Source organism: Mesorhizobium salmacidum (SeqCode), from assembly GCF_037179605.1.
GTDB classification, from domain to species: domain Bacteria; phylum Pseudomonadota; class Alphaproteobacteria; order Rhizobiales; family Rhizobiaceae; genus Mesorhizobium; species Mesorhizobium salmacidum.
On sequence record NZ_JAPYKS010000005.1, the window covers coordinates 1 to 53,931 of the forward strand.

Below are 53,931 nucleotides of genomic sequence, written 5' to 3' on the forward strand. Positions count from 1 at the left end.
CTTCATGGGCTTTGTCAAACTTGCCGCTATCGCTATCTGGCTCAGGTAGTTAAATCGTCACTACGCCCTAGGTCGAGATTGAGGTCAGGCCGAGTCGAGACGATGGTTTCCGAGAACCGGAACAGAGCGTACGTTTGAGTACGTGAGTACCGGAAGCGCAGGCAACCACCGTTCGCGGGCCGGCCTCACCTCAATATCGACCTAGCTTGTCGAGCAACGGCTTCAGCCTGTCGCCATAGCGCTTCCACAGATCGACCGACCCCTGGTACATCGGCTGGCGCACCTGCGCGGCGGATGCCGTGCGCACCGGCCTGTCGGTCTGGTGGAACGACAGCACGGCATCCTCCCATGGCAGGCCGAGATAATCGATCAGCGCCCGGCTCTGCCCGTCCTGGTCGGCGACGAAATCCTCGTAGCGCACATCGTGCACGACGCCGGGCAGCACCTTGTGCCAATGCGCCATGATGTCGGTATAGAGATTGTGGAAATCGGCGAGCTCGCCGAGGTCATAGCCATAGCGGTGGCTGTCGCCGCGGAAATGCACCTTGTAGATCGACAGGCATGTCGCCGCCGCATCGCGGGCGCAGTGGATGATTTTTGCCTTCGGCAGCATCATGTGGATGAAGCCGACGAGCAGGAAGTTGCCCGGCATCTTGTCGGTGACGTGGCGCATATGCGGATAGCGGGCATGGAGCATGTCGAGATAGGCCTGCCCCGCCTCGGCGAAATCCGCATCGTCCGTGTCGGCCACGCCCCAGGGGAAACCGCCCGGCATGTTCGACGGGAACTGCCTGCCGACCGCCGTCTTCAAGATGCCGAGCTCGCCCGCGCCGTAGACTTGGGCGTGGCTGGCGATGATCTGTTCGACCAGCGTCGTACCCGAACGCGGCATGCCGACGACGAAGATCGGCGCATCGTCGGTGATCGGGCTCGGTCTGTGCTTTTCGAAGAAGCCGGCGTCGAACACCGTCTTCATCGCCTCGAATTCGGCACGTGTCTTCACCGGATCATAGTCGATGCCCTTGCGGCGGATGGCATTGCCCTCGGCGAAGTAGTCGAAAGCCTTGCCATAATCCTTCAGATCGTCATTGGCCTTGCCGAGGCCAAACGACAGCTGCATGCGTGCCAGGCTGTCCTGAGGCGCCTTGGCGTGCTGCGCCTCCATGCCGGCCAATTCGGCATCGCGCTCCTTCTGGCGCTTGACCTGCGTCAGCATCAGCCACGCGCGGGCCATGGCGGGCTGGATCGCCACCGCCTGCCGGAACAGGTCGGCCGCCTCGTCGAGCTTGCCCTTCTCCATCAGCCCGACGCCCAGTCCGTGCAGCAGGTCGGCATCCTTGGGCCGGATGGTCAGTGCCTCGTGGAAAACAGCCAGCGTCTCCTCGAGGCGTCCGGCTTCCTGCAGGGTTTCGGCAAGCCCGATCCGCGCGCGCACGTGGAATGGGTTGCGCTGCACCGTGCCGCGATAGATGTCCTCGGCCTCCTCGAACCGGCCGATCTGCTTCAGCGACGAGCCGAGATTGTCGCGCGCCGCAAGCTGCTCCGGCCGCAGATCCACCGCGCCGCGGAAGAAATCGATCGCCGCCGTGACACGGCCCAGATCGCGCATCACCGTGCCGAGATTGTTGAGGAAGTCGGGATTCGTCGGCTGTAGCTGAACCGACTGTTCGAGGAAATCCATCCCTTCTTCGCTGCGCCCGGTCTGGTGCAGCAGCAACCCCAGGAAATGCGCCGCGGCCGCATGTTTGGGCTGACGCGCCAGCACCTGCCGGTAGATCGCTTCGGCCTCTTGCCGGCGCCCGGCCTGGTGCAGTTGCAGCGCCTGCTGCACATACTGATCGAGGCCCAGCGGCGGCTGGCCTCCCGCGCCAGATTTGGCCGCGCCAGATTTGGCTCCCGCACCCGCCGCTCTTCTCTGATCTCTGTTGATGGGACACCTGCCGTGTTATGCGCCTGCCGCGATCTAGGCCATCGGCGCTACAGGTTCAAGGCTTTGCTTGGTTCTGTGCCCTACATCGCGGCGAAAGCGATCAGATCAGGGATTGGTCTCGGCAACCTGCCTGGCCCGCCTCACAGTGCCATCGGTATCGGAGATCGTTCGCCTTGCCGCCTCGTCGCTTCTGATGGTCAGCCGCGCCGATTGGACGACCATCGGCTTTCCGGCAGCGCCAATGGCGTACGTGGCGCTTGGCTTGATGATGGGATTGATCGCCACGCTCTTCCCTTTCGAAGTTCTGAATGAATCCATGGTTTTATCCCTTTCAGAAAAAATAAAATTACAGGCGCCGAGTAAATATTCGGCGCGCTTCCGAGAAATTTTTGAAGATATCTGAACCGTAGCAGAATTATTCTAAAATTTATAGCCGTCTATTTTTGAAATCGAAGCGAGGAATTTCATGATTCTTCTTGAATGAAGCTCCAAATTGAGCTATATAGGAAGATATCGTTTGGGCCAGAATTGGCATCTCGCGGCGTCAGAGGTTCTAGACCCGCCAATCTCATTCCAGATGCCGATACCGGACGCGCGGTACATTCGCCGTGTCCTGCTTTTTTGCTCTCAAGCCGCTGTTTGCGTGACGCCACAAGGCGGGAAATATCAGGACAATGCCGGACCGCACCACCCGTTCCATCGCCCATTTCACCGCACCGTTCGTGCTCGCTGGCCTGGAAGGACAACTGCCGGCTGGCCACTACGACATCGATCACGACGAAGAGTTGATCGAGGGCATTGCGCGGCTTGCCTGGCGCCGCGTCGCCACTTTCATCCATCTGCCGGCAAGGGCGGTGAACAATCCGCTCACCAGCCAGCTTGTCGCCATCGACTACCTGGACCTCGAGACCGCGCTGGTGCGCGACCGGGAGAATGCAGCATGATCCGTTTTCAACAGAATGCGCGTCCGCGCACCGACACCCCCTCGCATCTCTTTGCCATCGGACAGACCGTGCGTATGAAAAGCCGGACCGGCCTGCTCAACAAGACCGCGGAACTGTTCGAGATCAAGAGCAGGCTGCCGGTCAAGGACGGTTCCCCACAGTACCGTATCCGCAGCGAGCAGGAGACCCACGAACGGGTCACCACGGAAGACAATCTCGAACTGGCCGACAATCCGGCCGCCTGAGCGGAAGGGCTTCAAACACCCACTATAGGCGCGAGCCGGGTTAAGCCCCGTCAGCACGGCCCGTCGCCGACGATGCGATAATCCGAGGCACGGGCCTCGCAGGCGTTGGGGAAGGTGCGCATCTCGCCATGCCGGCGGGCGCACACCGGCGCGTACTCGCGGGTGCAGAACGTCTGCTCGCCGCCACCACTACCGCCGTCGCGGCAGGGGCCGTCGCGCACGATGCGGTAACCCGCCCGATCGGCAAGGCAGGCATTGGCGAAGGTCTGGCGATCACCGCCGCGCCGGGCGCAGACCGGCTCGTACTGCTCGGTGCAGAATTGCGGATCAGGGCGCGGCGGGCGCGGCCCCGGTCCTTCATCGACGACGACCGTACAGGCGGCGAGAATTGCCGACAGGAACAGGATGGTAAAACCCTGCCGTGAGAAGATTGCCGCAAGAAACCTCATGATCGTCTCTCCCCCGATCCCCGTCTCGGTCCATACCGCCCAAGACTGCTTGGCGGTTCGCTGACAATGATATCGATCAAAACAAGATTTAAATCAGTCGCCTATGGCATGATCCTCGCTATTCCATTGCCAATTGCAAACCCCGTTCGCGGCCTCTGTCGGGAAATGACCGGGATCAGTGAGGGCCTCGCCGCCAATCATCACTTGTGGCCTATATATGACCACGGCCCTGGGCCGATGACCCCTCGGGCAACGAAGCCTATTTGCAGCCGGTCGACGCCCTGATCGGTCGATTTTTTTGCGTCGGATGCGCTCGTGGCGGCGGCCCGCGGCGCTATCTTGCAACGTTCACGTTTCCGTGCGATAAATTCTGTGTTCGGGCATTTGCGACCCGGAGAGCGGAACGTTTTGGACGACCTTTCCCCGATACTGTGAATCTCTGACGGCCCCGTTTTTTCGGCGGGGGGTTTTGACCATGCGCCAATGCATGACTGCCGAAGCAACCACCAGGAACTGCCCTCGACGCCAGGTGGCGGGCAGGACCACCAAGACTGAACGGGTGAAGGAGTTTCCCCAATGGCCCAGACCGGCACCGTTAAATTCTTCAATGCGACCAAAGGCTTCGGTTTCATCACGCCCGACGGCGGCGCCAAGGACGTGTTCGTCCACATTTCAGCGATCGAGGCCTCGGGCCTGCGCACGCTGGTCGACGGCCAGAAGGTCACCTTCGACGTCGAGCCGGACCGCATGGGCAAGGGCCCGAAGGCGGTCAACCTGCGCGCAGCCTGAGCGATCGGCACGCCGCTCATCCCAGGCGGATGGGCGATCGAGGAGCTTGACCAGCACCTGGGCAGGCAGACAGATTTTTGAAAGGCGCGGCGGTTTTCGTCGCGCCTTTTTCATGTCCGTGGCGCAGCATAAACGCATGTCATCCGGAAGTTCATCCGGTCCGGGCCAATGACACGCGTCATAACAAGCACTTAAAGCACGACGTGCTTTAAGTGCCCGGAAAACTTTCACTTGCCGATAGCGCTAAAATAAAGGACAAATTTCCATTCGGGCATTTGCCGGCCCGAGACTGGAGTTTATGGGATCAAAGGAGCTTCCCATGCCGCAGACCGGCACCGTCAAATTCTTCAACCATGCCAAAGGCTTCGGCTTCATCACACCGGATGATGGCGCGAAGGATGTCTTCGTCCATATTTCGGCCGTGCAGGCGTCGGGTCTTCCCGGTCTCGAAGATGGGCAGAAAGTGACATTCGACACCGAACCGGACAAGCGCGGCAAGGGACCGAAGGCCGTCAACCTGTCGGTCGGCTAAGCCGGCTTCGGACCGACGCCGGCTCCGGCAGGTCTGGTCCGCGCCCCGTAGGTGCGGGTTTGATGTCGTGAAACACGGCGTGCGGTCAAATTTTCGTTCAGCCCCCGTTCAGCCACGGTCCCATATTAATCATTCGTAAAGCCGGACCGCATCCCCTGCAAAACTGCACGGCCCGACACGAAGGAGACCAAGATGAACCGAATTTTCAAGACAGCCGTGCTGTCCGCCGCCGTGGTCGCCACCACGCTGGGGACCTTTTCGGCGGCCAATGCCGGTGACTGGAACCGTTGGCACCATCACGGCCATGGCCATGGCGATGCTGTCGCGGCCGGCGTTCTCGGCCTCGCCGCCGGTGCGCTGATCGGTGGCGCGTTGGCCAATGACCGGCCGCCGCCCGATTCCGACCGTTATTACGATGACGGCTATTATGATCGTGACGTGCGGATACGCCCGGCCCCGGTGCGCCGCTACTACGTGGAACCGCAGGTGGTCTATGCCGACCGCTATGCCGAACCGTGGACGCGCGGCTGGTACGAGTACTGCTCGGACCGATACCGCAGCTTCAATTCCCGGACCGGCACCTTCACCGGCAGTGATGGCGAACAGCATTTCTGCACCGCCAACTGAGGCTTCCCTGCCCCAAACAAAAGCGCTGACCGCAAGGCCGGCGCTTTTTTATCGGCTGCTAGAGCGTGTCGCCCGGAAGTGTCCTCGGTTCCGGATAATGACATGCATAATCAGAAGTTTACAGCAGGTCGGGCAATCCTGTTTGCCGCGACATGCTGTGGGCTTCGAACCCGGAGCCGGTCCAGATCTCATTCAGGTCAAAAACGGATTGGTCCGCCGTTCCTCGCCGAAGCGCCCGCCAGGACCGTGACCGCAAATGAAGCCGATGTCGTCGCCAAGCGGCAACAGCTTGTCCTTGATCGAGGCGATGAGTGCCGCGTGGTCGCCGCCCGGCAGATCGGTGCGGCCGACCGAGCCGCGAAACAGGACGTCGCCGACATGGGCGAATTTGGCTGCGCGGTTGTAGTAGACGACATGGCCCGGCGCGTGGCCGGGGCAATGCAGCACCTCGAACATGTGGCCTCCAAACGACACCGTCTCGCCTTCTGTAAGAAACCGGTCGGGCACGCAATTGCGCATGCCGCCGATGCCGTAGCGCCTGCCCTGGTTCTCCAGATTGTCGAGCAGCATCTTGTCGGCTTCATGCGGGCCGATGATCTCGATGCCGAGTGCTTCCTTCAACTCCATGGCGCCGCCGGCATGGTCGATATGGCCGTGCGTGATCCAGATCGCCTCGGCCGTGATCGCATTGTCCTTCAACACCCCCAGCACCTTGTCGATGTCGCCGCCGGGATCGACCACCACGCCGCGCTTGTCATCCATGTCGAACAGGATGGTGCAGTTCTGCTGGAACGGTGTGACCGGCACGATGCCGGCATTGAGCTGACCCATGATCGTCCTTTCGCTGTGTCAGCGATCATGTAGAGCCATCGGTCAAAACCGTCCACAGCCGGAAGGTCAAACAGTGCTTGTCCAAAATGAAATGGGCGGCCGAAGCCGCCCATTTTGCCAGCCCGAGATTGGCAGGCTTATTTCTTCATGGCGCCCATGACCGCGCCCAGGATGCCGGTCAGGATCGCGCCGCCGCCGGCGCCGCCGACGATGTTCTGCAGGTTGAGCGCGCTGCCCAGGCCGCCGGTCGCCGCCGCGGCCGGATCGACGCCGTGGCCGAGCAGGCTGCCGAGGATCGCCGCGCCGCCGACACCGCCGATGGCTCCGCCCAGGATTTTGGGAAGCTGACCCATCGCCGCCGTCTTGATCGCCGCGCCGACCGCCTGACCACCGATAATGCCTGTAATGATCTGAATGATGATCGGAAGAAGCGTGTTCATGTCCATATGATTAGTCCCTCCATAGCTGCCAGCCTCCCGGGCCGACACGATCATGAGAGACGCCGAATTCGATGAAAGTCAAATGCACAAACGCTGAAATAAAAGGGGCGGCCGCAAAACCGCCCCTACTTGCCCGAAAAGCTGTGACTATCGTTATTCTGCGGCGATGGCATGCTTGGGTTGAACGGCGATAGAATAGTCGTTCATGAGATTCTTGGCGATCTCGCCGACTTCGAGTCGGTAGGGGCCGATCTCAGAAACCGGGGTTACTTCCGCTGCCGTTCCGGTCAGGAAGCACTGCTCGAACCCTTCCAGTTCTTCCGGCAGGATGGCGCGTTCGATGATCTCCAGGCCGCGATCCCTGGCCAGGCCAATGACGGTGCGACGGGTGATGCCGTCGAGGAAGCAGTCGGGCTTGGGCGTGTGGATCTTGCCGTCCTTGACGAAGAAGATGTTGGCGCCGGTCGCTTCCGCGACCTGGCCTCGCCAGTCGAGCATCATGGCGTCGGCGTAGCCCTTGGCCTCCGCGGCATGCTTGGACATGGTGCAGATCATGTAGAGGCCGGCGGCCTTCGACCGCGACGGCGCCGTGCGCGGGTCGGGCCGGCGCCATTCCGCCACATCGAGACGGATGCCCTTCAGCTTCTGCGCCGGGTCGAAATAGCTCGGCCACTGCCAGATGGCGATAGCGACATTGATGCGGTTGTTCTGCGCCGAAACGCCCATCTGCTCGCTGCCGCGCCAGGCGATCGGCCTGACATAGGCGTCCTGGAAGCCCTGCTTCTTCAGGAGCGTGGTCGAGGCGTCGTTGAGCTCGGCCACCGAATAGGGAATCTTGAAGCCGAGCAGGCGCGCCGATTCATGCAGGCGCTCGGTATGCTCGTTGAGCTTGAAGATCTCGCCGCCATAGGCACGCTCGCCCTCGAAGACCGCGCTGGCGTAATGCAGGCCGTGGGTCAGAACGTGGATCTTGGCGTCTCCCCACGGGACGAACTCGCCATTCATCCAGATGAAGCCGTCCAGTTGATCGAAGGGAACGGATGCCATGGTAACCTCCCGCGGACCTCGGTCCGCATATCTCAGTATCGTTGCGTGTTCTTTTGGCCGCGCCATGCGATTGGCGACGCCAGCCGGTGTCTCGAAGCCTAGGCGGATAATCGTGCTCTGGCAAACTCAGGAAATTCCGGAAAAACCAGCCCGCCTTGCCTTTTCGTTCGCAATCCGCCCAAAAGCTTGTCAAAAATTACCATTGCAGGGAAATTACGTCAATAGTACTGACATAATCTCCCGTTCCGATGGAGAAATGATGACGGATAAAAACCCACCTGCCGGAAAACCGATCAGGACCGCGATCACCAGCGAGGACGGCATCGACTTCGCCATCATCGAACTCTTCTTCTTCGCCTATCGGGACTTCACTTCCGATCCCGACCAGATCCTGGCTGATTACGGCTTCGGCCGCGCCCACCACCGCGTGCTGCATTTCGTCAACCGCCGGCCGGGCCTGACCGTCGCCGAACTGCTCGATGTGCTGAAGATAACCAAGCAGAGCCTGGCGCGTGTGCTCAAGCAATTGATCGACACCGATCACGTCGTGCAGTTGCAGGGCCCGCGCGACCGCCGCCAGCGTGAACTCTATCCGACGGCCAAGGGCCGTGCGCTGGCGCTGGCGCTGGCGCGGCCACAGTCGCGCCGCATCCGTGCTGCATTGGAAGATTGCGGTGCCGCCGAACGGACCTTGGTGGAACGCTTCCTCGAAGCGATGGTCAATCCGGAACTGAGAGCTCAGATCGACGTTGGGTCCGCAAAAATGTCAGGGAAAAGCCATGGAGAGCACTGAGAGGATCGACCAGGCGGCCGCACCGGACGACGATGCGCCGCATCTGCTCGTGGTCGACGACGACACCCGTATCCGCAATCTTCTCAAGCAATATCTGACCGAAAACGGCTTCCGCGTCACCGTCGCCGGCAATGCCGACGAGGCCCGCCGCAAGCTCGCCGGCCTCGACTTCGACCTGCTTGTGCTCGATGTCATGATGCCGGGGGAAAGCGGCGTCGATCTCACCAAGGCGCTGCGCTCCGAGAAGAACGTGCCGATCCTGATGCTGACCGCCTTGTCGGAGACCGACAGCCGCATCTCGGGCCTCGAGGCCGGCGCCGACGACTACCTGCCAAAACCCTTCGACCCGCGCGAGCTGATCCTGCGCATCAACAACATCCTGCGCCGCGGCGGCCCGGCGGCGACGCCCAAGGTCGAACAGCTGGTGTTCGGTCCCTACACCTTCCAGATCGCCAGGCGCGAACTGAAGCGCGGCGGCGAGGCGCTGAAGCTGACCGACCGTGAACAGGAGATCCTGGCGATCTTCGCCGCGCGCGCCGGCGAAACCATCCCCCGCCACGAGCTGGTCGGCGACGATTCGGAAGTCGGCGAGCGCACCATCGACGTCCAGATCAACCGGCTGCGCCGCAAGATCGAGCGCGATCCGTCCAACCCTGTCTGGCTGCAGACCGTGCGCGGTATTGGGTATCGGCTCAGCGTGGAATAGAATACCGGCCGCGGCCCAAGAGCATGATCCCGAAAAGTGGGAACCGGTTTTCGGAAAAGATTATGCTCCAACAAAGAGTTAGATCAGAATGACGATTCAGCCGAACGTCATGCTGATCTAATATCGCCGACGGATGAAAAGAGCCAATGGCGACCACGGAACTGGAACAGCCGGACAATGACGGCTTGAGCGCACGCGCCACGCGGACGCTCAAGGCGGTGCCGCGCATCTGGAACCGGTTCTGGCGCCTCGTTTCGCTTTACATGCCCAAGCGCCTCTATGCGCGCTCGCTGATCATCGTCATCGCGCCGATGATCCTTTTGCAGTCGGTCGTCGCCTTCGATTTCATGGAACGTCACTGGGCAACCGTGACGCAACGCCTGTCGCAGGCCACCGTGCGCGACATCGCCGCCATCATCGACCTGATCGAAACCTACCCGCACGACGGCGACTACGCCAACATCATCCGCATCGCGCAGGACCGCATGCAGCTGAAGGTCGACCTCCTGCCGCCCGATCCGCTGCCGCCGCCCGGTCCGAAACCGTTCTTCTCGATCCTCGACGATGTTCTCTCCGCCGAAATCACCCGCCAGATCAACCGGCCCTTCTGGATCGACACGGTCGGGAATTCCAACATCGTCGAGGTGCGCGTCCAGCTTGAGAACAAGGTGCTGCGCGTCTTCGTGCGCCGCAGCCAGGCCTATGCCTCCAACACCCACATTTTCCTGATCTGGATGGTCGGCACCTCGCTGGTGCTGCTGATGATCGCCATCCCCTTCCTGCGCAACCAGATCCGGCCGATCCTGGCGCTTGCCGAGGCGGCCGAAAGCTTCGGCAAGGGCCGGCCGATGCCGCGCGATTTCCGCCCGCGCGGGGCCGAGGAGGTGCGCCGCGCCGGCTTTGCCTTCATCCAGATGCGCGAGCGCATCGAGCGTCAGATCGAGCAGCGCACGGCCATGCTGACCGGTGTCAGCCATGATCTCAGGACCATCCTCACCCGCTTCAAGCTGCAGCTGGCGCTGGCCGGCGGCAAGGCCGAGACCAAGGCGGCGCTGGACCAGGACATCGAAGACATGCAGTCGATGCTGGAAGGCTATCTCGCCTTTGCCAAGGGCGAGGCGTCGGAGGATCCGGGACGTTTCGATCTCGAAGCCTATTTCCAGAAGCTCGGCGAAGAAGCGAACTTGCGCAAATGCAGACTGTCGACGACGCTTTCCGGCGATCCGACCGTGCATGTGCGGCCGAACGCCTTCGCGCGGCTGCTGTCCAATATCATCGGCAATGCCTTCCGCTATGCCCGCACCGTGGAGGTCGCCGCCAACCATGGCCGCGGCTCGCTTCTGGTCACCATCGACGATGATGGGCCAGGTATTCCGGCCGACAGGCGCGAAGACGTGTTCAAGCCCTTCGTGCGGCTCGACGCGGCCCGCAACCTCGACGCCAGCGGCACCGGGCTCGGCCTGTCGATCGCCCGTGACATCGCCCGCAGCCATGGCGGCGACATCACGCTCGACGACAGTCCGATGGGCGGCCTGCGCGTCGTGATCAAGGTTCCGGCCTGATTTCTATTTGGCTATCCGGGCAAGATCTTGCCTGAAAACCGGTTTCGACTTTTCGGGATCACCGTCTGCTTCATCCGCCCGTCATGAAACCATGGTCAAGAGTGCGCATGAAGCGCGCGACCGCACTTGATTCGTCCTTGCCGCCTCACTTCGACCTCGTGCCCGTCAGGGTGCGCTGGAGCGAAGCGAGGGCGGCCGCATGGTCGCCGTTCCGGCATCGTTTCAAGGCAACCGCCGACCTCCGGAGCAAAGGGCCGCCATGCGCATATTGATGGTCACCGACGCCTGGCGCCCGCAAGTCAACGGCGTCGTCCACACGCTGGAGCGGCTCACCGAGACCCTGAAATCCTTCGACGTCGCGGTCGAATTCCTGACCCCGAACATCTTTCGCACCCTGCCCTTGCCGACCTACCCCGACATCCGCCTGGCGCTGACCACGCCCGGCCATGTCGCGCGCCTGATCGATGGCTACAAGGCCGACCACATCCACATCGTCACCGAGGGACCGCTGGGCATCATGGCGCGGCGCTATTGCCGCAATGCCCGCCGGCCGTTCACCACCAGCTATCACACCCGCTTTCCCGAATATCTCAGCGCCCGCCTGCCGGTGCCCGAGAGCTGGACCTATCGCTGGCTGCGCGATTTCCACAATTCGGGCCAGGGCACGCTTGTCGCCACCCAGTCGCTCGCCGACGATCTCACGGCGCGCGGCTTCAACAAGCTCAGGCCCTGGACGCGCGGCGTCGACACCGAGCATTTCCGGCCCGACAAGCGCAAGGACCTCGGCTTCCCCGGACCAGTTTTCCTGTGCGTCGGCCGCGTCGCCATTGAAAAGAACCTCTCCGCCTTCCTCGATCTCGACCTGCCAGGCAGCAAGGTGATCGTCGGCGAAGGTCCGGAGCTTGCCAAGCTCAAGGCCAAATATCCCCAGGCGCATTTTCTCGGCCATCGTCCCAATGACGAACTGGCCGAAGTCTACGCCTCGGCCGATGTCTTCGTCTTCCCCAGCCGCACCGACACCTTCGGCAACGTCATCATCGAGGCACTGGCCAGCGGCACGCCGGTCGCCGCCTATCCGGTGACCGGGCCTATCGACATCGTTGGCGACGGCTTTGGCGGCACGGTTTCCAACGACCTGCGCGAGGCGGCGCTTGCCGCGCTCGACATCAGCCGCGACCAGGCCCGCGAGCGCGCCATGCGCTACAGCTGGAAGGCCAGCGCGGAAATGTTTCTCAACGCGGTCGAGGAAGCGCTCGGCGTGAAGCGCGCGATCGCGGCCTGATAGGGTCGACACAACCGAGCCGCCGCCGGCGAGCTTTAGCTAGGTGTGGAGCCTCAACAGGTTGTCCTTGGTTAGCCCGAGGCGGCTGATAGGTGGCCTTGATTTTAAGCTGCCGTGTGGCCGGTGCCAATTGTAGCGATGAAGCCATCGTGGCGGTTCTGCGGTGCGTTCATGAGAAGTGTTGTAGGCTCGAGCATAAGCCCATTCGCGCAGGGTCGGAGGCTTGATCCTGATTCCGGCGGATGCGGCGTCGCCTTCCTTCCTGAACCTTGTGCTAATGCATTTTGGACTGGCGTGGCCGTTCGACGTCCTGCATCTTGTGCTCTCAGCCGCAACGGCCGGAACCATTCTCGGCGCGTTTCGGCCTCCAGCTATCGCGTCAATTCGATCGGCCGCGATGCCGTGATGGCGCCTGCCGGGGCTTCCTGCCCGCTATTTCAGAATAGCCGCCCGCCCTCCGGCACCTTGCGTTCGATGGCGCCCAACACGACGGCGCCCTCTTCATCGGGGAAACCGAGCGTCAGCACTTCCGACATGAACGGGCCGATCTGGCGCGGCGGGAAATTGACCACCGCGAACACCTGCCGGCCGATCAAAGTCTCGGGCGTATAATATTTGGTGATCTGCGCCGACGACTTCTTGATGCCGATCTCGGCGCCGAAATCGATCTTCAGCTTGAAGGCCGGCTTGCGCGCCTCCGGAAACGGTTCAGCCTCGACGATCGTGCCGGCGCGGATGTCGACACGATCGAAGTCGGCAAAACTGATCTCGGGCTTGCGCTCGTTGCTTGAACTCATGTCGAACGCGCTTTGCTCAGGCGTTGCCGAAGGTCTCGAACAGCACGCCGGCCAGCGCGTCCTTGGCCGAGGTTCCCGACCAGACGACGAACTGGAAAGCCTGGAAGTAACACTCGCAGGCTTCCAGCGCCGAGGACAAAAGCACTTCGACCTGCTGGCTCGATGGTTCGACCCCGCCGGCCAGGAGCAGCGACTGGCGGAACATGATCGCGCCTTCCTGCTCCCAGAGGTCGAAATGGCCGAACAGCATCTGTTCGTTGATCAGCGACAACAGCCGCATCACTTCGAGCGTGCGGGTTTCCGGCACCTTGATGTCGAAGGCGCAGGCCAGGTGCAGCGCCTCGAAATCCTCCATCCACGAGAAGGAGACGTGATAGTCGGTCCAGCTGCCGGCAACCGAGATCGAGATTTCGTCGTCGCCGGCCCGTTCGAAGGACCAGTCATTGTTGTGGGCCACCTGCTCGATCACATCCACCGGATGGATTTCGCGGGAAAATTCGAGTTCGAGAAGTTCCATGGAATGCTTCCTGTGTTCAGGGGGAGCGCCACACGCTCCGCGGGGCACACACGACGAACAATCTTGTCTAGAACTCGGACGGCCGGGACTTCTCAACGCAAAGACCCCAGACCGGACCCCACCGCCCGGCGCATGACCCCTGCTCCGAATCATGCAACAAATTCAGTCTATTGATCGGGAGTCGCGTGAACAGCCCAATTTTTCGCACTGCGTCATTCGCATGTGGAAAGGTGCCTGTCACAAAGAGTCACGCAATGCCGGTAAGCGATTCACGGCAAAGCGATTTTCAGGCTGGTGCTTTGTGGAAAAGTTTAACGAATTATTTTTTCGGCTTGGGCTTCGCCGGAGCCGCAGGTGTAGCCTGACCGGTCAGTTCGGCGATCCTGGCCTCGAGCGTCTCGATGCGCTCGGCGAGCCTGCCGTTCTCTTCTCTCGCCTTGGCCGCCATCTCGCGCGCGGCCTCGAACTCCTCGCGCTGCACGACATCCATGGAGTTGAGGATGCGTTCCGCCTGGCCCTTGAAGGCCGTCTCCACCTCGCGCCGCACACCTTGAGCGGCACCGGCGGCATCGGTCATCAACTTGGCGAATTCATCGAGAATGCGGTTCGGTCCGGTCGACATGGCAGATCCTCGCTTGCATGATTTGAATTAGTGACGTGGCGCGAGGAATGCAAGAACGTTGGAAGCTGATGCGGCCGCTGCGTTGCTATGGCACACAACCGCATGGCGACTGCCGCGTCCTGCGGGAGGCTCCCGAACGGCTCCGAAGCTGTACTTGGTGGTGGCAAGTCGCCTATTATGAAGCCCTCGTCTCCTTTCAGCACGTCCAACCTGGGATAACCAATGGCAACGCCCCCGCGCAGACCGACAAATCCGATGGAAGCCGCCGAAGCTGTCTTCAAGCCGGTGAAGAAGCCGGCACCGGCCCCGCCTCGCGAACCCTCCACCGCCCCGAATGTCCGCGAGCTTGTCTCGATCAGGATCGACCGGGCCGTGCTCGAGCATTTCCAGGAAGATGGCCCAGGCTGGCAGGACAGGATCAACGACGCCTTGCGTGAAGTGGTGGCCGACAAGCCCAGGGGTTGAGGACATCCATCCGCGCGACGGATCTTGAAGCGATCCCGTTCACGAGCCATGGACGGACGTGCCCTTGCCTTGACCCTGCCAAAACCCTGCCGCATGGTCCGGGCCGATCGCAACCGAGAGCTCCCCGTTGAACGAGTATTTCCTGCTGCCGCTGGCTTCACTGCCTTTCCCGAACATCAACCCGATCCTCATCCAGATCGGGCCGCTGGCGGTGCACTGGTACGGCATCGGTTACATCGTCGGCATCCTGTTTGCCTGGTGGTATGCCAAGCGGCTCGCCGCAAATCCGAAACTCTGGCCCGACGGCGTCCTGCCGATGAAGCCGGAGGACCTCGACGATTTCATCGTCTGGGCGGCCGTCGGCGTGGTTCTGGGCGGCCGCACCGGCTATGTCCTGTTCTATGACCTGGCGCGCTATATCGCCCATCCGCTCGATATCTTCGCCGTCTGGCAAGGCGGCATGTCCTTCCATGGCGGCCTGCTCGGCGTCATCCTGGCCATGACGCTGTTTTCCTTTAAGCGCGGCATCCGCACCTGGTCGCTGTTCGATGTCGTGGCGGCCGGCGTGCCGGTCGGCCTCGGCCTCGTGCGCGTCGCCAACTTCATCAACTCCGAGCTCTGGGGACGGCCGACCGACGTGCCCTGGGCGATCGAATTCCCCAATGGCGGACCGTTCACCCGCCATCCGAGCCAGCTCTACGAGGCCTTGCTCGAAGGGCTGGTGCTGTTTGTGGTGCTGCGCATCCTCACCCACTGGCGCCTCAAGCTGAAGACGCCGCGCTTTGTCGGCGGCGCTTTCATCTGCGGCTACGGCCTGTCACGAATTTTCGTCGAGTTCTTCCGCGAGCCCGACCAGCAGCTCGGCTATCTTCTCGGCACAAACTGGCTGACCATGGGCATGATCCTGTCGACGCCGATGGTGCTGGCCGGCATCTGGGCGATGGCCACAGCCAAGCCGGTGAAGCAAGTGCAGCCGCAGGCGACATGACGCGACTGAAATCCCGTATCGTCGACCTGATCGAGGCGGTGGGTCCGATGCCCATCAACGAATACATGGCGCTGTGCCTGTTCGATCCGCGCGACGGCTACTACACCACACGCGAACCGTTCGGCGCGGCCGGCGACTTCATCACCGCGCCGGAAATCAGCCAGATGTTCGGCGAACTCGTCGCCGTCTGGCTCTATCAGGCTTGGGCAGCGATCGGCCGGCCGATGCCGGTCACCGTCGCCGAGATTGGCCCTGGCCGCGGCACGCTGATGAAGGACATGCTGCGCACCTTGTCGCGGCTCGACCCCGCCTTGGCCAATAGCGCCGCCTTCGCCATGATCGAGACCAGCCCGCGCCTGACGGAAATCCAGAAACAGATGCTCGGCGCGACACCATTGGCTGTTTCATGGCACGAAACCATCGACACGCTGCCGCGGCAACCACTGCTGATCGTCGGCAACGAACTGTTCGATGCCATGCCCATCCGCCAGTTCGTCCGCGCCGGCGCCGAGTGGCGCGAGCGCATGGTCGGCCTGGACGACGCGGACAATCTTTGCTTCTTCGCGGGCGTCGGCTCGGTCGACCCGACGCTGCTGCCCGGGGATGCAGCCGACGCGCCGCAAGGCGCGATCGTCGAAATCGCGCCCGCCCGCACCGCCCTGATGGCGGCCATCGCCGAGCGCATAGCCGCTCATGGCGGCGCCGGGCTGTTCCTCGACTACGGCCATCTGCGGCCCGGGGTCGGCGACACGCTGCAGGCCTTGCGCCGGCACAATCACGAAGATGTGCTGGCCAATCCGGGCGAAGCCGACCTTACCTCCCATGTCGATTTCGCCGCCCTTGCAGCGACCGTGCGCGCGCACGGTCTCGACGCCTACCTGTCGACGCAGGGCAATTTCCTGCTCGGCATGGGCATTCTGGAGCGTGCCGGCCAGTTGGGCGCCGATGCCGGCCAGGCAGCACGCGACAAGTTATCAGATGCCGTCGAGCGCCTCGCCGGCCCGCAAGCCATGGGTGAACTTTTCAAGGTCCTCGCCATCGTTCCGCGTGGCGTAGCCGTCAGGCCCTTCGCCACGGCGGATTGACTTTTCGTCGCTACCCCTCCCAATCTCCCGTCCGGCAAAAGACGGTCGGACCGCCGGCCGCTTTTCCTTGACGAAACCGCCCACACGGACAACAACGCCCGCATGCTGAATCAGACCAAACCGGATCCCGTTCGGTCGCCGCTGCTGGACCAGGCGCAGGCACAAGGCATCCGCCACGGCTACTTCACCCGCATCGGCGGCGTCTCCACGGGCATCTACCGGGGCCTCAACATCGGCACTGGGTCGGATGACGACCAGGCGCTGGTCGCCGAGAACCGGGCCCGTGTCGCCGCCTGGATAGGCGTGCCCGCAAGCCATCTGCTGACCGCCTGGCAGGTCCATTCACCCGACGTCGTCATCGCCAGGAAACCCTTCGCCGGCGAGCGTCCCAAGGCCGATGCCATCGTCACCGACCGGCCGGGCATCGCCATCGGCGCCTCGACCGCCGATTGCGGCCCGGTTCTGTTCGCGGATGCCGGCGCGCGCATCATCGGCGCGGCGCATGCCGGGTGGAAAGGCGCTTTCACGGGCGTGCTCGAAAACACCGTTGCCGCCATGGAGAGCCTCGGCGCCCGTCGCGAAAAAATCGTTGCCGTGCTTGGCCCTTCGATCAGCCCCGACAATTACGAAGTGGGGCCGGAATTCGTCGCCCGCTTCGTCGATGCCGACAGTGAAAATGCGCGATATTTCGTGCCTTCGGCACATGCCGGCCATTCGATGTTCGACCTCAACGGCTATACGATCGACCGGCTGGCCAAGGCCGGCGTTACGGCCGAAGGCCTTGGCCGCTGCACCTATGCCGAAGAAGATCTGTTTTACTCCTACCGGCGCACCACGCACCGTAGGGAACCCGATTATGGCCGGCAGGTTTCGGCAATCGTTTTGGAGAAGGTATAATGGCGCTGCATTTTGAACGATCGGAATTCGACGCGCGGCGCGACCGGCTGATGATCGAGATGGCCGAGAAGAAGCTCGACGCCATCCTGCTGTTCGCGCAGGAAAGCATGTACTGGCTGACCGGCTACGACACGTTCGGCTTCTGCTTCTTCCAGTGCCTGGTGGTGAAGGCCGACGGTTCCATGGTGCTTCTGACCCGTTCGGCCGACCTGCGCCAGGCGCGCCAGACCTCGATCATCGACAACATCGTGCTGTGGACCGACCGCGACGGCGCCAATCCGGCCGTCGACCTGCGCAACCTGCTCAACGAGCTCGACCTGCTCGGCGCCCGGATCGGCGTAGAATACGACACTCATGGTCTGACCGCCTATAATGGCCGCCGCCTGGATGAGCAGTTGCAGACCTTCGGCCAGATCGCCGATGCCTCCGGCATCGTCGGGCGGTTGCGCCTGTTCAAGAGCCCGGCCGAGATCGCCAAGGCGGAGAAGGCCGCCAATCTCTCCGACGACGCGCTGGACGCGGCGCTGCCGCTGATCAAGCAGGGCGGCGACGAGGCCTTGATCCTCGCCGCCATGCAGGGCGCGATCTTCGCCGGTGGCGGCGACTATCCGGCCAACGAGTTCATCATCGGCTCCGGCGTCGATGCGCTGCTGTGCCGCTACAAGGCCGGCCGCCGCAAGCTCACCAAGAACGACCAGCTGACGCTCGAATGGGCAGGCGTCTTCCATCACTACCACGCGCCGATGATGCGCACGGTGCTGACCGGCAAGGTCTCCAAGCGCCATCAGGAGCTGTTTGATGCCGCACGCGCCGCCCTTCTGGCCGTCGAAAAGGCGATGACGCCCGCAAACACCTTCGGCGACGTGTTCGACGCCCACGCCCGCACCATGGAAGCGCACGGCCTGACCAAGCATCGGCTGAACGCCTGCGGCTATTCGGTCGGAGCCCGCTTCACGCCGTCCTGGATGGACATGCCGATGTTCTACCAGGGCAATCCCGAACCGATCGCGCCGAACATGACGCTGTTTGCCCATATGATCATCATGGATTCCGAGACCGAGACGGCGATGACGCTTGGCCGCACCTACCTGACCACCGAATCCCAGCCGAAGCCGCTGTCCCGCCATGATCTCGACTTGATCGTGCAGTGAATCCATAATGGGAGGCGTTCTTCGCCAAGGAGTTAGAAGGCAAATGAGACGATCGCATGTGACGACCGTGTCATTGCTTGTGGCATTGGCTTTGGCTGCCTGCACCAACGCAAAGGACGTCCTCGAGCCTTCCGCCATCACCCCGCCGGCGGCTTCGACGCAGCCGGCAACGCAGGGCAGCTCGGCGGCCACCGTTCCCGCCCCGGCGCCACCTACGGCCGCGAAGGCCGCCACGACAGCGGGCGCACCCGCCGCCGCGCCCGTCACCTCCGCCCAGGCTGCCGCCATCCTGTCGAAGACCCGGCTGCAGATCGCGCCGATCGTCGGCGCTTCGGTGGAAGCCGCCACGCCGCTGACGGCGGAACTGCAGATACGCGCCAAGCAGCGCGGCATCACGCTGGCCGGCAGCCAGGACCAGACCGCCACCCATGTGCTCAAGGGTTACTTCTCGGCGATGACGGAGGGCAAGGACACCACCGTCATCTATGTCTGGGACGTCTACGACCTATCCGGCAACCGGCTGCACCGCATCAACGGCCAGATGAAGGCGCCTTCGACCGGTTCCGGCGCCGGCGCCGACAGCTGGAAGTCGGTCTCGCCAGCCACCATGCAGGCGATCGCCGACCAGACCATCGACCAGTTCGCGGCCTTTCTCAGTGGCAAGGCGAGCTAGTCCAGAACCCAAAAGTGGAAAGCGGTTTTGGGAAAATCCCGATGCTCGAACGAGCAGAGGGAGCAGCGGAAGTCCGCAGCTCTCCGTTGCCAGTCGGTGATGGCTAACAGTTTTCGTGAGCTTAGCCGGCGGATTCACGATCTCGGCGCTTGCAATACCGGCGCGGGCCGCTAAAAGCCCGGTTAAAAGGCGCAGGAGAGTCCGCCAGGCCTCTCCGTCCTCCACCAGGAACGGTGCATGAAACTCTTCGCGGGCAATTCCAACAGGGTGCTGGCCGAAGCGGTCGCTCGCTATCTCAACATCCCGCTGGGCAAGGCCAGTGTCAGGCGCTTCGCCGACCAGGAAATCTTCGTCGAAATCCAGGAAAATGTGCGCGGCGAGGATGTCTTCATCCTGCAGTCGACCTCGTTTCCGACCAACGATCACCTGATGGAACTGCTCATCATGATCGACGCCTTCATGCGCTCCTCGGCCAAGCGCATTACGGCCGTTATCCCCTATTTCGGCTATGCCAGGCAGGACCGCCGCGCCTCCGGCCGCACGCCGATCTCGGCCAAGCTGGTCGCCAACATGATCACCCGCGCCGGCGTCGACAGGGTTTTGACGCTGGATCTCCATGCCGGCCAGATCCAGGGCTTCTTCGACATCCCGACCGACAATCTGTTCTCGGTGCCGGTGATGGCCCGCGACGTCAAGGCAAAATACAAGCAGCTTGGCAACGTCGTCGTCGTGTCGCCCGATATTGGCGGCGTGGTGCGTGCCCGCGCGCTTGCCAAGCGCTTCGACGCGCAGCTCGCCATCGTCGACAAGCGCCGTGAGCGTCCGGGCGAATCGGAAGTCATGAACATCATCGGCGCGGTCGCCGGCAAGGATTGCCTTTTGATCGACGACATCGTCGATTCCGGCGGCACGCTGTGCAATGCCGCCGACGCGCTGCTGGCCAACGGCGCCACCAGCGTCACCGCCTACATCACCCACGGCGTGCTGTCGGGCGGCGCGGTCGCTCGCATCAGCGGCTCGAAGCTACAGGAACTGGTGATCACCGATTCCATCCAGCCGACGCAGGGCGTGCTCGACGCGCCCAACATCCGCGTCATCTCGATCGCCGACCTGATGGGCGAAGCCATCTCGCGCACGGCGACCGAGGAATCGGTGTCGAGCCTGTTCGACTGAAAACCCGTCACCCCTGCGGCCAGGCCGATGGCGTCGGTGCCTCTGACCGGGCCGGAGCTCGCCGCATGCCTTCGCCGGCATCGCGCGCGCCGCGCATATAGCCGCGCGGCGAGGAACCCAGCATGCGCTTGAACATGGTGATGAAGGCCGGCACGCTGTCATAGCCGAGATCGAGCGCCACCCGGGTGATCGGCTCGCCGTCGGCGAGCCTCGGCAGCGCCGCGAACAGGCAGGCCTGCTGGCGCCATGTTGACAGCGACAGGCCGGTCTGGCGCTGGAAGGCGCGCGTGAAGGAGCGCCGGCTCATGCCGACCGTATCGGCCCATTCGTCGATCGTCGCATGCGGTGAGGGTGCGGCGACGAAACGCCGGCAGAGCGCCGCCAGTTTGGGATCCGACGGGAACGGCAGGCCGAGCGGCCGCTCCGGCAATTGCGGGATCTCATGCAGGAGAAGGTTCATGATCAGGCCGCCGCGCCCTTCAAGCTCGCCGCCTTGCGGCAGCTTCTCGGATTCCACGATCAGACTGTGCATCAGGTCTGTGATGCCGACGACGCGCATGCCCTCCGGCAGGCCCGGAATCGCCTGCGGCATGACATAGACCGAGCGCATCGAGACATCGCCCAGCATCTCGACGGAATGTTCGATGCCGGCCGGGATCCACATCGCATGGTCCGGCGGCACCATCCACCGGCCATGCCGCGTCGTCACCAGCACGACGCCGACCAGCGCATGCAGCAACTGGCTGCGGCTGTGGTGGTGGTGCGGCACGTGGTAGCCGTCCGGATATTCGGTCGGCAACACCACCGCCGGCCCGACCGCCTGCTCGAGCCACTGCCAGCGCAGCCCGTGCAATTGCTCGAGATCGGCGTGGCCGGCGCCGAAAATCTCCCTGGCTTTTGCCATTCGGTATGGCCCACTTGCGAAACTATTGGACCAAACCACGAAAGAAGTCGCTTGGCAACCGGACTATAAGGCTGCCTGCGGTAAACGCCCACACCGCCTGCGGGAAAACCGCCAAAAAGACTACGGAGCCTATCTTGACCGATACGACAGCCACCAGCGTCGCGCCGCCTGCGACCGCCAGTCACGCTTCAGCCCAGGCGACGGCCTTCACCGTCATCCTGGCGGTGAGCCTCTGCCATTCCATCAACGACATCATGCAGTCGCTGCTATCGGCCATCTATCCGCTTCTGAAAGACAATTACGGCCTCGACTTCTGGCAGATCGGCCTGTTGACCTTCACCTTCCAGGTGACGGCATCCCTGCTGCAGCCCATCATCGGCGCGGTTACCGACAAGCGGCCGATGCCTTATTCGCTGCCCTGGGGCATGGCGTCTTCGCTGATCGGCCTGGTCGTCCTGGCCTATGCCGGGCACTACTACCTCCTCCTGATCGGCGCCTCGCTGATCGGCATCGGCTCGGCGATCTTCCATCCGGAGTCCTCGCGCATCGCCCGCTTCGCATCCGGCGGCCGCTTTGGCCTGGCGCAGTCGCTGTTCCAGGTCGGCGGCAATTTCGGCCAGTCCATGGGCCCATTGCTGGCCGCCTTCATCGTCGTGCCCTTCGGCCAGACCAGCATCGCCTGGTTCGCCGTCGGCTCGCTGATCGGCATCGTTATCCTGTGGCAGGTCGGCGGCTGGTACAGCCGCCTGCGCGCCGCGCAAGGCAATCGCAAGACGGCAAGCTTCGTCTCGCCCTTCCCGCGCCGCAAGGTGATGTGGGCCTTGGCGGTGCTGACCTTGCTGGTGCTGACCAAGAACGCCTACATCGCCAGCCTGGCCAGCTACTACACCTTCTATTCCATCCATAAGTTCGGCGTTTCGGTGCAGATGTCGCAGGTCATGCTGTTCCTCTTCCTCGGCTCGTCGGCGCTGGGCATCCTGCTTGGCGGTCCGTTCGGTGACCGCTATGGACAAAAGGCGATGATCTGGTTCTCGATCGTCGGCGTCCTGCCCTTCACCCTGGCGCTCCCTTACGCCAACATGGAATGGACGATGGTGCTGACCGTGCTGATCGGCCTGATCCTGTCGTCGGCCTTCTCCAACATCGTCGTCTTCGCGCAGGAACTGGTGCCGGGCCGCGTCGGCACGATCGCCGGCATCTTCTTCGGCTTCGCCTTCGGCGTCGGCGGCATCGCGGCCGCCGTGCTTGGCGTCGTCGCCGACATGAAGGGCATCGATTTCGTCTTCCAGATCTGCTCCTACCTGCCGTTCCTGGGACTGCTGACGGTGTTCCTGCCCAACATGAAGGAAGCCCGCAAGGCGCAGGCAGTCGCATAAATCATCCGAGCTGTATCCAGGCAAAGGCACCCGCCATATGGCGGGTGCCTTTGCCGTTCAGGCGGGAAGGAATTCAGGCCTTGAAGAAGGCCAGCAGGTCGGCGTTGATGATTTCGGCGTGGGTCGTGGCCATGCCGTGCGGAAAGCCCTTGTAGACCTTGAGCTCGCCCTTCTTGAGCAGCTTGATGGCCAACAGCGCCGAGTCGGCAATGGGGACGATCTGGTCGTCGTCGCCATGCATGACCAGCACCGGCACGTCGATCTTCTTCAGGTCTTCGGTGAAGTCGGTCTCCGAGAAGGCCTTGATGCAGTCATAGTGCGCCTTGGTGCCGCCCATCATGCCCTGGCGGTACCAGTTGTCGATCACACCCTGCGAAACCTGCGCATCCGGGCGATTGAAGCCGTAGAACGGGCCGGCGGGAACATCCACATAAAGCTGCGCGCGGTTGGCGGCAACGCCGGCGCGGAAGCCGTCGAACACCTCGATGGGCAGGCCGCCGGGATTGGCTGGGGTCTTGAGCATGATCGGCGGCACCGCGCCGAGCAAGGCTGCCTTGGCGACACGGCCGCCCGCACCATACCGGGCGACATAGCGCGCCACCTCACCGCCGCCGGTCGAATGGCCGACATGGATGGCATCCCTAAGGTCGAGATGCGCGACAAGTTCAGCCACATCGGCGGCATAGGTGTCCATCTCGTTGCCGATATCCGTCTGCGTCGACCGGCCATGGCCGCGGCGGTCATGGGCTATGACGCGGTAGCCTTGTGACAGGAAGAACAGCATCTGGGCGTCCCAGTCGTCGCTGCTCAACGGCCAGCCGTGATGGAAGACGATGGGCTGGCCGGTTCCCCAGTCCTTGTAATAGATCTGCGTGCCGTCCTTGGTGGTGATCGTGCCGCTGCCTGAGCCTGATTTGGTCTGCGAGGTCATCTCAATCTCCGTTTGATTAGTATCGCGATAAACAATATCGCGATATAGATATCGCTAGCGCAGCTTGATCCCCCATGTCTACAAAAAATATGTATCGCGATATCATTTTTCGTAGTACATATTTTAGGCGTTTAATCGGCAAAGGAATGCGTCGTGCCTCTCCCGTTGGACAATCAGCTGTGCTTCACGCTCTACGCCACCAGCATGGCGATCAATCGCACCTACAAGCCGATGCTGGACGAGATGGGCATCACCTATCCGCAATATCTCGTGCTCAACGCGCTGGGCGAGGTCGACGGCATGTCTATCGGCACGATCGCGCACAGGCTCGCTCTGGAATCGAGCACGGTCACGCCGCTGGTCAAGCGCATGGAACAATCCGGCCTGGTGACCCGCCGGCGCAGCCAGACCGACGAGCGCCAGGTACAGGTCGACCTGACATCAGCCGGCCGCAAGCTTCTCGTCCAGTGCAATTGCCTGAACGAGACCCTGGTTGAGCGCTCGGGCATGACGCTGGCCGAACTCGACGCCCTGAACCGGCAGGTCCAGGCACTGCGCGATGCGTTGAGCGGCGACCGTTAACGACGGCCTTTCCCACCTCCGCTTGCACGCCTGCCCGCCTTCCGCTATAGAGCCGCCACCCGCGTAGACACCCTTGGAGGCAACGCGGCGGAAGGCTGCCTTCCCCTTGTGATCCCGAACAAAGATCCGCTCGCTGCGGTTTCCGGCATTCGGGCATCGAGGTCTGGCGGCTTTCGACGTTTACGGCCTGGCGCATCGCCAACCGTAGGCGCTCCATAACACGCGAAAGGAAAAGCCATGAGCCACGATACTTACGAGCTCAAGGCCGAAGCGCGCGAACAGGTCGGTAAGGGGTCCGCCCGTGCAGTTCGCCGCAACGGTAAAGTGCCTGCAGTAATCTACGGTGACAGACAGCCTCCCCTGGCGATCGCGCTCACCTACAAGGACATCTACTACAAGATCCATGGCGGCGGGTTCCTGACCACGGTCGCCACGATCGATGTCGACGGCAAGAAGATCCAGGTCCTGCCGAAGGACTTCCAGCTCGACCCGGTCAAGGATTTCCCTGTCCATGTCGACTTCCTGCGCATCGGCAAGGACACCGAAGTCAACGTCGATGTTCCCGTGCACTTCATCAATGAAGACAAGTCGCCCGGCATCAAGCGCGGCGGCGTGCTCAACATCGTGCGTCACGAAGTCGAGTTCCACTGCCCGGCCAATGCGATCCCGGAATTCATCACCGTCGATCTCACCGGTGCCGACATCGGCGATTCGATCCACATCTCGGCGGTCAAGCTGCCGGCCGGCGTCAAGCCGGTCATCTCCGACCGCGACTTCACCATCGCGACCGTTGCCGGTTCGTCGGCGATGAAGCCGGAGACGGAAGAGACGGTTGAGGCTGCGGCTCCCGAAGCGGCTCCCGCCGCCGAAGAGAAGTAACTCTTTTCACGCCCGGAGGCGACGATGCTTGTCTTTGCAGGCCTCGGCAATCCGGGCGCGAAATACGCTGAAAACCGGCACAATGTCGGCTTCATGGCGGCGGACGCTATCGCCCGCCGCCATTCCTTTTCGCCCTGGTCGAAGAAGTTCCAGGGCCTGATTTCCGAAGGCACGCTCGGCGGCGAAAAGATCATCCTGATCAAGCCACAGACCTTCATGAACCTGTCCGGCCAGTCCGTCGGCGAAGCGCTGCGCTTCTACAAGCTCGACCTTTCCGCCCTCACCGTCTTCTATGACGAGATCGATCTTGCCGAAGGCAAACTGCGTATCAAGACCGGCGGCGGCGCCGGCGGCCACAACGGCATCCGCTCGATCGACGGCCATGTCGGCAACGCCTATCGGCGCGTGCGCATCGGCGTCGGCCATCCCGGCGTCAAGGAAATGGTCCAGCATCATGTGCTCGGCGATTTCCCCAAGGCCGACCGCGACTGGCTCGACCCGCTGCTCGACGCGATCGCCGACAATGCGGCGATGATCGTCAAGGGCGACGAATCCGGCTTCATGAACAAGGCCGCCCTTGCCGTCCAGGGTAAGGCGGGCGTCGATCCGGAAAAGCCGGCGCAGAAGCAGTCGAGCCCGAAACAGCAAAGCCCGAAACAGCAAAGCCATGTCCGCCAGGCCCGCCCCCAGCAGGCGCCCGCCAAACTGCCCGAGACCGGCCCGATGGCCGCCATGCTGAAGAAACTCTTCGGCAACAAGGACTGAAGCGTAGGCGCATGTGGCCTTACAGGGCTTGACGTTCCTAACCCCTATCGCCCATAGCCCTCATCAAATTTCGCTTTTTCCCGATAGGACCGGACAAAATGGGTTTCAAATGCGGCATCGTTGGCTTGCCCAATGTCGGCAAGTCGACGCTTTTCAACGCGCTGACGAGGACGGCCGCCGCGCAGGCCGCCAATTATCCCTTCTGCACCATAGAACCGAACACCGGCGAGGTGGCGGTGCCCGATCCGCGCCTGCAGAAGATCGCCGAGGTCGCCAAGTCGAAGGAGATCATCCCGACGCGCATCTCCTTCGTCGACATTGCCGGCCTGGTGCGCGGCGCCTCCAAAGGCGAAGGGCTGGGCAACCAGTTCCTCGCCAACATCCGCGAGGTCGACGCCATCGTGCATGTGCTGCGCTGCTTCGAGGATGACGACATCACCCATGTCGAGGGCCGCATCGACCCTGTCGCCGACGCCGAGACGGTCGAGACCGAGCTGATGCTCGCCGACCTCGACAGCATCGAGCGCCGCATCGTCCAGATCCGCAAGCGCGCGGGCAGCAAGGACAAGGAAGCGACGACCGTATTGCCGATGATGGAGGCGGCACTCGAGCTGCTGCAGGCCGGCAAGCCGACCCGCATCCTGCTCAAGGGGATTTCGGCGGAGGACCTGCGCATCCTGCAGGGCCTGAACCTCTTGACCTCGCATCCCGTGCTCTATGTCTGCAACGTCGCCGAGGTCGATGCCGCGACCGGCAACGAGCACACCAGGGCCGTGGAGAAGATGGCCACCGCGCAGGGCGCCGGCACCGTGGTGATCTCGGCCGCGATCGAGGCCGAAGTCGCCCAGCTCTCGGATGAGGAGGAGATGGAGTTCCTGTCCTCGCTTGGGCTCGACGAGCCTGGCCTGAACAAGGTCATCCGCGCCGGCTACGACCTGTTGCATTTGATCACCTATTTCACCGCCGGGCCGAAGGAAACGCGCGCCTGGACCATCCACAAGGGCGACAAGGCCCCACAGGCCGCCGGCGTCATCCACACCGACTTCGAACGCGGCTTCATCCGCGCCCAGACCATCGCCTACAACGACTTCGTCACGCTGGGCGGCGAAGTGGCGGCCAAGGAAGCCGGCAAGGCACGCGATGAAGGCAAGGAATACGTCGTCCAGGACGGCGACGTCATGATGTTCAAGTTCAACACCTGAGGAGGTCGCTGTAGAACGACCCGCCCCTCGGTTGGACAGCACCATCCCTGCGGCATGGTTGTCGCGGGCTGTCTACGAGGACTGAGGACATGAACAAGCCCACCATCATTACCACGCCGAACGGGGATCGTATGGCTATTCTGCCACTCGCCGATTACGAGAGCCTTGTTGAAGCGGCGGAGGACTCGGCCGACATTCAAACCTACGATCGGATCAAGCAAAAGATCGCTGCCGGCGAGGAAGAGCTTATCCCGGCCGCCGTCGTCAACCGCATCCTGGAGGGCGAGAATAAAATCCGCGTCTGGCGCGAGCATCGCGGGATGTCGGCTCGCGACCTCGCTGAAAAGACAGAGATCAGCGCAGGCTATCTCTCGCAGATTGAGACGGGCACCCGCGACGGTACCTTCGACACGATCAAGCGCATCGCCGCCGCTCTCAATGTCTCGGTTGACGATCTCGCGTAGCGCCCGTTGCGAAAACGAAACCGGACCTGTCGTGCTCCATGCTCGTCGGCGCGATCGGAGGCGCGGCGGCAGGCTCTGACCGACGCCGCGGGCCCGATCGCGCCGGCTGGCTCACCAGAAAGGGCTTGACCAAACCGCCCGCGGCCTGCATCCGGGTTTGCCGATCCAAAGGGATCGCGCATTCTACAACGGATTTGCAGACCATGACCGGAAAGACATGGGCGTATGAGGACTTCGTCGAGGGGGCCTCGTTCGAGCTCGGCACCAAACAGGTGAGCGCGGCCGAGATCATCGAATTCGCCAGCGAGTTCGACGCCCAGCCGATGCATCTCGACGAGGAGGCCGGCAAGGCCAGCATTCTCGGTGGCCTCTCGGCTTCGGGTTGGCACACCTGCGCCATGTTCATGCGTATGCTGTGCGATGCCTTCCTGCTGGACTCCACCTGTCAGGGCGCGCCCGGCGTCGATCAGGTCAAATGGAAGAAGCCGGTGCTCGCCGGCGATACGCTGCGGGGCAACCTCGTGGTTCTGGCCAGCCGCCTGTCGAAGTCGAAGCCGCAGCTCGGTTTCGTGACCATGCGCAGCGAACTTGTCAACCAGCGCGGCGAAAGCGTCTTCGAGCTCCAGAATTCCGTCATGTTCCTGACGCGCGATGCCGCCGGGAATGCGTCATGACGCTGGATGAATTCTTCCGCATCGGCACGTCCGTCACACTCGGTTCGCACACTTTCGAACCCGAGGCGATCAAGGCGTTCGCCCGCAAATACGACCCGCAGATTTTTCATATCGACGAGGAGGCGGCGAGAAAGAGCGTGCTTGGCGGGCTCTGCGCCTCCGGCTGGCACACCGCGGCCACCTGGATGAAACTGAATCTGGAGACCCGCCTGGACGCCGAAGGCTGGGACGGCCCGGTGCCCGAATTCGGCCCCTCGCCCGGATTCAAGAACCTGAAATGGCTGAAGCCCGTCTACGCCGGGCAAACCATCACCTTCACGCGCACGGCGCTTTCCCACCGCCCCATCGCGTCCCGCCCCGGCTGGCGGTTGCTGGCGCTGCTCTGCGAGGCCTCCGATTCGACCGGCGGCAAGGTGCTGGAATTCGAAAGTGCGGTGCTGGTGAGGGTTGGGTGAGGCGTCTCTTCCTTCTCCCCTTGTGGGAGAAGGAAAAGACTCGACCCCTCAATGCCCCTCGAACCCGATCAGCGTCCGCACCGGCACGCCGAGCGCTTCGAGCTTCGCGCGCCCGCCCAGATCCGGCAGGTCGATGACAAAGCAGGCGGCGAGAATATCCGCCCCGATCTGGCGCAGCAGCTTGACCGCCGCTTCCGCCGTGCCGCCGGTGGCGATCAGATCGTCGACCAGGATCACCTTCTCGCCGGGCGCGACGCCGTCCTTGTGCATTTCCATCTCGTCCAGCCCGTATTCCAGGCTGTAGGCGACGCGCACGGTCTCATAAGGCAGCTTGCCCTTCTTGCGGATCGGTACGAAGCCGGCCGAGAGCTGGTGGGCGACGGCGCCGCCCAGGATGAAGCCGCGCGCTTCGATGCCGGCGATCTTGTCGATCTTCTGCCCGGCATAGGGATGCACCAGCTCGTCGATGGCGCGGCGGAAAGCGCGTGCGTTGCCGAGCAGCGTGGTGATGTCGCGAAACAGGATGCCGGGCCTGGGATAGTCCGGGATGGTTCGGATCGACGCCAGCAGCGTGTCTTCGAGCGAGGATTTCATGAAGCGGCTCCGGATGATCCAGCTGACAGAAGCGAAACGGCGCGGGGGCCGATCGTAACCCGGCGCGGCCGACAACGGCTAGCGCGATGTGACGGTCGAGACAAGCGCATCCGGCAAAGGATTTGGCAGCGATGCCAGGCGATTTCCTTGCCGTGGGCCCAGGCCGTGGCCGACACGAAAAAGGGCGCCCGAAGGCGCCCCGCTCGAACAGAGCCTATCGGCCGGTCTTACATGCCGAGATCGGAACGAAGCTCCGCCCTGGCCACTTCGTACTCGACCTTGAAGTCATCGCGGTTGAGCAAGACCGCGGCGATGACGCTGCCGGAAATCTTGCCCATCTCGACGTCGGACGGATAGTGGATGCCGCCGACGATGCGGTTATGGGCGAACTCGGCCGCGCGCGCCATGATCTGGGCACGCCTTTCCGGAACCATGTCGGACAGGATGATGCCCATCATCGTGCCGACGGTCGCATGGCCCGACGGCCAGGAACCGGAGCTCGACAGCTTCACCACCGGCTTCACGAGGTCGCTGAGCTGGTGCGGACGCGGGCGCTTCCAGACGTCCTTCGCCGGATCGACGACGGCGCCTTCGGTCTCCACCACGCGATCGAAGAAGGCGCTGAATTTCGGCAGCTTGTCCTTGTTGAAATTCGGTCCCATGACGTCGGCGAACCGCCAGACGTTTTCCTCGGCATCGGCGATGGCGCGGGCTTCCATTTCAGGTGTGCGCGTGACTTGCATGGTCAGCACCTCGCCAAACTCGGCCTTGGTCTCGGCCGAATCATTTGCCGGCGGCGGCGGTAGGATCATCGTCAGGTCGACGTCCTTGTTGGTGATGAAGGGCTTTGCGTCTTCGGCGCGGGCCGTGGAACCAACGACGAGCAGCAGCAGGCCTGCCGCTAGCGATGCGTATCTTTTCATGGGCGTGATCCTTTGATGAGAGCGCCGCAGGATCGCGATGTGTGGTGACGGCCATGTGACACCGCCGAGACGTGACGGCGCAATCCACCGCAAAAGCAGAAAAGGGCGCCTCGCGGCGCCCGTTTCTTGAATTTCAGACTGCGGCATCGCTCAATGCGCGACGGCTTCCCACACCTTGCGCTTGGTCATGTAGACCAGGGCGCCGAACAGAAGCAGGAACACCAGCACGCGGAAGCCCATCTTCTTGCGGTCTTCCATGTGCGGCTCGGCCGCCCATGTCAGGAAGGCAGCCACGTCGCGGGAATACTGGTCGATGGTCTGCGGCGAACCGTCGTCATAGGTCACCTGGCCGTCGGAGAGCGGCTTGGGCATCTTCAGCGACACGCCCGACATGAAATACGGGTTGTAGTGCGTGCCTTCCGGGATGACCATTCCGGCCGGGGGCGTCTGGTCGTAGCCGGTCAGCAGCGAATGGATGTAGTCGGGACCACCGGCATCATACTGGGTGAAGATGTCGAAGACGAATTGCGGGAAGCCGCGCTCGACGCCGCGCGCCTTTGCCAGCAGCGACATATCCGGCGGCGCCGCGCCGCCATTGGAGGCAGCGGCGGCTTCCTCATTGGCGAACGGCGCCGGGAAATGATCGGACGGCTTGCCGGGACGGTCGAACATGTCGCCGGCATCGTTGGGGCCGTCGTGGATGGTGTATTCGGCTGACAGCGTCTTGATCTGCGCGTCGCTATAGCCGAGGTCCGACAGCGTGCGGAACGCCACCAGGTTCATCGAATGGCAGGCCGAGCAAACTTCCTTGTAGACCTTCAGGCCGCGCTGCAGCTGCGCCTTGTCATAGGTGCCTAACGGGCCGGTGAAGCTCCAGTTCATTTCCTTCGGCTCGTTGATCGGGAAATGCGTCGGTGCCGCCGCGTTGTGCGCTTCTTCAGCCGCTAACGCCCAAGTGCCTGCTACTCCGGTGCCGGCGGCCACAAGGCCGATCAGCGCCAGCGAGGTGAGAATCTTCTTCATGCCAAATCCCCTTAGATTCTCTACCGCTCAGCCCTTGGTCTCAGGTGCTGCGGTGGCGCCCACCGGATGTCCGCTGCCATCCTTGTTCTTTTCGAGCACCGCCTCGGTGATCGAGTTCGGCAGCCTGCGCGGTGTCTCGATCAGGCCAAGAACCGGCAGGATGATGAGGAAGAAGGCGAAGTAGAACAGCGTCGCCATCTGCGCCATGAACACATAGCTGCCTTCCGCCGGCTGCGAGCCCAGCCAGCCCAGCAGGATGGCATCGGCCACGAACAGCCAAAAGAACAGCTTGTACCAGGGCCGGTAGACCGCCGAGCGCACCTTGGAGGTATCGAGCCACGGCACCAGGAACAGCATGACGATGGCACCGAACATGCACAGCACGCCGCCGAGCTTGGAATTGATCGGCCCGACGTTGAAGGTGATGGCGCGCAGGATCGCGTAGAACGGCAGGAAGTACCATTCCGGAACGATATGGGCCGGGGTCTTCAGCGGGTTGGCGACCGTGTAGTTGTCCGGATGGCCGAGATAGTTCGGCAGGTAGAAGACGAAATAGGCGAAGACGAACAGGAACACGATCATGCCGAACGCGTCCTTGATGGTCGCGTAGGGGGTGAAGGCGACGGTGTCGGTCTTCGACTTGACCTCGATGCCGGTCGGGTTCGACTGGCCGACGACGTGCAGCGCCCAGACATGCAGCACCACGACGCCGGCGATCATGAACGGCAGCAGGTAATGCAGCGCGAAGAAGCGGTTCAGCGTCGGATTGTCGACGGCGAAGCCGCCGAGCAGCAGCTGCTGGATCCAGTCGCCGACCAGCGGAATGGCGCTGAAGAAGCCGGTGATGACGGTGGCGCCCCAGAAGCTCATCTGCCCCCATGGCAGCACATAGCCCATGAAGCCGGTCGCCATCATCAGGAGGTAGATGATGCAGCCGAGGATCCACAGAAGCTCGCGCGGCGCCTTGTAGGAGCCGTAATAGAGACCGCGGAAGATGTGCAGGTAGACGGCGATGAAGAAGAACGAGGCGCCGTTGGCATGCATGTAGCGCAACAGCCATCCCGAATTCACGTCGCGCATGATCTTCTCGACCGAACCGAAGGCGAGATTGGTATCGGCCGTATAGTGCATGGCCAGCACGATGCCGGTCAGGATCTGCGCCACCAGCATGATCGCCAGGATGCCGCCGAAGGTCCACATATAGTTCAGGTTGCGCGGCACCGGATAGGCGATGAAGCTGTCATAGACCATCCTGGGCAGCGGCATGCGGGCGTCGAACCAGCGTTCGATACCGGTCTTCGGCGTATAGGTCGAGTGTCCCTCGCTCATCGAAATATCCCCTGCCTCAACCGATAAGGAGTTTGGTGTCGGAAACGAACTTGAATACCGGAATCGCCATATTCTCCGGCGCCGGGCCTTTGCGGATGCGGCCGGCAGTGTCGTATTGCGAGCCATGGCACGGGCAGAACCAGCCGCCGAAATCGCCTTCCTGGCCGAGCGGAATACAGCCCAGATGGGTGCAGACCTGAACCATCACCATCCAGGCTTCCTTGCCGGGCGTGGTGCGGTTGGCGTCGGTCGCCGGCGCATCGGATGGCAAATTGGCGTTGCGCGCGATCGGATCCTTGAGATCGGACAGGCTGACGGCCTCGCCGTCCTTCATTTCCTTCTCGGTGCGGTTGCGCACCACGACCGGCTTGCCGCGCCACTTGACGATCAGCGAGCTGCCAGGCGTCAGCGAGGAGACATCGACCTCGACCGAAGCGAGCGCCAGTGTCGAGGCGTCGGGGCGCATCTGGTCGATGAACGGCCAGGCGACGGCACCGGCGCCAACCACGGCGGCCATGCCGGTGGCGACGTAGAGAAAATCTCGACGGTTGGGATCGTGGATGTCGGTTGCGCTCACGGGTGCCTGATCCTTTCGCCTCTTCCGCGCCGGTGGCCGAGCCTTGTCCCCGCTCAATCACGCCAACCCGACAGCGCATGGCGAACAGGCTAGCGAATTCCTCCGGCATTTGGACTTCGGTTTATGCGTGAAGCCCGTTTTTGTCCAGACGGGTGAAGGCACAAGGGCAGATTGTCGCGGGGACGAAATACCCTGTCGCCGGGCGGGACGGCCAGGCGCCGCGAAAGGCGGCTAAACAACCGGGAAACAACCGCAAATCCGATGCCTGGCTTCGCCTCGACACGGAGCATCGGCGTGATCTATCCTTGGCCGCATGGCGCATGTCATCGATCGCGAGGAATGGGCTGTTCGTTCCAACCACTGGAAGGGCGAACTGCAATGCGGCGCCTACGGCTCGAACTCCTGCCTGATCTTCAACTACCTGCCCGACGTCGGCGGCGGCCCGCGGCTGCACGCCCATCCCTATGCGGAGATCTTCATCATCCGCCAGGGCAACGCCTTGTTCACGGTCGGCGACCAGGAAATCGAGGCCACCGCTGGTCAGATCGTCATCGTGCCGCCGCACACGCCGCACAAATTCACCAATCTCGGCCCGGGTCCGCTGGAAACGACCGACATCCACGAGAACGGCAGCTTCATAACCGAATGGCTGGAGTAATTCCTGCATAACCCTGGCGGCTTCCCGGTCGGCGCCTAGATCTACGGCATGGGAGCCAACCGGAAAGCCGCCAGGGCCAGGACATGCAAACCTCGACCATCGAAATCGAAGGGCTGAGCATTGCCCTGCGCGAGGCAGGCCCTGCCGGAGCACCGGCTTTCCTCCTGTTGCACGGATGGCCGCAAAGCTCCTACGCCTTCGAGCGGGTGATCGGCCGGTTGGCGGCCGACTACCGGGTCGTCGCCCCTGACCTGCCCTGCATCGGCGGCTCGCAAGGCCTGCCCGGGGCTGGCGACAAGAGAACCCTGGCGAGACTGATGAGAGGCGTCGCAGAGACTTGCGGACTACGCCAGCTTGTGGCCGCCGGCCATGATGTCGGCGGCCAGATCGTGTTTGCCTTGTTGAGAGACCATCCGGACATCCTTTTCGGCGCGGCGATCTTGGATGTCGTCATTCCAGGCGTCGCGCCGTGGGAGAAGGTCATTCGCGATCCGCGGATCTGGCACTTCGCGTTCCATGCCGTCCCGGCCTTGCCGGAAACGCTGGTCAGCGGCCATCAGAGCGCTTATTTCGACTTCTTCTTCAATGTGCTTTCGAAGGATCGAGCCTCGATCCCTGACGACGCCAGGGAAATCTACGCCAAGGCCTATTCAAGGCCGGAAAGCCTCCAGGCGGGGTTCGACTGGTATCGTGCCTTTCCCGAGGATGCCAAGGTCAATGCCGTGCGGCCCGCGAAGCCGATTGCGGTTCCGGTACTGTATCTGAGGGGTGCGGCCGAGTCCGGCGACATCGGCGACTATGTCGATGGCCTGCGCGCAGCCGGGCTCTCAAATGTCGAGGGCGACATCATAGCCGGCAGCGGACACTTCGTTGCCGATGAAAATCCCGAAGCGCTTGCCGCCCGCCTGGCCCGCTTCCACAGGGAAATCAGCGCGGCAAGCTCCAACTCTACATGGCGCCAAGCCTGACCAGCACGGCTTTCGGGATGTTGTATTCGCGGATGACGGCGTCATGCTTGCGAAAGCCGCACAATTCGCGCTGGATGAAATAGCCATGCACCGCGGCGGCCGCCTCCTTGAGCAGACGGGGGCGCAACTCGTCGTCGCCATTGTCGCGCAGCCGGGCCAAGGTTTCTTCCACGCGCTGTCCCGCGCGACCGAGTGCCGCCGCCTTCTCGGCGAGGATTTCATGGCCAAGGGCATCGAAGGCCGCTTCGGCGGCCGACGCGGCGGCAAGATGAGATGGCGGACGCAAGGACATTTCAGTTCCCCTTCCCGAGCACCATGCGGTGGGTGACGAATTCTTCGCCTTCCACGCGCTGAAAACCAAGCCGTTCATAAAAACCGAAGGCCTCCGGCGGCGCGCGGGTATTCAACACGGTGAAATATTGGCCGGCCCGGCCGATCACGGTCTCGACCAGCATGCGGCCAAGGCCGTTGCGGCGGTGGCGCGCACTGACGAACAGGTGCCGGACCCGGCCCTGGTCCCTGCCCTCGAAATAGGGATCGATGTTCAGCCCGCACACGCCGGCGAGTTCCCGGCCATGCCACATCCCGAACAGTCCCTCGCCCCGCTTCAGGAACTTGTTGCGACCGCTTGCCCAGCCATCCCCCAGGCGCACCAGCATCCAGTAGCCTTCCAGCCGGCTCTCTTCCTTCAACGCGTCGAAGGCCGCCACGGTTGGTCGCAAACGCTTGAGGACATAGCCGACCTCTGGGCCGATCTCTGGCGATTCATCCATGCGCCTACTCCGCCGGCCGCGTCTCTTCCAGCACGCTTTCCTCGTGATAGAGGAAGCCGCCGGACTGGCGCTTCCACAGCCGGGCATAGAGCCCGTCGAGCGCCACCAGTTCGTCATGCGTGCCTTGCTCGACGATGCGGCCGCCGTCGAGTACCACGAGGCGATCCAGTGCCGCGATCGTCGACAGCCGGTGCGCGATGGCGATCACGGTCTTGTTCTCCATCAGCCGCGTCAGATTCTCCTGGATCGCCGCCTCGATGTCGGAATCGAGCGCCGACGTCGCCTCGTCGAGAATCAGGATCGGCGCGTCCTTGAGGAAGACGCGGGCGATCGCCACGCGCTGGCGCTGGCCGCCCGACAGTTTGACGCCGCGCTCGCCGACGAAGGCCTCGTAGCCCTGGCGATCCCTGTTGTCGCGCAAGGTCAGGATGAATTCATGGGCCTCGGCCTTCCTGGCCGCCGCGATCACCTGCGCGTCGGTCGCATCGGGCATGCCGAGCTTGATGTTGTCGCGCAGCGACCGATGGAACAGAGCGGTGTCCTGGCTGACGACGCCGATATTGGCGCGCAGCGAATTCTGCGTCACACCGGAGACGTCCTGGCCGTCGATGGTGATCCGGCCGCTTTCGAGATCGTAGAGGCGCAGGATCAGGTTGGCCAGCGTCGTCTTGCCGGCGCCCGATGGCCCGACCAACCCGACCTTCTCGCCCGGCTTGACGACAAGGTCGATGCCGTTCAGCACGCCAAACCCCTTGCCGTAGTGGAATTCGACATTCTTCACGTCGATGCGTCCGCCCGTCACCACCAGCTCTTTCGCGCCCGGTGCGTCGGTCAGGCCGAGCGGCTGCGAGATCAGCGCCTTGGAGTTCTCCAGCACGCCAAGGTTTCGCAAGATACCGTTCATCTGCATCATCAGCCGTCCGAGCAGCATGTTGAGGCGCAGCACCAGCGACAGCGTGAAGGCGACGGCGCCGACGGTGATCGAGCCCTCGACCCAGAGATAGACGGCAAAGCAGCCGATCGCCGTGATCATGATGCCCGACAGCGTCGTCAACGCCATGCGCACGCCGGTCAACCGGCGGGTGAAGGGACGCAATGCGTCGAGATAGATGTCGAAGCCGTTCCTGATGTAGCGGTCGTCTCCGTCGGCCGCGAACAGTTTCAGTGTCTGTACATTGGAATAGGAATCGACGATGCGGCCATTGATCATCGAGCCCGCCTCGGCCGTCGCTTCGGCGTGCTTGCGGATAGCCGGCAAATAGAGCTTGGCCAGAAATCCGAAGGCGGTGATCCAGATCATCACCAGCACCGCGAGCCTGAGGTCGAGCCCCGCGACCAGCGCCAGCGTCGTCACCGTATAGACGATCATGAACCAGACGACCTCGATGAAGCTTTCCATCAGGTCGCCGGTCGCCTGCCCGGCCTGCCAGACTTTCGTCGCGATCCGGCCGGCGAAATCGTTTTGGAAGAAGGCATAGGACTGGCGCGAGACATGCCGGTGCGCCTGCCAGCGCACCAGATTGTAGAAGCCGGGCGTGATCGTCTGTTCGTCGACCAGCGCCGACAGCCCGACGACCACGGTGCGGATGACCAGCACCACCGCGACCATGAACATAAGTTCGGGGCCGGCGGCGGTCCACAGCGCGTGCCAGCTCCGCTCGCCGGGCAACTGGTCGAGAATATCGACCAGCCGTCCGACGAAATAGAACAGGCCGGCCTCGACCAGCGGCGCGATGCCGCCGATGACCAGCATGGCGAAGAAGGCGAACTTCGCCTGCCCGACATAGTGCCGGAGGAAGCCGGCGACGCTGGCCGGTGGCCGAAGATTCGCCGGCTCCCTGAACGGGTAGACCCAGGTCTCGAACCAGCGGTAGACGGCTGTCATCATGCGGCGGCCATCATTCTGCGGCTTGTCCCTTTACAACTGCGTCGTTGGCGGCGTCGACCGGGCCGTCTTCGAGCAGGAACCCACCCGACTGGCGCTGCCAGAGCTGCGCGTAGAGCCCGCCTCCGGCGATCAGTTCCTCGTGCGAACCCTCCTCGATGACGCGGCCCTGGTCCATCACGACGAGCCTGTCCATCGCCGCGATGGTCGACAGCCGGTGCGCGATGGCGATGACGGTCTTGCCCTGCATAAGCCTGTAGAGATTCTCCTGGATGGCGGCTTCCGCCTCGGAATCGAGCGCCGACGTCGCCTCGTCAAGGATAAGTATGGGCGCGTCCTTCAACATAACGCGAGCAATGGCGATGCGTTGCCGCTGGCCGCCGGACAGTTTGACCCCACGGTCGCCGACATAGGCATCGAAGCCCTGGCGGCCGCTATGGTCCGAAAGCGCCGATATGAAATCCAGCGCCTCTGCCCGCCGCGCCGCCTCGACAAGCATGTCGTCGCTGGCATCGGGCCGGCCATAAAGGATGTTCTCGCGCACCGAACGATGCAGCAGCGAGGTGTCCTGTGTGACCATGCCGATCTGGGCGCGCAGCGAATCCTGCTTCACGCCGGCGATCTCCTGGCCGTCGATCAGGATCCGGCCGGACTCCAGATCGTAGAAGCGCAAGAGGAGATTGACCAGCGTCGACTTGCCGGCGCCCGAGCGTCCGACAATGCCGACCTTTTCGCCCGGCTTCACCGTCAGCGACAGGTTTTCGATGACGCCCTTCTGCTTGCCGTAGTGGAAGCGGATGTCCTCGAAGCGGATATCGCCTTTGGAAATGCTGATCTCCTTGGCATTCGCCCTGTCCTCGACGAGGCGCGGCAGCGAGATGGAGGCAATGCCGTCCTGCACCGTGCCGATATTCTCGAACAGGCCCGACATTTCCCACATGATCCACTGCGACATGCCCCACATCCGGAGCACCAGGCCGATGACCACTGCAACCGCGCCAATCGTCACCGCTTGCCCCATCCACAGCCACAGCGAGATGGCGGTGACCGAGAACAGCAGCAGCGCGTTCAGTATGTAGAGCGAGCCGAACAGCACCGTCACCAGCCGCATCGACCGGTAGACCGTGTCGAGGAAGCCCATCATGCCTTCCCTGGCGAAGGCGGCCTCGCGGCGCGAATGGGAAAACAGCTTGACCGTCTGGATGTTGGTGTAGCTGTCGACGACGCGGCCGGTCATGGTCGAGCGCGCATTGGCCTGCTCCTCGCCGACCTTGCCCAGGCGCGGGATGAAAAAGCGCAGCAACAGGATGTAGCCGACCAGCCAGACGCCGAGCGGCGCCGCCAGCCGCCAGTCGGCCGAACCGACGATCAACAGCATGCCGAGGAAATAGACGATGACGTAATTCAGGACGTCGATCACCTTGATGACGCATTCGCGCACGGCGAGCGCGGTCTGCATCAGCTTGGTGGCGATGCGGCCGGCGAATTCGTCCTGATAGAAGCTCATCGATTGCTTGAGCAGGTAGCGATGCACCTGCCAACGGATGCGCATGGGATAATTGCCCATCAGCGTCTGCTGGTTGAGCAGCGAATGCAGCCAAACCGTGCCGGGCAGCGCAAACAAGACGATGAAGGCCATGCCAGCGAGCTTCCAGCCCTCCGTCTGCAGGAAAGTCTCGCGGTTCTGCCCCGACAGCCAGTCGACGATGCGGCCGAGGAAGCCGAACATCCACACTTCCGCGATGGCGATGGCCGCCACCAGCACCGCATCGACAAGGATATAGGGCCATGCCCCGCGCGTATAATGCAGGCAGAAGGCAACCAGCGTCTTGGGCGGCTCGACCGGTTCCGCGGCCGGGAACGGATCGAGCCTTCTTTCAAACCAGCTAAACAACAACATAGGCATGCCTGTAAAAATCTGTTTTCCGCTTACGCGGCTTGGCGACGTACAAAATCCTCGGACCGCATGGCGTCTAGGGCCGACGCTCCGGAATCATCCGGAGCGTCGGCCCTGCTTCGCGCTATATAGGGGTTCGCCGGCTTTTCGCCGACAGGCACCTTTGTCGATCCTGACGGCACGGTGCCACCAGTCCGGTTCTTCGCGCCCGGCCGGATCAGCCGGACGATCCGGCGCACCAGCGACGGCCGGCTCGGGTCGGGAACCGCGTGCGAGAAATCGACATCCGGCAGCATGCCGCGATGCGGACGCCGGCGCACTTCGGCATGAACCGCCGACGAATAGGTCTCGCCGATCAGCAGCGCCCAGGTCGGCAGCCGGTGGACATGCAGGCTCCTCGAGCCCGGTATTCTGTAGGGATCGAACATCGGTCCGTCCTCCGTGTGAAAATAGAGATGAAAAGGATGATCGACATCGTGCCGCGGGATCGGCGGCGGATCAGTCGGGACGCGTTGGGACGGGGCCATCGGCCCCTTCGGCAGCTTAAAAAACATCGCAGGATTCCTTCGAAGACCAGGGTATGGTTTCGGCGGAAATCGGTGCGGAAGTGTCTAAAAGATCAGGAGAAACGTCGTACCGAAACCGCCAGGGCGCAAGTAAGCCCACGGGTGGGGCGCTGGATGTGCATGGCCATCATGAATTACCCCTCCATCGGTTTGGGTTGACAATGCTGGTCGTATACTCGACTTCGCAGAAAATGGCCACCCGCAGGTCCAGGAATTTCCAAAACCGCGAAGCAGCTGTGGCCGATCTGCCACTTATTAGAAGGACGCGAAAGTGAACCGTGGTCTCCGCATCGCGCTCTACCAGCCTGACATCGCCGGCAATACCGGGACAATCCTGCGCTTCGCCGCGTGTCTCGGGCTTGGCGTCGACATCATCGAGCCGGCCGGCTTTCCGCTCTCCGACAAAGCGCTCAAGCGCGCCGGCATGGACTACCTCGAAATGGCTGCCCTGACCCGGCATGTCGACTGGCACGCGTTCGAGGAGTGGCGCAAGGCGCGCGCGGATCGGCTGGTGCTGCTGTCGACCAAGGCTACGACCCCCTACACCGACTTCAGCTTCACCGACCGCGACATCCTCCTGTTTGGCCGCGAATCCGCGGGCGTGCCGGATCCAATCCATCAGGCGGCGGATGTTCGGCTGACCATCCCGATGCGGCCCACCGCGCGCAGCCTCAACGTCGCCCTTTCCGTGGCCATGGTGGCGGGCGAAGCCATCCGGCAGCTCGGCTAGGGGACCGGCGGCAGCGCGGTCCGCGGTGATTTTTGCCCAGGCGCACATCCGCCTTCTCCTTCGTTTGCACATCCAGGCTTTCTTGGCTACAAGCTCAACTTAACTTGAGGTCAAGCGGAAATTGCGAGATGGCATCAGCGTTGGAATTGACGGTCGGCCAGGTGGCTGCGCGCAGCGGTGTGGCGGTGTCGGCGCTGCATTTCTATGAAGCCCGCGGGCTGATCCGCAGCCACCGCACGTCAGGCAACCAGCGCCGCTACGGCCGCGACGTGCTGCGCCGGGTGGCGATCATCAAGGTGGCGCAGGAGGTCGGCATCTCGCTGGCCGAGATCGGTGAGGCATTGGCATCCCTGCCCGAGGGCCGGACGCCGACACGCGACGACTGGAACCTTTTGTCGACAGCCTGGCGCGACGGGCTCGATCACAAGATCGCCCAGTTGAAGAAACTGCGCGACGGGCTGACCGACTGCATTGGCTGCGGCTGTATGTCGATCGACAAATGTCCGCTGCGCAATAAGGAGGATCGGCTGGCCCGGGAGGGAACTGGCGCGCGGCGGCTGGTTCTTCCTTCTTCCCGTGCACGGGAAGAAGGTGCCTGAAGGCGGCTGAGGGGCAGCGCCAGCACTCGAAGGTTCGCGCCGCCCCTCACCTGCCTACCGGCATCCTCTCCCCGCAAACGGGGCGAGGAAATCCTAATCCGCCGCCGGCAAGCGCCTGATAGTAAACTCGATCAAATCCCCCGGGCGCTCGAACCAGCTTTCGATCTCGGTCCAGTAGGCCTGCTTGGGGAAGCGTTCGAACCATTCCTTGGCCTTGAGGCGGGCATCCGAGCGCGGCAGGACGAAGGTCTCGCGCAGGAAACCGTCGCGCGGCATGCGCGCGCGCTCGGCCCGGCTTTGGTCGAGCCTTTTCTTCAGTCCATCCAGCGGCGGTCTTGCCGGGGTGCGCACGAAACAACTCCTTGCACCTGGCGCATGACCCCGAAATCGGAATCGAGGTTCGGAAAGGATCATGCGCGAAACCAAAGTGACTTGACCCTGTCCCTTAAGAGATTAGGGATCGCGCCCGGAAAAGACGAGTCTTTTGTCGACTCACCGCCCCGCAACCGGAGACGGCACTTGGAACGACCTGAAATACCGGCGGGGCTGCCCGCCGACATCGAAGAAAAGAAGATGAAGGCCCGGCTTTGGTTCGAGGCGCTACGCGAGCGCATCTGCGCCACCTTCGAGCAGATCGAGCAGGATCTCGGCGGGCCGCTGGCTTCGTGGTCGCCGGGCCGTTTCGAAAAAACGCCGTGGGAGCGCGATCAAGGCACGGGCGGCGGCGGCACCATGTCGATGATGCATGGCCGTGTCTTCGAGAAGGTCGGCGTCCACACTTCGACCGTTTATGGCGAGTTCTCGCCCGAATTCAGGAAGCAGATGCCTGGCGCCGAGGAAGACCCGCGTTTCTGGGCATCGGGCATTTCGCTGATCGCGCACCCGTGGAACCCGAACGTTCCGGCCGTGCACATGAACACGCGCATGGTCGTCACATCCAGGCATTGGTTCGGCGGCGGCGCCGACCTGACGCCGGTGCTCGACCGCCGCCGCACGCAGGACGATCCCGACACAATAGCCTTCCACCGTGCCATGCAGTTTGCTTGCGAGAAGAACGCCGGCGTCGCCGACTATCCGAACTTCAAGGCCTGGTGCGACGAGTACTTCTTCCTGCCGCACCGCAACGAGCCGCGCGGCACTGGTGGCATCTTCTTCGACTGGCTGCATTCGGCGGAGGAGAAGGGCGGCTGGAACGTCGATTTCAATTTCGTCCAGGATGTCGGACGTTCGTTCCTCGTCGTCTACTGCCATTTGGTGCGCGCCAACTTCAACGAGAACTGGACCGATGGCGACCGCGACGAACAGCTCATCCGCCGCGGCCGCTATGTCGAATTCAACCTTCTTCATGATCGTGGCACCATCTTCGGGCTGAAGACCGGCGGCAATGTCGCCTCGATCCTGTCCAGCCTGCCGCCGGAGGCGCGCTGGCCGTAACAAGATGGTGAGCGCGACGTGAAGCCGCATTGATGTCCCATTTGTCGAAAATGGGCGCGGAATGTGACGCCAGGAATATCTTTTTCGTCTAATATCCGTCTGAAAAAATTGGGTTATTTGTCGCATTTGGGTCGGGAAGCGCCGGTGGTTTGCCTGAGGGCAATTCCAGGAAATGCAACCGCTTTCCCTTCGGAATTGCGTCGGAACAAGGCGGGCCGCGACTCGACGCGACCGGACGGCCCAAAGACGATGCGGATCATCTTCGTGAAAAAGGATGCCCGCTCTTCCAGGAGTATATCAGCATGAGAAAGATCATTGTTTCCGCTGCCGCCGCCGCTCTTCTTGCTTCCGGTTCGGTGGCGTTCGCCGCCGTCAAGCATACCACCGGAACGGTCAAGACCTTCGATACGGCGTCCAAGAGCCTGGTTCTCGACAATGGATCGTCTTTTACGCTTCCCGAGACTTTCAAGGATCCTGGCCTGAAGGTCGGCGAGAAGGTCAGAATTACGTGGGACATGAGCGGCAAGAACAAGGTTGCCGAGGCAGTCAAGATCGTGAAGTGATGGCCTGCCCGCAGGGCTAGCGTAAAGAGGGCGGAGCAGCGCTGCTCCGCCTTTTCACCGTTGACCGCAACCAATACCACCCCATCTGTGTTATGGTCTTCACCCTGCCCGTTGTCCGGTTCCGAGGCCGCACAGCGGGCCAAGAAGATGCGGAGCTCCGGCCTGTCCCTAGAGGGCAGTCGATCCGGCTCCATGGAGGAAGAGGAGAAATCCCATGAAGCAGTTCCACTGCGGATCGCTGGTTCCCGGCTGCGACTGGCACACCCGTGCCGACGAGGAGGCCGAGATCATGCGCCGTGCCGTCGAGCATATGCGCGAAACGCATGGCGAGACGATCATCCGCGAGACGATGATCGAGGCTATCCGCTCCCGAATTGAGAAGGCCCGCGACGCGGCGTAGGGCGCAGCGGGGGCTGTCGGTATCAACAAAGGAACCGCGGTGGCGCTCGGGTAATGCGCGTCGCATCGCTTTCTTTCGACGCATGGCCTGCGCCTCGAAAAATCATATTTGTTCCAGCTAAAATAAACCGTGCGGTAACCGAACCCGTGCGATCGTCAGACTGATATCCAGACTACAGGGGCTGCCAGAGAAGCCCGTCGCCGTCAGGCACTGGTCCGGAATCGGTGGGGCGAGGTGTTTCGCGGATGCGCGAAAAGTTTGGCAATCGTGCGAGTTTGTGCGCAACGGCGCTCCTGCCGTGGGCGCTCCTCGGCACGCCACCGGCGGTTGCCCAGGAATTGACGACATCGCTCATCGACATCCACCAGGGCTCGCCGCTCAGCGACAAGGCGAGAGGCCTGGGTGACGGCGGGTATGAGTTGCAGACCGGAAGCCGGATATCGTTCAACCAGTGGTACCAGACAGACTGGGTCGACATGCATGTGGACCTGATAACGCAGATCACGCAGGACACCGGTATTCTTTGGGGGGTTGGCACCGGGGAACAAGGCGAGAAGTATCGGATCGAGCCCAGCCTCAAGCTTGGTTTCCTCACACAGTTGCATCCGAGTGCGAACAGCATACTGTCCCTGTCGTTCACCACGACCTTCGGCGGTAAGCTCACCGAAAAGCCCTGCCAGGCCGATTATGGCGATCTGGGCACCTACAGCGTCAATTGCCGGCTCGCCGCCGGCGAGATGGCGCCCGAGGAAACCTTGAAATATCTGGTTAACGCTAAACCGGAGAGCCAGCATCTCTGGCTGAATTACCGTGTTACTTTCTGATCGCGAGGGGCCGGGCACGAGATGTGGCGTAGCCGCCGGAGATTCGCGGTCGTCCGTCCTAGCTTCCGTTTGAACCGGGGTAAGATCATGTCAAATGCGCGTTGGAAGTTCGGTGTCGCCACGGCCTTCGCCCTTCTGCCGGCCTCCATGGCGGCGGCTCAAGAAGCTGGCGGTCCGGATCCGCTATCCACGCTCTGCCGGGGCGGTCAGTCGAACGCTTCCATATGCCTGAGCGCAACCTTGCCGGCGGCCACATCGCAGACTTTGCAGGGCTGGATGAGCCCGGATGTCGGAGCCGCATGGCGTGCCGGTTACAAGGGCCAAGGCGTCACCATCACGATCGTCGACGATTTCTCCAGCACATCGAAGTTCAGCGGCAATTTCGGTATCGGCACGCAGACCCAGCGCCACGGCGAATGGACCCGCGAAGAAGCCAGCATGGTTGCGCCCTTGGCAACCATAAGGTCGAAAGACTTTTCCACCAGCTCATCGGTCGCGCTGTCGCCGGGCCTGAACGTGCTCAATCTGAGCTATGGCATGTACACCAATGCGGGTTACAGCCCCAGCCAGATCGGATGGAGCGCCGAGGAAGCCTCCATCATCTCCTATGCCACCAAGGGAACGGCCGTGGTTTCGAAGGCCGCGGGCAACGACGCGGTTGCCGTGGGCGGCGTCACCAGCGGCCAGCAAGACTATCTCGACCTCGCCCTGGTCGGAAAGGCATCCGCGATTTTCGTCGGCGCGCTCAACAGCAACGGCACGACGTCGAACAAGGCCAGCATGGCCTGGTACTCCAACATCGCCGGCTCCAACCAGGCTGTGCAGAGCCATTTCCTGGTCGTGGGTGTCACCGGGGACAAGACCGGCCTTTACGGCACCTCTTTCGCCGCGCCGATCGTTGCCGGCTACGCTGCCATCGTGGGCAGCAAGTTCACCAAGGCAACGCCGACCCAGATCACCAACCAGTTGCTGAATACGGCCCGCACCGACACGCTGGCCAACTATAGCGCCTCCGTCTATGGCAAGGGCGAGGCAAGCCTTTCGCGTGCCCTCGCTCCGCTGTCGATCAGGTAGCGGCACGGAACCGCAGGGTGGCACCGGCAGAGACCCAGCGGTTCTGGCCTACGTTTCAAGGGCCTCCGCGGCGCGTTCGAGCAGCGTGTCGCGATCAGGCGCAAATCCCGCTTCGATCCATTCCGCCTCGATGTTTTTCAGGATTTCACCGAGCTTCGGCCCTGGCGTTGCGCCGAGCGCGGTCAGATCGGCCCCACGCAGCGGAAATTCGGGCCTTTCCCATTTGAGCGCAAAGGCAAGCAGGCGCGAAAAGCCGCCCGCTTGAAGCAATGCATTATTGTCCTCGATAGCGCGCACCCGCGCCGCGGCAAGCGCAAGCCGCAAGCGATCGACAAACCCTTGCCGGTCGCCGCGATAGAGTTTTTTCGCCAGTTCGCCCTCGGTCGTCTTCGGCTCGATGGCCGTGGAGAGCGCCCAGTGGAGCATGCGGTCGGCTTCGGCGGTCGAGAACCTGAGCCTCTCGGCCAGCGTCTTCATGCGCGCCGCATCCGGCGGCACGATTGCCTCCAGCCGCAGCATCGGATCCACCGCCCAGCTCAGGTCCTTCTCGGCCTTGGTCAACCCGTGGATCGCGTCGATGCCCCATTTCTCGCTTTCCGACAGCGCGGCGGTCAGGACACCGGCCTGCCGCATCCAGAGCAGCGCCCGCGAAGGATCGGGCGCCGACAAGAGCTTCTTCAGTTCGGACCAGATGCGTTCCGCCGAGAGTTGGCCGAGGCCCTCCTTCAGCCGGGCGCAGGCCTTCAGTCCCTCGGCGTCCGGCCGGCCATCGCCATACCAGGCAAAGAAACGGAAGAAGCGCAGGATGCGCAGATAATCCTCGCGGATGCGGGCCTCCGGATCGCCGATGAAGCGCAGCCGGCGCGCCTCGATGTCGGCAATGCCGCCGACAAGGTCGACAACCCGTCCGTCGGCCTCCGCGTAGAGCGCGTTGATGGTGAAATCGCGCCGCTCGGCGTCGAGCTTCCAGTCGCGTCCGAACGACACCTTGGCGCGGCGGCCATCGGTCTCCACATCGGCGCGCAAGGTGGTGATTTCGTAGGGTTTGCCGCCGGCGACCACCGTGATGGTGCCGTGCTCGATACCGGTCGGCACCGCCTTGAAGCCTTCCGCCACGGCGCGACGAATGGTTTCCTGCGGCAGGCAAGAGGTGGCGATGTCGATGTCGGTGACAGGCTGGCCCATCAGCACGTTGCGCACGGCGCCGCCGGCGATGCGTGCCTCTTCACCGCCTTCGGTAAGCACGCCCAGCAGGCGCTGCAAATGCTTGTCGGAGAGCCAGTCGGCCCTGCCCGCGATCGAAACACTCACGCATAGAGCCTTTCATGGAGCGTACGGATGATACCGGCGGTGACGCCCCAGATACGCCGGTCGCCATAGGGCATGTCGTAGAAGAACCATTCGAGATCGTTCCACATGCGGCTGTCGCGCTTGTGATTGGCGGTGTCCATCAGGAAGCGCAGCGGCACTTCGAAGGCGGCATCGACCTCGTCGACGTTCAAAGCCAATTGGAAACCCGGCCGCACGATGCCGAGCACCGGCGCGATGCGATAGCCGCTGCCGGCGACGTAATCGGGCATGCGGCCGATGATCTCGATGCGATCCGGGGCAAGGCCGATCTCCTCGAAGGTCTCGCGCAGCGCCGCCGCCTCCGGGCTCGCGTCGGCCGCATCGATCGTGCCGCCCGGGAAAGCCACTTGGCCGGAATGGTTGCGCAGCTTCTCGGCCCGTTTGGTCAGGAGAACCGTCGCCTCGCCGTCATGGTCGACCACCGGGATCAGCACCGCCGCGTTGCGGAGCGGCTTGCCTGGGTTGAGGCGCGGGTGGCCGGGATTGAAGCGGTGATCGCCATAGTCGTCGCCGGCATGCGCGTCCGGCTGCGCGGCGAAGCGCGCGCGAAAATCCGCCGATGAGAACGGTGCCGGCGACACCTGGTCCATCATGCGCTCAACCGCTCCAACTGATCCGCCGGCATGATCGGAAACACGGCGTTCTTCGAGCGCACCGAAAACATCGTCCTGCCGTCGACCTCGATCTCCTCGCCGTGCCCGACCAGTTCGTACATGACCGGCCGCGCCACCAGCGCCTCCAGCCTGCCGCGCACCAGCAGATAGGGCTTCAAGCCGCCGGTCTCGTTCTCGTCGACGAAGCGCAGCGGCCGCTCCGGTCCGGCCTCGACCACGTCGCCGACATTGGTGCGGAAGGTGATGACCTGATCCTCGCCTTCGCCCGAAACATCCATCTCGACGGCGATGAAAGGCGCATCGGCGACGCGGATGCCGACCTTTTCCACCGGCGTCACCAGATAGGTCCTGCCGTCGGCGTCCTTGCGCAGCACGGAGGAGAAAAGCTGTACCAGCGGCATGCGGCCGATCGGCGTGCCCAGGTAGAACCAGGTGCCGTCGGCCTTGATCTCCATGTCGAGATCGCCGCAAAAGTCGGGATTCCAGCGCTCGACCGGCGCCGCGCCCTTGCCGGCACGGGCCGCGCGCGAGATCAGCGCCTCGAGGCCTCGAGCCTCGGTGGCCTGCGTAAGGCTTTGTTGGCGATGTTCGTGGTGTTCCGTCATCGTCACGAAATAGTCACTGTTGTTCCGCTTGTCAGCCTAAGTCTGTGATTTAAGTTCAACCATAGGCGCTCCGCGAGGCCGAATCGCGGCGGTCTATGGTATGGTGCGGACCAGTATTTCCAAACCATGGCATTCCAACCAAAGGGATCGATGCGGCATGAGCGTGATGGTCAAGGAAAGCCCGATCAGCGAAACGGACATGATCGCCGAGGCCGAGAAGGCGCTTGCCGACATCTCCAGGATCCGCGACGGGGTTGGCCGGGTGATCTTCGGCCAGGAAAACGTCGTCGAGCGCACGCTGGTGGCGCTGCTGGCCGGCGGACATGCGCTGCTGGTCGGCGTGCCGGGCCTGGCCAAGACCAAGCTGGTCGAGACGCTGGGCGTCGTGCTCGGGCTTGATTCACGCCGCATCCAGTTCACGCCGGACCTGATGCCATCCGACATCCTCGGCTCCGAGGTCATGGAGCAGGACGAAACCGGCAAGCGCTCCTTCCGCTTCATCTCCGGCCCGATCTTTGCCCAGCTGCTGATGGCCGACGAGATCAACCGCGCCTCGCCGCGCACGCAGTCGGCGCTGCTGCAGGCGATGCAGGAATATCACGTCACCATTGCCGGCGCGCGCTACGATCTGCCCTCGCCCTTCCATGTGCTGGCGACGCAGAACCCGCTGGAGCAGGAAGGCACCTACCCGCTGCCCGAAGCCCAGCTCGACCGCTTCCTGATGCAGGTCGACATCCTCTACCCCGAAATCGAGGCCGAGCGCCGCATCCTTCTGGAAACCACCGGCGTCGAGGACGCGAAAGCCCAGAACGTGCTGCAACCGGCACGGCTGAAGGAGATCCAGACGCTGATCCGCCGCATGCCGGTGCCCGAAAGCGTCGTTGAGGCGATCCTCACCCTGGTGCGTTCGGCGCGTCCGGGCCAGGGCAATGCCGACACCGACAAGCATGTCGCCTGGGGCCCGGGTCCGCGCGCCAGCCAGGCGCTGATGCTGTGCACCAGGGCACGCGCGCTCTACGACGGACGGCTGGCGCCCTCGGTCGACGATGTCAGGGCACTGGCCGAGCCAGTGCTGCAGCACCGCATGGCGCTGACCTTCGCCGCCCGTGCCGAGGGCACCAGCGTGCGCGACGTCGTGGCGAAACTCGTGAAAGGCGTTTAGGGTCGGGACCCGCTAATATGATCGAAATGGCGCCTGTAATGGCAAAAAGATGCGAGGAGAATCGCGAAGGTCGGGGTCTTTCCCCCGGCCAAGCGGTTCGACGACGCAGCTTGCAGCCATTTCGGCGTCCGGAGGATGTGGTCCATCTGCCCGCCTACTTTGTCGCGAAGGACTTGAAAGCCGAATGGCTTCCTGCGCCTTCGCTCCGCGTATCCGAACAGATAGCCTCACACCATTTAGATCATATTAGCGGGTCCAGACCCTAATGGCGCGTATCGGCGAGGTCCAGGCTCCGGCAGCGACGCGCGACGCGCTCGCCCGCGGCCGGTTGCGGGCTTCGCTTGTCCCCGACCTGCTGGTCGAGGCGCGCCGTATCGTCAACACCGTGATCGCCGGGTGGCATGGCCGCCGCAAGCGCGGCATCGGCGAGAATTTCTGGCAGTTCCGGCCCTATGTCGAAGGCGATTCCTCGCGCATCGACTGGCGCCGCTCGGCCCGCGACGATCACACCTATGTGCGGGATCGCGAGTGGGAAGCCGCTCATACAGTCTGGTTGTGGGCCGACCCCTCGCCGTCCATGCTCTACAAATCGACGGGTGCCGGCGTTTCCAAGCAATCGCGCGCGCTGGTGCTGACACTGGCCATGGCCGAGCTCCTGTCACGCAGCGGCGAGCGCATCGCCTGGCCGGGGCTGACCGATCCGTTCACCGCCCGCAACGGCGCCGAGCGCATCGCGGCCCAACTCATGCATGCCGGCGAGATGCCGGCAAAACCCGATCTGTCCGACATTAGGCGCTTCTGCGACATCGTCATCGCCAGCGATTTTCTCGATCCGGTCGAGGAAACCATGGCCTGGCTCGACGTGCTCGCCCGCCACGGTGTGCGCGCGCATCTGATCGAGGTCGCCGACCCGGCCGAGGAAACTTTCCCCTATGCCGGCCGCACCGAGTTCACCGATCCCGAGACCGGCGACAAGCTGACCGCCGGCCGCGCCGAGATGTTGGCCGACGAATACCGCTTGCTCTACACCGCCCGCCGCCAGGAACTGGCCAGTTGGTGCAAGCGGCTCGGCTGGAGCTTTACCGTCAACCACACCGACCGGCTGGCTTCCGACGCACTGGTGCGCCTGCACATGGCAATGACCGCCGATGGCGGTCATGCCGGGCTGACCTCCAGTCATGCCGGGCCGAGCGCCACTCCCGGCATGATTGCCGGTGGCAATCAGCCCGGCATGATTGCCGGTGACAATCAGCCTGGCATTGCCGCCGGTGGCGGTAAGCCTGACATTACCACCGGTGGCGGCAAGCCTGGGAAGACCGCCGCATGAGCTGGCTGCCGCTCTCCTTCGGCGCTCCCATGGTGCTGTGGGGCCTGCTGGCGCTGCCGGTGATCTGGTGGCTGCTGAGGTTGACGCCGCCCAAGCCGCAAACCGAGGTGTTCCCGCCACTGAAGATCCTGGCCCGTGTGCTGAGACGGGAGGAAACACCGCAGCGTAGCCCTTGGTGGCTGACGCTGCTCAGGCTGCTGATGGCGGCCCTCGTCGTCGCGGCATTGGCCGAACCTGTGTTCAACCCGCGCGAAAAGCTGCCGGCCGAGGGCGCCGCCCTTGCGCTGGTCATCGACAATGACTGGGCCAGCGCCGCCGACTGGAACAAGCGCATCGCCACCGCCGAGCGGCTGATCAACGACGCCGGCTCGAACGGCGTGCCTGTTATCATCGCCTTCACCGCCGAAAAGCCCAATGCGGAGATCGGCCCTTTTGACGCCGCCGCCGCGCTCGACCGGCTGCGCGCCGCCAAGCCGCGGCCGATCCCTACCGACCGGCCGGCCGTCTATGCCCGCGTCGCCGGTGTGCTGGAGAGCTTGCCCGGCGCCAGCGTCGCCGTACTGGCCGATGGCCTGGCGGCCAAGGGCGACGAGGCCGCTTTCAACACGCTGTTGTCCAAAAATGCCGCCCGCGTTGTCTGGGCGGTGGCCGACCGGCTTTCCCTGACCGGCCTGAGATCAGCCGAAAACCAGGTCGACGGCTTTGGTCTGACCGCCGTCCGCGCGCCCGGCGATCCCGCCCCGGCGCAGGTCACCGCCGGCGCCTTCGACGACAAGGGCCGCCGCATCGCCGATGCGACCCTGACCTTCGCGCCGGGCGAGGCCACGGCCACCGGCACCATGGCGGTGCCGTTCGAATTGCGCAACGACTTCGCCTCGATCGCGCTCGATGGCGAACGCCATGCGGGTGCCGTGCGCGTGCTCGACGAAAGCTCGAAGCGCCGCCGCGTCGGGCTGCTATCGCAAGCCGAGGCCGACCAGGCGCAGCCGCTTCTGTCGCCGCTCTACTACATCAGGCGCGCGTTGCAGCCCTTCGCCGACCTGGTCGAGCCCTCCAGCGCCGATCTCGCCGACGCCATCCCGCAGATCCTCGACCAGAAGCCGGCGATGATCGTGATGGCCGATATCGGCACCATTCCCGCGCAGGTTCGGCAAAGGCTGGTCGACTGGGTCGACAATGGCGGCACGCTGGTGCGTTTCGCCGGCTCGCGGCTGGCCGCCGCCGGCAATGACGACGACCTGCTGCCGGTCCGCCTGCGCACCGGCGAGCGTTCGCTCGGCGGCGCGTTGTCATGGACCTCGCCGCAGCCGGTGACCGAATTCCCCAAGGCCGGCCCCTTCGCCGACCTGGCGCCGCCGACCGAGGTCACGGTGACCAGGCAGGTGCTGGCCGAGCCGACACCCGACATCGTCGAGCGCACCTGGGCAGCCCTTGCCGACGGCACGCCGCTGGTCACCGGGCTGAAGAAGGGCAAGGGCACGCTGGTGCTGTTCCATGTCACGCCGGAGGCGACATGGTCGAACCTGCCGATCTCGGGCAGTTTCGTCGAGATGCTGCGCCGCATCGTGCAATTGTCCCGCAACCAGGGCGCGGCGATCGCCAATGCCGAAGCCGCCGCCACGTCGCTGGCACCCTATCGCATGATCGCGGCCGACGGCTCGCTGGTGCCGCCGACACCGGATGCGCGGCCGCTGGTGCCGGGCGCCGGCGCACTGCCGGTCACATTCGAGAACCCGCCCGGCCTCTATGGCTCGGAGACCGGCGTCTACGCCCACAATCTGCTCGACGCCGCAAGCACGTTCGAGCCGCTGGCGCGCCCGCAAGTGTCGGTTCCGGTCACCACGGTCCAGTATGCCTTTGATGAATCGCGCAACCTGAAAGGTGCGCTGGTCGCGGCGGCTCTGTTGCTGATGCTGCTCGACACGCTGGCGGTGTTGTGGATGGGCGGCCTGTTTTCGCGCCGGCCGCGTCGGGCCGGTGCCGCTGCAACCACCGCCGCGGTATTGATCGGGCTTGGCGCACTGTTCGGCCATGCCGATGTCGCGCGCGCCGACGATGCCAAGCCGGGTGACCAGGTCGCTATCGAGGCGATTTCAAAAACCCGCATCGCCTATGTGCTGACCGGCGTGCCGGGCGTCGATTCGATCAGCCGCGCTGGGCTCGAGGGCCTGACCCGTTTCCTGATCGAGAAGACGGCGCTCGAACCGGGCGCGCCGGCCGGCGTCGACATATCGAAGGACGAGCTGTCCTTCTATCCGCTGATCTACTGGCCGATCGACCCATCGGCACCGATGCCGAGCCAGGCCGCGATCGCCCGCATCGACGCCTATATGCAGCAGGGCGGCACCGTGCTGTTCGACACGCGCGACCAGTTCGCCAACGGCATCGGCGCCGATTCCACCAGCCCGGCGACCGAGCGGCTGCGCGACATCCTCGGCAACCTCAACGTACCGCCGCTGGAGCCGGTGCCGTCGGACCATGTGCTGACCAAGTCCTTCTTCATCCTGCCCGAATTTCCCGGCCGTTTCGCCGGCAGCCCGCTCTGGGTCGAGGCATCGCTCGACGCCAGCAATGCCGACAACCGGCCGGTGCGCACCGGCGACGGCGTGTCGCCGATCATGATTACCGCCAATGATTTCGCCGGCGCCTGGGCGGTCGACGAGAATGGCGATCCGCTGCTGCCGACCGTGCCGGCCGACCCGATGCAGCGGGTCTACGCGCTGCGCGCCGGCGTCAACATCATGATGTACATGCTGACCGGCAACTACAAATCCGACCAGGTGCATGTTCCCATCCTGCTCGAACGGTTGGGGCAGTAGGATGATGCGTTTTTTTGGCCCCCTCACGATGTTCGATCCTCCCCCCATGGCGGGAGGATAGGGCATGAACTGGTCGATCTCCTTCGAACCGCTGATCTCCTGGCCGCTTATGGCCCTGGTGCTGGTGCCCTTGGCGTTGCTCGCGCTCATCGGCCTGTGGTTTCGCCAGCGCGGCGCGGTCCTGCGCTTCGTCGCCCTGCTGGCGCTCGCCGCCGCCCTCTTCAACCCGGTGTTCCTCAATGAGGAGCGCGAGCCGCTGAAGAGCGTCGTCGCGCTGATCGTCGACCGTAGCCAGAGCCAGGACATTGGCGACCGCACCAAACAGACCGACGAGGCCGTGGCCGGGCTGCAGCAGCGTCTTGGCCGCTTCAAGCAGTTCGATGTCCGCATCGTCGAGGCCGGCAAGTCCGACGCCGCCGAGGAGCGCACCGAAACGCGGCTGTTCGGCGCGCTGGAAGGC

62 protein-coding genes and 1 pseudogene (1 of these 63 only partly in view) are annotated in these 53,931 nt (G+C 63.4%); 38 read left to right on the top strand and 25 right to left on the bottom strand.

All coding sequences use genetic code 11. The annotated features are described in order from the left end of the window. Window positions 1-190 precede the first annotated feature (190 nt). A complete protein-coding gene (locus O7A60_RS08170; protein WP_337105813.1) occupies window positions 191-1,831 on the bottom strand; it encodes a tetratricopeptide repeat-containing sulfotransferase family protein in 1,641 nt (546 codons plus the stop codon). A gap of 211 nt (window positions 1,832-2,042) precedes the next feature. Between O7A60_RS08170 and O7A60_RS08175 the strand changes: the two genes are divergently transcribed. The 3 genes from O7A60_RS08175 (at window position 2,043) to O7A60_RS08185 (ending at window position 3,119) form a co-directional block, all read left to right on the top strand. Continuing rightward, complete coding sequence (locus O7A60_RS08175; protein ID WP_337105814.1) at window positions 2,043-2,333, top strand: hypothetical protein; 291 nt, start codon at window positions 2,043-2,045, stop codon at window positions 2,331-2,333. 271 nt (window positions 2,334-2,604) lie between these two features. Next, window positions 2,605-2,874, top strand: coding sequence for a hypothetical protein (locus O7A60_RS08180; RefSeq protein ID WP_337105815.1), 270 nt, complete (start codon window positions 2,605-2,607; stop codon window positions 2,872-2,874). Further along, window positions 2,871-3,119: a hypothetical protein gene (locus O7A60_RS08185; protein ID WP_337105816.1), complete on the top strand. Its 249-nt coding sequence runs from the start codon at window positions 2,871-2,873 to the stop codon at window positions 3,117-3,119. The genes O7A60_RS08180 and O7A60_RS08185 overlap by 4 nt, the downstream gene beginning before the upstream one ends. Window positions 3,120-3,169: 50 nt before the next feature. On the opposite strand, the gene O7A60_RS08190 is transcribed toward O7A60_RS08185, so the two are convergent. Then, window positions 3,170-3,568 carry a Kazal-type serine protease inhibitor domain-containing protein gene (locus O7A60_RS08190; protein WP_337105817.1) on the bottom strand — a complete coding sequence of 133 codons (399 nt, stop codon included), beginning with the start codon at window positions 3,566-3,568 and terminating at the stop codon, window positions 3,170-3,172. Window positions 3,569-4,144: 576 nt separating this feature from the next. Here O7A60_RS08190 and O7A60_RS08195 point away from each other — a divergent pair. The 3 genes from O7A60_RS08195 (at window position 4,145) to O7A60_RS08205 (ending at window position 5,516) form a co-directional block, all read left to right on the top strand. Next, on the top strand, window positions 4,145-4,357 hold the full coding sequence (locus tag O7A60_RS08195) for a cold-shock protein (protein WP_006202520.1): 213 nt from the start codon (window positions 4,145-4,147) through the stop codon (window positions 4,355-4,357). 319 nt (window positions 4,358-4,676) lie between these two features. After that, the gene (locus O7A60_RS08200; RefSeq protein ID WP_008877668.1) at window positions 4,677-4,889 is read left to right on the top strand and encodes a cold-shock protein; all 213 of its coding nucleotides are present in this window, start codon (window positions 4,677-4,679) and stop codon (window positions 4,887-4,889) included. Between the two features lie 192 nt (window positions 4,890-5,081). Further along, the gene (locus O7A60_RS08205; RefSeq protein ID WP_337105818.1) at window positions 5,082-5,516 is read left to right on the top strand and encodes a BA14K family protein; all 435 of its coding nucleotides are present in this window, start codon (window positions 5,082-5,084) and stop codon (window positions 5,514-5,516) included. Window positions 5,517-5,708: 192 nt separating this feature from the next. Here O7A60_RS08205 and O7A60_RS08210 read toward each other — a convergent pair whose 3' ends face one another. The 3 genes from O7A60_RS08210 to O7A60_RS08220 form a co-directional block, all read right to left on the bottom strand. After that, on the bottom strand, window positions 5,709-6,347 hold the full coding sequence (locus O7A60_RS08210) for an MBL fold metallo-hydrolase (RefSeq protein ID WP_337105819.1): 639 nt from the start codon (window positions 6,345-6,347) through the stop codon (window positions 5,709-5,711). Window positions 6,348-6,484: 137 nt separating this feature from the next. After that, complete coding sequence (locus O7A60_RS08215; RefSeq protein ID WP_337105820.1) at window positions 6,485-6,793, bottom strand: hypothetical protein; 309 nt, start codon at window positions 6,791-6,793, stop codon at window positions 6,485-6,487. Between the two features lie 147 nt (window positions 6,794-6,940). After that, window positions 6,941-7,834, bottom strand: a complete 894-nt coding sequence (locus tag O7A60_RS08220) for a branched-chain amino acid aminotransferase (RefSeq protein WP_337105821.1) — start codon at window positions 7,832-7,834, stop codon at window positions 6,941-6,943. 259 nt (window positions 7,835-8,093) lie between these two features. On the opposite strand from O7A60_RS08220, the gene O7A60_RS08225 reads away from it, so the two are divergent. From O7A60_RS08225 to O7A60_RS08240, 4 genes are all read left to right on the top strand, one after another. Continuing rightward, a complete protein-coding gene (locus O7A60_RS08225) occupies window positions 8,094-8,627 on the top strand; it encodes a MarR family winged helix-turn-helix transcriptional regulator (RefSeq protein ID WP_337106048.1) in 534 nt (177 codons plus the stop codon). Next, window positions 8,614-9,333 carry a response regulator transcription factor gene (locus O7A60_RS08230; protein ID WP_337105822.1) on the top strand — a complete coding sequence of 240 codons (720 nt, stop codon included), beginning with the start codon at window positions 8,614-8,616 and terminating at the stop codon, window positions 9,331-9,333. The genes O7A60_RS08225 and O7A60_RS08230 overlap by 14 nt, the downstream gene beginning before the upstream one ends. A 146-nt stretch (window positions 9,334-9,479) precedes the next feature. After that, on the top strand, window positions 9,480-10,895 hold the full coding sequence (locus tag O7A60_RS08235; RefSeq protein WP_337105823.1) for an ATP-binding protein: 1,416 nt from the start codon (window positions 9,480-9,482) through the stop codon (window positions 10,893-10,895). Between the two features lie 259 nt (window positions 10,896-11,154). Next, the gene (locus tag O7A60_RS08240; protein WP_337105824.1) at window positions 11,155-12,177 is read left to right on the top strand and encodes a glycosyltransferase family 4 protein; all 1,023 of its coding nucleotides are present in this window, start codon (window positions 11,155-11,157) and stop codon (window positions 12,175-12,177) included. Window positions 12,178-12,216: 39 nt separating this feature from the next. On the opposite strand, the pseudogene O7A60_RS08245 reads toward O7A60_RS08240, so the two are convergent. The 4 genes and pseudogenes from O7A60_RS08245 to O7A60_RS08260 all read right to left on the bottom strand — a co-directional run. Further along, a pseudogene (locus O7A60_RS08245) lies at window positions 12,217-12,390 on the bottom strand (IS481 family transposase); the annotation flags it as partial. Window positions 12,391-12,614: 224 nt separating this feature from the next. Further along, a complete protein-coding gene (locus tag O7A60_RS08250) occupies window positions 12,615-12,974 on the bottom strand; it encodes a tRNA-binding protein (protein WP_337105825.1) in 360 nt (119 codons plus the stop codon). A gap of 16 nt (window positions 12,975-12,990) precedes the next feature. Next, window positions 12,991-13,491 carry a type III secretion system chaperone family protein gene (locus O7A60_RS08255; protein WP_027143347.1) on the bottom strand — a complete coding sequence of 167 codons (501 nt, stop codon included), beginning with the start codon at window positions 13,489-13,491 and terminating at the stop codon, window positions 12,991-12,993. Window positions 13,492-13,810: 319 nt separating this feature from the next. Then, window positions 13,811-14,113 carry an accessory factor UbiK family protein gene (locus tag O7A60_RS08260; protein ID WP_027143348.1) on the bottom strand — a complete coding sequence of 101 codons (303 nt, stop codon included), beginning with the start codon at window positions 14,111-14,113 and terminating at the stop codon, window positions 13,811-13,813. Window positions 14,114-14,335: 222 nt separating this feature from the next. On the opposite strand from O7A60_RS08260, the gene O7A60_RS08265 reads away from it, so the two are divergent. From O7A60_RS08265 to O7A60_RS08295, 7 genes are all read left to right on the top strand, one after another. Next, window positions 14,336-14,578, top strand: a complete 243-nt coding sequence (locus O7A60_RS08265; RefSeq protein WP_337105826.1) for a BrnA antitoxin family protein — start codon at window positions 14,336-14,338, stop codon at window positions 14,576-14,578. 127 nt (window positions 14,579-14,705) lie between these two features. Further along, window positions 14,706-15,566, top strand: coding sequence for a prolipoprotein diacylglyceryl transferase (gene lgt, locus O7A60_RS08270; protein WP_337105827.1), 861 nt, complete (start codon window positions 14,706-14,708; stop codon window positions 15,564-15,566). Next, complete coding sequence (locus tag O7A60_RS08275) at window positions 15,563-16,651, top strand: class I SAM-dependent methyltransferase (protein ID WP_337105828.1); 1,089 nt, start codon at window positions 15,563-15,565, stop codon at window positions 16,649-16,651. The genes lgt and O7A60_RS08275 overlap by 4 nt, the downstream gene beginning before the upstream one ends. Before the next feature lie 102 nt (window positions 16,652-16,753). Continuing rightward, window positions 16,754-17,548 carry a peptidoglycan editing factor PgeF gene (gene pgeF, locus O7A60_RS08280; RefSeq protein WP_337105829.1) on the top strand — a complete coding sequence of 265 codons (795 nt, stop codon included), beginning with the start codon at window positions 16,754-16,756 and terminating at the stop codon, window positions 17,546-17,548. Beyond that, window positions 17,548-18,699, top strand: coding sequence for a M24 family metallopeptidase (locus O7A60_RS08285; protein WP_337105830.1), 1,152 nt, complete (start codon window positions 17,548-17,550; stop codon window positions 18,697-18,699). Before pgeF ends, O7A60_RS08285 begins: the two co-directional genes overlap by 1 nt. 43 nt (window positions 18,700-18,742) lie before the next feature. Continuing rightward, window positions 18,743-19,372, top strand: a complete 630-nt coding sequence (locus tag O7A60_RS08290; RefSeq protein WP_337105831.1) for a hypothetical protein — start codon at window positions 18,743-18,745, stop codon at window positions 19,370-19,372. A 237-nt stretch (window positions 19,373-19,609) separates the two neighbouring features. Next, window positions 19,610-20,545, top strand: a complete 936-nt coding sequence (locus O7A60_RS08295; RefSeq protein ID WP_019860650.1) for a ribose-phosphate pyrophosphokinase — start codon at window positions 19,610-19,612, stop codon at window positions 20,543-20,545. Between the two features lie 7 nt (window positions 20,546-20,552). Here the strand turns inward: O7A60_RS08295 and O7A60_RS08300 are convergent, their stop codons facing one another. Then, on the bottom strand, window positions 20,553-21,449 hold the full coding sequence (locus O7A60_RS08300; RefSeq protein ID WP_337105832.1) for an AraC family transcriptional regulator: 897 nt from the start codon (window positions 21,447-21,449) through the stop codon (window positions 20,553-20,555). Window positions 21,450-21,583: 134 nt separating this feature from the next. Here O7A60_RS08300 and O7A60_RS08305 point away from each other — a divergent pair, with 134 nt between their 5' ends. Further along, window positions 21,584-22,825 (top strand): MFS transporter, encoded by a 1,242-nt coding sequence (locus tag O7A60_RS08305; RefSeq protein WP_337105833.1) that lies wholly within the window; start codon window positions 21,584-21,586, stop codon window positions 22,823-22,825. A 73-nt stretch (window positions 22,826-22,898) separates the two neighbouring features. Here the strand turns inward: O7A60_RS08305 and O7A60_RS08310 are convergent, their stop codons facing one another. Further along, a complete protein-coding gene (locus O7A60_RS08310) occupies window positions 22,899-23,756 on the bottom strand; it encodes an alpha/beta fold hydrolase (RefSeq protein WP_027143357.1) in 858 nt (285 codons plus the stop codon). 153 nt (window positions 23,757-23,909) lie between these two features. Here O7A60_RS08310 and O7A60_RS08315 point away from each other — a divergent pair, with 153 nt between their 5' ends. From O7A60_RS08315 to O7A60_RS08345, 7 genes are all read left to right on the top strand, one after another. Next, the gene (locus tag O7A60_RS08315) at window positions 23,910-24,338 is read left to right on the top strand and encodes a MarR family winged helix-turn-helix transcriptional regulator (RefSeq protein WP_337105834.1); all 429 of its coding nucleotides are present in this window, start codon (window positions 23,910-23,912) and stop codon (window positions 24,336-24,338) included. 237 nt (window positions 24,339-24,575) lie between these two features. Continuing rightward, entirely contained in the window at window positions 24,576-25,217 is a 642-nt protein-coding gene (locus O7A60_RS08320) for a 50S ribosomal protein L25/general stress protein Ctc (protein ID WP_337105835.1), read from the top strand. A gap of 24 nt (window positions 25,218-25,241) precedes the next feature. Then, a complete protein-coding gene (pth, locus tag O7A60_RS08325) occupies window positions 25,242-25,982 on the top strand; it encodes an aminoacyl-tRNA hydrolase (protein ID WP_337105836.1) in 741 nt (246 codons plus the stop codon). A gap of 98 nt (window positions 25,983-26,080) precedes the next feature. Beyond that, entirely contained in the window at window positions 26,081-27,184 is a 1,104-nt protein-coding gene (gene ychF, locus O7A60_RS08330; RefSeq protein WP_140504923.1) for a redox-regulated ATPase YchF, read from the top strand. Between the two features lie 89 nt (window positions 27,185-27,273). Further along, a complete protein-coding gene (locus tag O7A60_RS08335) occupies window positions 27,274-27,648 on the top strand; it encodes a helix-turn-helix transcriptional regulator (protein WP_337105837.1) in 375 nt (124 codons plus the stop codon). Window positions 27,649-27,851: 203 nt separating this feature from the next. Further along, a complete protein-coding gene (locus O7A60_RS08340) occupies window positions 27,852-28,322 on the top strand; it encodes a MaoC family dehydratase (RefSeq protein WP_337106049.1) in 471 nt (156 codons plus the stop codon). After that, a complete protein-coding gene (locus O7A60_RS08345) occupies window positions 28,319-28,777 on the top strand; it encodes a MaoC family dehydratase (RefSeq protein ID WP_027143363.1) in 459 nt (152 codons plus the stop codon). The genes O7A60_RS08340 and O7A60_RS08345 overlap by 4 nt, the downstream gene beginning before the upstream one ends. A gap of 48 nt (window positions 28,778-28,825) precedes the next feature. Here O7A60_RS08345 and O7A60_RS08350 read toward each other — a convergent pair whose 3' ends face one another. The 5 genes from O7A60_RS08350 to petA form a co-directional block, all read right to left on the bottom strand. Next, window positions 28,826-29,371, bottom strand: a complete 546-nt coding sequence (locus O7A60_RS08350; protein WP_027143364.1) for an adenine phosphoribosyltransferase — start codon at window positions 29,369-29,371, stop codon at window positions 28,826-28,828. 227 nt (window positions 29,372-29,598) lie between these two features. After that, window positions 29,599-30,294, bottom strand: coding sequence for an acid phosphatase (locus O7A60_RS08355; protein WP_337105838.1), 696 nt, complete (start codon window positions 30,292-30,294; stop codon window positions 29,599-29,601). 150 nt (window positions 30,295-30,444) lie between these two features. Next, entirely contained in the window at window positions 30,445-31,317 is an 873-nt protein-coding gene (locus O7A60_RS08360) for a cytochrome c1 (RefSeq protein ID WP_337105839.1), read from the bottom strand. A gap of 27 nt (window positions 31,318-31,344) precedes the next feature. Then, window positions 31,345-32,646, bottom strand: a complete 1,302-nt coding sequence (locus O7A60_RS08365; protein ID WP_337105840.1) for a cytochrome b — start codon at window positions 32,644-32,646, stop codon at window positions 31,345-31,347. A gap of 16 nt (window positions 32,647-32,662) precedes the next feature. After that, window positions 32,663-33,223 carry a ubiquinol-cytochrome c reductase iron-sulfur subunit gene (petA, locus tag O7A60_RS08370; protein WP_015316073.1) on the bottom strand — a complete coding sequence of 187 codons (561 nt, stop codon included), beginning with the start codon at window positions 33,221-33,223 and terminating at the stop codon, window positions 32,663-32,665. A gap of 313 nt (window positions 33,224-33,536) precedes the next feature. On the opposite strand from petA, the gene O7A60_RS08375 reads away from it, so the two are divergent. Both O7A60_RS08375 and O7A60_RS08380 read left to right on the top strand, forming a co-directional pair. Continuing rightward, window positions 33,537-33,881, top strand: a complete 345-nt coding sequence (locus O7A60_RS08375; protein ID WP_337105841.1) for a cupin domain-containing protein — start codon at window positions 33,537-33,539, stop codon at window positions 33,879-33,881. 83 nt (window positions 33,882-33,964) lie between these two features. Then, entirely contained in the window at window positions 33,965-34,849 is an 885-nt protein-coding gene (locus tag O7A60_RS08380; RefSeq protein WP_337105842.1) for an alpha/beta fold hydrolase, read from the top strand. Here the strand turns inward: O7A60_RS08380 and O7A60_RS08385 are convergent. From O7A60_RS08385 to O7A60_RS08405, 5 genes are read right to left on the bottom strand one after another with little or no spacing between them, the layout of a single operon-like run. Then, window positions 34,830-35,141 carry a DUF6665 family protein gene (locus tag O7A60_RS08385; RefSeq protein ID WP_337105843.1) on the bottom strand — a complete coding sequence of 104 codons (312 nt, stop codon included), beginning with the start codon at window positions 35,139-35,141 and terminating at the stop codon, window positions 34,830-34,832. The two genes, O7A60_RS08380 and O7A60_RS08385, sit on opposite strands and share 20 nt — an antisense overlap. 1 nt (window position 35,142) lies before the next feature. Then, window positions 35,143-35,622: a GNAT family N-acetyltransferase gene (locus O7A60_RS08390; protein WP_337105844.1), complete on the bottom strand. Its 480-nt coding sequence runs from the start codon at window positions 35,620-35,622 to the stop codon at window positions 35,143-35,145. Between the two features lie 4 nt (window positions 35,623-35,626). Then, on the bottom strand, window positions 35,627-37,510 hold the full coding sequence (locus O7A60_RS08395) for an ABC transporter ATP-binding protein (RefSeq protein ID WP_337105845.1): 1,884 nt from the start codon (window positions 37,508-37,510) through the stop codon (window positions 35,627-35,629). A gap of 10 nt (window positions 37,511-37,520) precedes the next feature. Then, a complete protein-coding gene (locus tag O7A60_RS08400; protein ID WP_337105846.1) occupies window positions 37,521-39,407 on the bottom strand; it encodes an ABC transporter ATP-binding protein in 1,887 nt (628 codons plus the stop codon). A gap of 29 nt (window positions 39,408-39,436) precedes the next feature. Then, window positions 39,437-39,832: a hypothetical protein gene (locus O7A60_RS08405; protein WP_337105847.1), complete on the bottom strand. Its 396-nt coding sequence runs from the start codon at window positions 39,830-39,832 to the stop codon at window positions 39,437-39,439. A 409-nt stretch (window positions 39,833-40,241) separates the two neighbouring features. Here O7A60_RS08405 and O7A60_RS08410 point away from each other — a divergent pair, with 409 nt between their 5' ends. Both O7A60_RS08410 and soxR read left to right on the top strand, forming a co-directional pair. After that, the gene (locus O7A60_RS08410; protein ID WP_337105848.1) at window positions 40,242-40,700 is read left to right on the top strand and encodes a tRNA (cytidine(34)-2'-O)-methyltransferase; all 459 of its coding nucleotides are present in this window, start codon (window positions 40,242-40,244) and stop codon (window positions 40,698-40,700) included. A gap of 128 nt (window positions 40,701-40,828) precedes the next feature. Next, window positions 40,829-41,299, top strand: coding sequence for a redox-sensitive transcriptional activator SoxR (gene soxR / locus O7A60_RS08415; protein ID WP_337105849.1), 471 nt, complete (start codon window positions 40,829-40,831; stop codon window positions 41,297-41,299). A 93-nt stretch (window positions 41,300-41,392) separates the two neighbouring features. Here the strand turns inward: soxR and O7A60_RS08420 are convergent, their stop codons facing one another. Continuing rightward, window positions 41,393-41,650 carry a hypothetical protein gene (locus O7A60_RS08420; RefSeq protein ID WP_023770299.1) on the bottom strand — a complete coding sequence of 86 codons (258 nt, stop codon included), beginning with the start codon at window positions 41,648-41,650 and terminating at the stop codon, window positions 41,393-41,395. Window positions 41,651-41,818: 168 nt separating this feature from the next. On the opposite strand from O7A60_RS08420, the gene hemF reads away from it, so the two are divergent. The 5 genes from hemF (at window position 41,819) to O7A60_RS08445 (ending at window position 45,594) form a co-directional block, all read left to right on the top strand. Further along, window positions 41,819-42,733 carry an oxygen-dependent coproporphyrinogen oxidase gene (gene hemF / locus O7A60_RS08425; protein ID WP_337105850.1) on the top strand — a complete coding sequence of 305 codons (915 nt, stop codon included), beginning with the start codon at window positions 41,819-41,821 and terminating at the stop codon, window positions 42,731-42,733. A gap of 149 nt (window positions 42,734-42,882) precedes the next feature. Continuing rightward, a complete protein-coding gene (locus tag O7A60_RS08430) occupies window positions 42,883-43,296 on the top strand; it encodes a DUF1344 domain-containing protein (protein ID WP_337105851.1) in 414 nt (137 codons plus the stop codon). A 214-nt stretch (window positions 43,297-43,510) separates the two neighbouring features. Beyond that, the gene (locus tag O7A60_RS08435) at window positions 43,511-43,696 is read left to right on the top strand and encodes a DUF1059 domain-containing protein (protein WP_140504895.1); all 186 of its coding nucleotides are present in this window, start codon (window positions 43,511-43,513) and stop codon (window positions 43,694-43,696) included. Window positions 43,697-43,941: 245 nt separating this feature from the next. Next, window positions 43,942-44,520, top strand: coding sequence for a hypothetical protein (locus O7A60_RS08440; protein ID WP_337105852.1), 579 nt, complete (start codon window positions 43,942-43,944; stop codon window positions 44,518-44,520). A gap of 87 nt (window positions 44,521-44,607) precedes the next feature. Next, window positions 44,608-45,594, top strand: a complete 987-nt coding sequence (locus O7A60_RS08445; protein WP_337105853.1) for a S8 family serine peptidase — start codon at window positions 44,608-44,610, stop codon at window positions 45,592-45,594. A 48-nt stretch (window positions 45,595-45,642) separates the two neighbouring features. Here O7A60_RS08445 and O7A60_RS08450 read toward each other — a convergent pair whose 3' ends face one another. Genes O7A60_RS08450 through O7A60_RS08460 form a run of 3 tightly spaced genes read right to left on the bottom strand, consistent with a single transcriptional unit; the run spans window position 45,643 to window position 48,163 of the window. Then, window positions 45,643-46,905, bottom strand: coding sequence for a CCA tRNA nucleotidyltransferase (locus O7A60_RS08450; RefSeq protein WP_337105854.1), 1,263 nt, complete (start codon window positions 46,903-46,905; stop codon window positions 45,643-45,645). Next, on the bottom strand, window positions 46,902-47,534 hold the full coding sequence (locus O7A60_RS08455; RefSeq protein WP_337106050.1) for a CoA pyrophosphatase: 633 nt from the start codon (window positions 47,532-47,534) through the stop codon (window positions 46,902-46,904). The genes O7A60_RS08450 and O7A60_RS08455 overlap by 4 nt, the downstream gene beginning before the upstream one ends. Continuing rightward, entirely contained in the window at window positions 47,534-48,163 is a 630-nt protein-coding gene (locus O7A60_RS08460; RefSeq protein WP_337106051.1) for a DUF1285 domain-containing protein, read from the bottom strand. Before O7A60_RS08460 ends, O7A60_RS08455 begins: the two co-directional genes overlap by 1 nt. A gap of 157 nt (window positions 48,164-48,320) precedes the next feature. On the opposite strand from O7A60_RS08460, the gene O7A60_RS08465 reads away from it, so the two are divergent. The 4 genes from O7A60_RS08465 to O7A60_RS08480 all read left to right on the top strand — a co-directional run. Then, window positions 48,321-49,325 (top strand): AAA family ATPase, encoded by a 1,005-nt coding sequence (locus O7A60_RS08465; protein WP_027143386.1) that lies wholly within the window; start codon window positions 48,321-48,323, stop codon window positions 49,323-49,325. 265 nt (window positions 49,326-49,590) lie between these two features. Next, window positions 49,591-50,652: a DUF58 domain-containing protein gene (locus O7A60_RS08470; protein ID WP_337105855.1), complete on the top strand. Its 1,062-nt coding sequence runs from the start codon at window positions 49,591-49,593 to the stop codon at window positions 50,650-50,652. Continuing rightward, window positions 50,649-53,471 carry a DUF4159 domain-containing protein gene (locus O7A60_RS08475; protein WP_337105856.1) on the top strand — a complete coding sequence of 941 codons (2,823 nt, stop codon included), beginning with the start codon at window positions 50,649-50,651 and terminating at the stop codon, window positions 53,469-53,471. Before O7A60_RS08470 ends, O7A60_RS08475 begins: the two co-directional genes overlap by 4 nt. 64 nt (window positions 53,472-53,535) lie before the next feature. Continuing rightward, window positions 53,536-53,931, top strand: the beginning of a protein-coding gene (locus O7A60_RS08480; protein WP_337105857.1) for a hypothetical protein. The gene runs 1,677 nt beyond the window's last position; 396 of the gene's 2,073 nt are visible here — the first part of the coding sequence; the start codon lies at window positions 53,536-53,538; its stop codon lies off the right edge, out of view.

What these genes read in the sequence shown, in the direction of transcription:
- O7A60_RS08180 (WP_337105815.1), top strand. Translation starts at nt 2,605, where the DNA reads ATGCCGGACCGCACCACCCGTTCCATCGCCCATTTCACCGCACCGTTC.
- O7A60_RS08185 (WP_337105816.1), top strand. Translation starts at nt 2,871, where the DNA reads ATGATCCGTTTTCAACAGAATGCGCGTCCGCGCACCGACACCCCCTCG.
- O7A60_RS08190 (WP_337105817.1), bottom strand. Translation starts at nt 3,568, where the DNA reads ATGAGGTTTCTTGCGGCAATCTTCTCACGGCAGGGTTTTACCATCCTG.
- O7A60_RS08195 (WP_006202520.1), top strand. Translation starts at nt 4,145, where the DNA reads ATGGCCCAGACCGGCACCGTTAAATTCTTCAATGCGACCAAAGGCTTC.
- O7A60_RS08200 (WP_008877668.1), top strand. Translation starts at nt 4,677, where the DNA reads ATGCCGCAGACCGGCACCGTCAAATTCTTCAACCATGCCAAAGGCTTC.
- O7A60_RS08205 (WP_337105818.1), top strand. Translation starts at nt 5,082, where the DNA reads ATGAACCGAATTTTCAAGACAGCCGTGCTGTCCGCCGCCGTGGTCGCC.
- O7A60_RS08210 (WP_337105819.1), bottom strand. Translation starts at nt 6,347, where the DNA reads ATGGGTCAGCTCAATGCCGGCATCGTGCCGGTCACACCGTTCCAGCAG.
- O7A60_RS08215 (WP_337105820.1), bottom strand. Translation starts at nt 6,793, where the DNA reads ATGGACATGAACACGCTTCTTCCGATCATCATTCAGATCATTACAGGC.
- O7A60_RS08220 (WP_337105821.1), bottom strand. Translation starts at nt 7,834, where the DNA reads ATGGCATCCGTTCCCTTCGATCAACTGGACGGCTTCATCTGGATGAAT.
- O7A60_RS08225 (WP_337106048.1), top strand. Translation starts at nt 8,094, where the DNA reads ATGACGGATAAAAACCCACCTGCCGGAAAACCGATCAGGACCGCGATC.
- O7A60_RS08230 (WP_337105822.1), top strand. Translation starts at nt 8,614, where the DNA reads ATGGAGAGCACTGAGAGGATCGACCAGGCGGCCGCACCGGACGACGAT.
- O7A60_RS08235 (WP_337105823.1), top strand. Translation starts at nt 9,480, where the DNA reads ATGGCGACCACGGAACTGGAACAGCCGGACAATGACGGCTTGAGCGCA.
- O7A60_RS08240 (WP_337105824.1), top strand. Translation starts at nt 11,155, where the DNA reads ATGCGCATATTGATGGTCACCGACGCCTGGCGCCCGCAAGTCAACGGC.
- O7A60_RS08250 (WP_337105825.1), bottom strand. Translation starts at nt 12,974, where the DNA reads ATGAGTTCAAGCAACGAGCGCAAGCCCGAGATCAGTTTTGCCGACTTC.
- O7A60_RS08255 (WP_027143347.1), bottom strand. Translation starts at nt 13,491, where the DNA reads ATGGAACTTCTCGAACTCGAATTTTCCCGCGAAATCCATCCGGTGGAT.
- O7A60_RS08260 (WP_027143348.1), bottom strand. Translation starts at nt 14,113, where the DNA reads ATGTCGACCGGACCGAACCGCATTCTCGATGAATTCGCCAAGTTGATG.
- O7A60_RS08265 (WP_337105826.1), top strand. Translation starts at nt 14,336, where the DNA reads ATGGCAACGCCCCCGCGCAGACCGACAAATCCGATGGAAGCCGCCGAA.
- O7A60_RS08275 (WP_337105828.1), top strand. Translation starts at nt 15,563, where the DNA reads ATGACGCGACTGAAATCCCGTATCGTCGACCTGATCGAGGCGGTGGGT.
- pgeF (WP_337105829.1), top strand. Translation starts at nt 16,754, where the DNA reads ATGCTGAATCAGACCAAACCGGATCCCGTTCGGTCGCCGCTGCTGGAC.
- O7A60_RS08285 (WP_337105830.1), top strand. Translation starts at nt 17,548, where the DNA reads ATGGCGCTGCATTTTGAACGATCGGAATTCGACGCGCGGCGCGACCGG.
- O7A60_RS08290 (WP_337105831.1), top strand. Translation starts at nt 18,743, where the DNA reads ATGAGACGATCGCATGTGACGACCGTGTCATTGCTTGTGGCATTGGCT.
- O7A60_RS08295 (WP_019860650.1), top strand. Translation starts at nt 19,610, where the DNA reads ATGAAACTCTTCGCGGGCAATTCCAACAGGGTGCTGGCCGAAGCGGTC.
- O7A60_RS08300 (WP_337105832.1), bottom strand. Translation starts at nt 21,449, where the DNA reads ATGGCAAAAGCCAGGGAGATTTTCGGCGCCGGCCACGCCGATCTCGAG.
- O7A60_RS08310 (WP_027143357.1), bottom strand. Translation starts at nt 23,756, where the DNA reads ATGACCTCGCAGACCAAATCAGGCTCAGGCAGCGGCACGATCACCACC.
- O7A60_RS08320 (WP_337105835.1), top strand. Translation starts at nt 24,576, where the DNA reads ATGAGCCACGATACTTACGAGCTCAAGGCCGAAGCGCGCGAACAGGTC.
- pth (WP_337105836.1), top strand. Translation starts at nt 25,242, where the DNA reads ATGCTTGTCTTTGCAGGCCTCGGCAATCCGGGCGCGAAATACGCTGAA.
- ychF (WP_140504923.1), top strand. Translation starts at nt 26,081, where the DNA reads ATGGGTTTCAAATGCGGCATCGTTGGCTTGCCCAATGTCGGCAAGTCG.
- O7A60_RS08335 (WP_337105837.1), top strand. Translation starts at nt 27,274, where the DNA reads ATGAACAAGCCCACCATCATTACCACGCCGAACGGGGATCGTATGGCT.
- O7A60_RS08340 (WP_337106049.1), top strand. Translation starts at nt 27,852, where the DNA reads ATGACCGGAAAGACATGGGCGTATGAGGACTTCGTCGAGGGGGCCTCG.
- O7A60_RS08345 (WP_027143363.1), top strand. Translation starts at nt 28,319, where the DNA reads ATGACGCTGGATGAATTCTTCCGCATCGGCACGTCCGTCACACTCGGT.
- O7A60_RS08350 (WP_027143364.1), bottom strand. Translation starts at nt 29,371, where the DNA reads ATGAAATCCTCGCTCGAAGACACGCTGCTGGCGTCGATCCGAACCATC.
- O7A60_RS08355 (WP_337105838.1), bottom strand. Translation starts at nt 30,294, where the DNA reads ATGAAAAGATACGCATCGCTAGCGGCAGGCCTGCTGCTGCTCGTCGTT.
- O7A60_RS08360 (WP_337105839.1), bottom strand. Translation starts at nt 31,317, where the DNA reads ATGAAGAAGATTCTCACCTCGCTGGCGCTGATCGGCCTTGTGGCCGCC.
- O7A60_RS08365 (WP_337105840.1), bottom strand. Translation starts at nt 32,646, where the DNA reads ATGAGCGAGGGACACTCGACCTATACGCCGAAGACCGGTATCGAACGC.
- O7A60_RS08375 (WP_337105841.1), top strand. Translation starts at nt 33,537, where the DNA reads ATGGCGCATGTCATCGATCGCGAGGAATGGGCTGTTCGTTCCAACCAC.
- O7A60_RS08380 (WP_337105842.1), top strand. Translation starts at nt 33,965, where the DNA reads ATGCAAACCTCGACCATCGAAATCGAAGGGCTGAGCATTGCCCTGCGC.
- O7A60_RS08385 (WP_337105843.1), bottom strand. Translation starts at nt 35,141, where the DNA reads ATGTCCTTGCGTCCGCCATCTCATCTTGCCGCCGCGTCGGCCGCCGAA.
- O7A60_RS08390 (WP_337105844.1), bottom strand. Translation starts at nt 35,622, where the DNA reads ATGGATGAATCGCCAGAGATCGGCCCAGAGGTCGGCTATGTCCTCAAG.
- O7A60_RS08395 (WP_337105845.1), bottom strand. Translation starts at nt 37,510, where the DNA reads ATGATGACAGCCGTCTACCGCTGGTTCGAGACCTGGGTCTACCCGTTC.
- O7A60_RS08400 (WP_337105846.1), bottom strand. Translation starts at nt 39,407, where the DNA reads ATGTTGTTGTTTAGCTGGTTTGAAAGAAGGCTCGATCCGTTCCCGGCC.
- O7A60_RS08405 (WP_337105847.1), bottom strand. Translation starts at nt 39,832, where the DNA reads ATGTTCGATCCCTACAGAATACCGGGCTCGAGGAGCCTGCATGTCCAC.
- soxR (WP_337105849.1), top strand. Translation starts at nt 40,829, where the DNA reads ATGGCATCAGCGTTGGAATTGACGGTCGGCCAGGTGGCTGCGCGCAGC.
- O7A60_RS08435 (WP_140504895.1), top strand. Translation starts at nt 43,511, where the DNA reads ATGAAGCAGTTCCACTGCGGATCGCTGGTTCCCGGCTGCGACTGGCAC.
- O7A60_RS08440 (WP_337105852.1), top strand. Translation starts at nt 43,942, where the DNA reads ATGCGCGAAAAGTTTGGCAATCGTGCGAGTTTGTGCGCAACGGCGCTC.
- O7A60_RS08445 (WP_337105853.1), top strand. Translation starts at nt 44,608, where the DNA reads ATGTCAAATGCGCGTTGGAAGTTCGGTGTCGCCACGGCCTTCGCCCTT.
- O7A60_RS08455 (WP_337106050.1), bottom strand. Translation starts at nt 47,534, where the DNA reads ATGGACCAGGTGTCGCCGGCACCGTTCTCATCGGCGGATTTTCGCGCG.
- O7A60_RS08460 (WP_337106051.1), bottom strand. Translation starts at nt 48,163, where the DNA reads ATGACGGAACACCACGAACATCGCCAACAAAGCCTTACGCAGGCCACC.
- O7A60_RS08465 (WP_027143386.1), top strand. Translation starts at nt 48,321, where the DNA reads ATGAGCGTGATGGTCAAGGAAAGCCCGATCAGCGAAACGGACATGATC.
- O7A60_RS08470 (WP_337105855.1), top strand. Translation starts at nt 49,591, where the DNA reads ATGGCGCGTATCGGCGAGGTCCAGGCTCCGGCAGCGACGCGCGACGCG.
- O7A60_RS08475 (WP_337105856.1), top strand. Translation starts at nt 50,649, where the DNA reads ATGAGCTGGCTGCCGCTCTCCTTCGGCGCTCCCATGGTGCTGTGGGGC.